This window comes from Kitasatospora sp. NPDC004240, assembly GCF_053603215.1.
Window position 1 is genome coordinate 1 of the sequence record NZ_JBSGFD010000073.1, and the last position, 40,765, is coordinate 40,765.

The following is a 40,765-nucleotide window of genomic DNA, read 5'->3' on the forward strand; positions in this document are numbered from 1 at the left end:
GGCCGCCGCGCCGTTGGGCAGGAACGTGCCCGGCCGGTCGGGGTCGGGCGTCGGTACGGGGGCCTTGACCATGTTGCGGATCTTGAGGTCTTCGTACGCGATGAAGTCATGCTCACGGACCAGTCCGAGCGCGGTCTTGTGGGCGTGGTCGAGGCGCTGGCGGCGGACCTTGCGGTGCAGGTCGCCGACGCGCTGAACGGCGCGTCGGTGGTTGCCGGTGCGCTTGTCCCGCCGCACACGGGGGAACCGGGACAGGGCCTGCTGCGCGACTTCGAGCTTCGCAGCGGCCTTCCGGCCGTGGCGGGGGGTTGGGCACGAACCCGCCGTTGGAGTTGGCGAGGAAGTGGGCTATGCCCATGTCGACACCGACCACGGACCCGGTCGCGGGCAGCGGCTCGGGCTGCGCCTGTTCGGCGGTGAGGATGACGTACCAGCGCTTGCCCTCGCGCTTGACGCTGACGGTCTTGACCTTGCCGACCACCGGGCAGTGCCGGTTGACCTTGACGTGCCCGACACCCTGGAACCGGACGCGGGTCACCGGGTCGTGCGGGGTGGCATCCCAGCGGCAGCCGTCGCCGTCCTTGGGGAAGTCCACCGTGTGGAACCAGTTCACCCCCCGAAACCGGGGGTAGCCGGGCGTCTCACCGGACTTGACCCGGCAAAAGAACGCCGCGAACGCCTTGTCCAGACGGCGAAGCGTCGCCTGCTGCGAGGAGAACGACCAACGGCCCTGACGCTCCGGGTCGAACGCCCGGATCTCCTTCAGCTGAGCGGACTGCGTCCCGTACTTGATGCTCGTCCTCGAGATGTGACGGTAGGCGTCGCGGCGCTCCTGCAATGCGCCGTTGTAGAGCGAGCAGTGGTCCTTGAGCATGTCGGACAACGCCTGCTGCTGGCCCACGGTGGGCCGCATGAGGAACTTGTACGCACGAATCATCCGGCCCACCCCCCCTCGGTCGATATGTTCAAGCTAGTACACGCCACTGCCAATGCAGTGACCTGCGCCGCTTCGCGGCTCCGGGCCAAGGATGCATTCCCTCCCCGGCTAAAGCCGGGGATACCCTGCAAGATCAGGGATGGCCCTCTCGCACGGGCTGACCGAGGCCGGCACGGCGCCGCAGTCGCTGGGGGCGCGGGCCGCGGTGACCTTCGAGCCGGGCACCGGGATCACCGGCATCGCTCTGACCGTGCGCGGTACGGTGCCGGGCCTGTCGGCGGAGGACTTCGCGGCGGCGGCCGAGGAGGCCGGGCGCACCTGCCCCGTCAGCCAGGCCCTCGCCGGCGTCCCGATCACCCTGGCCTCCGCCCGGCTCGACTGACCCTTCGGGCCGCCCCGCACTGCGGCCCGGCGGCGCGCACCGTGCCGATCGCCCGCCCCGCCGGCCCGTCCGGCGGGGCGGGGCCGACCGGGTGTGGGCCGTCCCGCCGACGGTCAGCTCTGGGCCGGGGCGGAGCGGTAGGGGCTGTGCATGGTGAGGTAGTGGATGTCGAGGTCGCTCTCCAGGTACTCCATGCGCCGCTCCCAGAAGGCCCGCATGTGGGGGAGCGCGAGGTGGGCGTCGAGGTCGGCCCGGGTGCGCCAGGCCTCGTAGAAGACGAAGACGCCCGGGGCGTCGCGGTCCTCGTGGAAGTGGTACTCCAGGCAGCCCTCCTCCCGGCGGGTCGGCTCGACGAACGAGAGCAGGAGCCGCTTCAACTCCTCGGCGCGTTCGGGCTTGGGGCGGGCGGTGCCGACGAGGGCGAACGGCTGGGTCATGCGGATTCCTCCCGTGAAGAGGTACGAGATTCCTCATACCTAATGGACGGGTTGGACGTTACCGAACCCATAGGTACGATGCAATCCGTACCTTGGGAGGTGGATGCGGATGCCCGACGCCGAAGGCCACCCGGACGTCCGGGAGATCGAGCTCGGTGCGGTGCTCTCCGCACTGGCGGACCCGCTGCGCCGGCGGGTGGTCCGCGAACTGGCGGCCGGCCCCGAGGGTGATGCGCGCACCTGTAGCTCCTTCGCGCTGCCGGTCTCCAAGGCGACCGTCACGTACCACTTCCGCACCCTGCGCGAGGCCGGGCTGATCCGCCAGGTCGACCGGGGCAACAGCCGGATGGCCGGCCTGCGCCGCGCCGACATCGAGCAGCGGTTCCCCGGCCTGCTGGACATCCTGGCGGCCGAGCCCGAGCCCGAGCCCGAGCCCGAGCCCGAGTCCGAGCGGTAGCGGTCCGCCGCGCCCGGCTCGCGGCGCCGGGTGGTCGGCCGGGCTTGGGTGCGCTCGAAACGGGGTGGACGACCCCATCGCCATGATGTGAACATATTCCCCATGGCGCATGATCATGCATCAATTCAGGACTGCGACCCCCCGGTACGGCCGACGGGTTTCTGCGCCCACACGGGGAACGTGCCACACACATCGCCAGGAACGCCCGCCCTCCCCGCCGCCCTCGTGATCCCCCAGTGGCAGGGCTCGGCCGCACGCGAGCCGCGACGGCTGGCCGAGGGCGCGCACCGACTGGGCGCGCTGCTCCCCGCGGCCCGGCGCACCGTCGTGGAGATCGCCCCCGGCCCCGGACACCACCGGGACGGCGTCCGCCACCTCGACGTGCTGACCCGCTCGCTGGAGGCGACCCGGGCCGCCCTCGCCCGCAGCGGCGATGACCCCCTGCTCGTACTGGGCGGCGACTGCGGCATCGAGCTCGCACCCGTCGCCCGCGCCGCTGCCCGCCACGGCGACGACCTGGCGGTCGTCTGGTTCGACGCCCACGCGGACCTCAACACCCCCGACACCTCACCTTCGGGAGGCTTCCACGGAATGGTGCTGCGCACCCTGCTCGGCCAAGGGCCGCCACCCCTGCTGCCAGGGCCGGACGAGCGCCTCTCCACCCGGCGGCTCGTGCTCGCGGGGGTGCGCGCCCTCGACCCGGCGGAGCTGGACCTCATCGAGTCCGAGGCGATCCGCACTCTCTCCGTCCAGGCCCTGCGGGAACCGGACCGGCTGCTCTCCGCGGTGGCCGCTACGGGGGCCGGCCACGTCTACATCCACCTGGACCTCGACGTGCTGGACCCCGCGCACTTCACCGCCCTGTCCTGCCCGGAACCCGGGGGCCTGCACCCCGACCACCTGCGCACCGCCCTGCACGCGCTGACCGCCCGCTTCCACCTGGCCGGCCTGGGCATCACGGAGCACGCCCCCGCCCCCGACCCGGCCGCCGGCGACCACGTCCTCCGCGGACTCCTCGACGGCCTGACCTTCCGGTAGTGCCGACCCGGCCGAAGTCGCCTGCTCCACAAGAGGGCTGACGGATCCTTCGGAGTGCCCCGTGCCGCGCCGCCCGGGGACGGCCCTACGCCTACCGTTGATCGAAGGACAGCCGACGCCGGAGGCAGCGATGAGGGTCGTGTTCGTGCACGGGGCGTGCGTACGGGACGGATCGTGGTGGTGGCACCGCACCGCCGAACTCCTCCAGGAACGAGGGGTGCCGAGCGTGGCCCCGGCGCTACCGAGCTGCGGCGAGACCGGCCCGCCCGCGGGCACCGACGGCCCGGGACTCCCCGAGGACGTCGCCGCGGTGCGCCGGGCGCTGCTGGACGGCGACGAACCCGCCGTCGTGGTCGCCCACAGCTACGGCGGCATCGTCACCGCGGAGGCCGCCGCGGGCGTCGGATCGGTACGTCACCTGCTCCTGGTCTCCAGTTACCTGCCCGAGGTCGGGCAGAGCCTGTCGGAGTTCGGCCACGCAGGCCCCGCCCCGTTCCTCGACGTCGACCCCGACGCCGGCACCTTCGGGGTCCGCCCCGAACTGCTCGCGGACACCTTCCTCCAGGACTGCGACCCCGAGACCCGGGCGCGGGCGGCGGACCACCTCGCCCGGCAGAGCCTACGGGTGACCGGGCAGCCGGTCGGCGCGGCCGCATGGCAGCAGATCCCCTCGACGTACCTCGTCTGCGCCCGCGACCGCGGCACCCCGCCTCGCCTGCAACGCGAGTTCGCCAGCCGGGCCGGCCACGTCGTCGAACTCGACACCGGCCACCACCCGTTCCTGTCCCGCCCCGCCGAGGTCCGGGACCTCCTGCTGACCCTGTGACGGCAGCGGCAGGACCGCTCCCGCGATCGCGGCCAGAACCGGGGGAACGAACCGATGACGGACCGCATGACGTACGCCGCCGAACCCGCCTCGCCGCGCGAGCCGCGCACCGAGATCACGGCTGTCGAGACGGCCGTCGCGAAGGGAGCCGAGCAGCCGTGGGCCTCGCAGCCCCCGACAGCTCCCACCACCCCGCCGCCCCCGGCAATACCGACGAGGCGGAGGCCCAGGAGCTGACCGACGCCCTCACCGACCTCCTCCTCGCCGAGAGCGGCTTCGACGCCGACCGGCGGAGCACGCCGTTCGGCGACCCGGTGGAGGGCCTCATCGACGCCCTCCACCGCTACGCCCACCCGGACTGAACCCCGCCCGGCGTCGGCCTGGCTTCGTCCGGCGGCCGGCCGCAGGTCCGCCCGCTACTCCAGGACCTGCGGGCCTCGGCGTCAACCCTGACGATCGTCCAGGTCGCACCCTGCCTTTCGGGTCGGGTCCCGGCACACCTCCCGCTCATACCGTCCCGAGCATGACGAGAGCGGGCATGACGAGAGCGGGCAGGACGAGAGGGGTCGGTCACGGCCCGGCGACGGGTGTGCGGGTGGCCTTGGCGGTGGCGCTGCTGGGTGCGGGTGCGGGCGTGGCCGGATGGCTGGCGCCGGCGGGGGAGGGGGCGGACGGGACGGTTCGGGTGGTCACCGGTGCGTCGGCCGCCGGCTACCGGCGGGTGGCCGGTGCCGTCGCGGACGGGCCGCAGGCCCTGGCCGGACTGTCGGGGCCGGCCACCGAGGCCGGGCTGCTGGTGCTGGGCCTGCTGCTGGCGTTCCGCTGGTGGACGGCACGCGGTGGCCGGGCGGCCGCCGCGGTCGCGGGCACCGCGCTCACCGGCCTCGGCACGCTGCTCGCGTACGGGGCGAGCGAGGTGCTGAAGGTGGTGATCGACGAGGAGCGGCCCTGCCGCGCCCTGTCCGGTCTGCCGTCCACCGCCCTCGCCGGCTGCCCGCCGCCCGGTGACTGGTCGTTCCCCAGCAACCACGCGACCCTGGCCGCCGCACTGGCCACCGGCCTGGTGCTGCTGCGTCCGCGGTGGGCGTGGCTGGTCGTCCCGGTCGGGCTGGCGACGGCCGGGCTGCGCGTGGCCGCCGGTGTGCACTACCCGCACGACGTGGCGGCCGGGGCGGTGCTCGGCGGCACGGTCACGGCGGCGGTGGTCGTCGCGCTGCTGCCGTCCGCGACGGTGGCGGTCGGCACGCTGGGCGGCGTCCGGCTGCTCGGCCCGCTGCTGCTGACGCCGGCCCCGGTCGTCGGCCCGGCCCCCGCCGTCGGCCAGGCCCCTGTCCCCGGCTCAGCCGCGGGTGTCGGCGGTCAGTCCGGCTTCGTGGGCGAGTACGGCGGCGGCCGCCCGGTTGGCCACCCCCAGCCGCGCCAGGACGGAGCTGACGTGGGCCTTCACCGTCCCCTCCACCACACCGATCCGGCGGGCGATCTGCCCGTTGGACAGCCCGACCGCGACCAGCGCCAGCACGTCCCGTTCCCGGGCGGTCAGCGTGGCGATCCGTTCCCGGGCGGCGGCACGCCGGTCGGCCGGACCGCTCACCCCGGTGGCGGCGAGGTGGGCCACCACCCGGGCGGCCACCTTGGGTGAGAGGTAGGCGGCGCCGTCCGCCACCGCCCGGACGCCGGCGATCAGTTCCTCCGGTTCGCCGGACTTGATCAGGAACCCGTTGGCACCGCCGCCGAGCGCCCGCAGGATGTAGTCGTCCTCGCCGAAGGTCGTCAGGATGACGATCCCGGTGACGGCCCCGGACGGGGTGGTGGCGGCCGTCCGGCGGATCTCGGCGGCGGCGGTGATGCCGTCCGCGCCGGGCATCCGGATGTCCAGCACGGCGACGTCCGGGCGGTGGCGCCGGACCAGTTCGACCGCCTCATGGCCGTCCCCGGTCTCGGCGACGATCTCGATGCCCGGATCGGTCGCCAGAACGGCCCGCACGCCCGCGCGCACCATCGGCTCGTCGTCCGCGATCACCACCCGGATCGGCGCGCCGTCCCCGGTCCGCCCCACCGGCTCCACCGGCCCCACCGGCTCCACCAGCTGTGCCGACGGCACCGGCTCCACCGGCCGCGTCGGCCCCGCTGCGCCGCTCAACGGGCGCTCACTCGACCAGGGCGTCCAGGGAGATCAGCACGTCCCCCCGGAAGCAGAGCCGGTACGCGTCCCCGGACCGGTCGTCGTTGAACGCCGATGCCGTCATCGCGTAGTACTCGCACGTCACTCCCTCTCCCCGGGGCGGTGGGTCGCCCACGGAGGGATGGTACGGAATCTGACGCTCGGGCAGGACCGCGCGCACCGTCGCCCGGTCCTGCCCGACCCGCAGCGACGCGTAGTCGGCCGGATCGAGCACGGCGCGGCCGGCCGTGTAGACGGTCCACCCGCGCAGCACCGTGACCAGTGCCAGCGCGGTGACCAGCGGCACCAGGACGACCGCCACCACCATCCGGCCCACCCGGCGGCGGGCGTGGCGCAGTTCCCGGTCCGGCGAGACGGCCACCGGCCCGGGCCCGGGGGAGGGGGAACTGGAGGCCGGGGCGGCGGAGCGCGGGAGGCGGGCGGACACCTCGAAGCCCCCGTCCCCGGCACGGGGCCCATGGCCGAAGGTGCCGCCCGCCAGGCGGACCCGCTCGGCCAGACCGATCAGACCGCGGCCGCCGTTGCCCGGCCCAGCCACCCTGGCAGCCCTGGCAGCCCTGGCAGCCCCAGCTGCCCCGGCCGCCACCGGGGCGCCCACCGGGCCGCCCGCCGGCCCACCCGGCGTCGCGTCGTTGGTCACCCGGACGTGGGCACCGTCCGCCGTGTACGTCACCCGAACGGTGACCGGCGCGCCCGGAGCGTGCTTGGCGGCGTTGGTCAGCCCCTCCTGGACCACCCGGTACGCGGCGTGCTCGGCCGGGCGCGGCATACCGTCCGCCTCCCCGGTGAGCGTCAGCCGCACGTCCAGGCCGGCCGCGGCCGCCTCCTGCACCAGCTGCGGGACACCGGCGTCGGCGGGGCCGGGGGCGGTGCGCTCGTCGGTCTCGTCGCGCAGGACGCCGATCACCTCGCCCAGACGCTCGACCGCGGCCGCCGCGCCCGCCCGGATCTCCTGGGCCGCCTCCCGGTGTGCCGGGGCCAGGTCGGGCGCCAGCTTCAGCGCGCCGGCGCGCAGGGCGATCAGGCTCAGGTCGTGGCCGAGGGCGTCGTGCATGTCCTGCGCGATCCGCGCCCGTTCGCGCAGCCGGGCCTGCTCGGCCACCAGCCGCTGTTCGCGCTCGGCCCGTTCCGCCCGCTCCCATCCGGCCCGTACCAACTCCTGCGACTGCCGCCAGAACCGGCCCATCATCCAGGGCCCCATCCCGGCGCAGACCAGCAGGGACACGAACGACGTCCCCCGTACCGTCCACGCCGGTACCGCCACCACCGCCAGGACACCGGCGGCGACCAGCACCCCCAGCGTCATCACCGCCGGCCGGGCCCGCTCCATCCGCACGCCGGCCAGGAACGACGCCGCGATCGCGCCCACCACCCACCAGATCGTCACCGAACCCAGCCCGACCGCCACCGCCGCCGACGCCAGCAGCCCCCGGTCCACCCATCGCTCACTCGCCCTGCTCGTCCACACCCCCCTGACCCTACGGACCACGCGGCGTCCGCGGATCTGCCGAAAGTCATGCCCCGGGCCCCGCCCGTGCTCACCGGGCCCCGGGGCGTAGGCGGGCTCCCATCGGGCCGCCTCCCGCCGGAATACGTGCGCGCGGTGTTCGGTTGAGGCGGATCGTGAACCATGAACCGGAACGGCCCAGCGGCATCCACCCCCTGCTGGCGGGACGGTTCAGCCCCCTGGCGTTCGACCCGTCGGCCGCCGTCGACGACCACACCCTGGGCCTGCTGCTGGAAGCGGCCCGATGGGCGCCCTCCGCCGGCAACTCCCAGCCCTGGGGCTTCTTCACGACCCGGCCCGGTGAACCGGAGCACGAGAGCGTCGTGCCCCACCTCGCCCCCAGCTCGGCCCGCTGGGCGACCGACGCGGGCCTGCTCGTCGTCACGCTGACGCGCCGCCACGTCGACGACACCCTGATGACATACTCGGAGTTCGCCGACTACGACCTGGGCCAGGCCGTCGCCCACCTGACCGTCCAGGCCCAGGCCCTGGGACTCGCCGCCCGCCAGTTCCGGGCCTTCGACCTGGACGGCCTCACCCGGGAACTGCGCCCGGGCCCGGGATGGGCGATCGTCTCCATGATCGCGCTCGGAAGGGCCGCCGCGGAACCGGCCGGCCACCGCACCCGCCGCAGCGTCTCCGACCTGCGCACCGCCCCCTGGTCACCACCGGAGTGACCACCCCTCACAGTGCGATCAACACGCCGGTTGTCCACCGTGCTCGGCCCGATGGCGCTGGAACGAGGCCGGCCTCGCCGGCCGTGAGGTCCGTGGCGAGAAGGACGTGGAGGCCCTGGTCGCAGTACCCGTACGCCGAGAACAGGTGCCCCAGCGGTGTCATGGTGCCGGCGCTCAGCCCGGTCTTCTCGGCGAGTTCACCGCGGGCGAGGGCGAGTGGGTCCGCATCCGGCTTCTCCTCCCAAGAGCCTTGCGGGAACTCCCGGTAGCGACCTTCGACCCGCATACCGGTACTGCTCGACGAGATGGAAACCGCCGTCGGCGTACGGGACGACGAGCGCGAAGTCCGGCTTCTCCACCAAGCCGTAGACGCCCTCGACACCGTCGTGCCGCACGGTCCTGTCCTCGCGCACGGTCAACCAGCGGTTCGTGTGGACGACGGTGCTGCCGGTCGCCACCAGCACGTGTTCGGGCCGTGCCGGGTGGGATGCCTCCAGGCGCATGGTGCCGACGCCAGCCGGTCACCGTGCGGGCCGATCCCGCCGACGGGACCACGCCCGGAATCGCGAGCACCGGGTAGGAGGGAAACGAATTCGCTTCGTACGGGTGTCGTGCCGTAGAGTCGGGTTCACCGACGCGGGGTGGAGCAGCTCGGTAGCTCGCTGGGCTCATAACCCAGAGGTCGCAGGTTCAAATCCTGTCCCCGCTACCAACAGGCCGGGCCCGGTGCGCAGAAGCGCACCGGGCCCGTGCCGTCCCTGCCGCCGTGCTCGTTCGGAGCCCGCATCGCATGCGTCCCGGCGGCGCTGCGCCCGTCCCGTCGGTGGAGCCCGGTTCGGCGCGCGGCCGTTACGTCACGTCGCCCCCGGCCCGGCCGGCGTACTCGGACCACCCGGCGCGCCAGGTGCGCCCGGAGCACCCGGCGCGGCCGGTCCGGTCGGCGCACCGCCGCGGGTGTCCCGGCGCCGGACGAGGAGGGAGACGGCCAGCAGGATCGCGCCGACCACGCCCAGCACGACGGGCAGGATGGTGTCGAGGGCCGAGATCACGTCCCGGCCGTCATCGGCGTCGTCCGCGGCGGCCTTCACCGATTCGGCCGTCTGCCGGTACGACACGTCGGAGACCGGCAGCAGCGGGACGAAGGCGCCGTCGCCCGGGTCGACGACCCCGGCCGTGCGCTGCTGGGCGCGCTGGGTGTCGACCACGATGCCGGTCTCCGGCTCGATCCAGAACGTGTCGGCGCTCTGCAGCGTGTAGGTCAGCGGCACCGGGTCGGGCAGCGTCGGCAGCAGTACGGCCAGCTTCCGCTGCGTCTCCGCCGGGATGGCCCCGGCCCCGGCGACCAGCGCCAGGGTGCTCTTCGGGACGGCCGGTGGGAGTCCGGCGAGCACCTGGGCGTCGGTGATCCGGGTGGGGGGCAGGCTCGCCTCGTACACGTAGGTGCTGACGCCGGACCTGTTCTCGGTGCGCGTGTACGTCAGCGGGGTCGTGGTCCCGGTCTCCGGCCGCCATCCGGTGTACGTCTGCTTCTTCGCGCCGATCGGCCAGCTCACCGTCAGGCCCTGGGCGTCGACGACCGACCAGTCCGACGGGTGGTCGGTGACCGGTTCGAGGGTCTTGCGGTCCACGGCGTACTGCCAGGTGGTCTTCTCCACCGGGCGGCCCGCGGCGTTCGTCGTGCGGCTGTCGCTGACCAGGGCGGCGCCGTCCGAGGTGTCCAGCACCTTGACGGTCCGCTCGACGGTCAGCGGGACGTCCCGCTTGACGGCGGAGAGCAGGTTGCCCTTCGCCACCTCCTCGGCGTCGAGGAGGGTCTTGAAGGTGCCGGTGTAGGAGCGCGTGACGTCGGCGTCGTCGGGCAGCCGGGCCACGTAGGTGGGCGTGATGAAGAACGCGAGCACGAACGCGCAGGCGATCAGGACCAGGCCGACCACCACGCCGACGCCGCGGAGCACCGTGTTCGTCCGCATGATCCGCTCTCCCGTCGAAGTCGATCCGTGCCGCTCCCGTCCGGCCCAGTGTCGGCGCACCCGGCCACCCCCGCCACAGCGGAGGCCGTCCGGGTGATGTGCGGCGGGACGCGTGCCGGAGGGCGGCACACCGTCACCCGCACAGGACGCGGCGGCTCGAAGGAGTGGCGGTACCGGCGGCTCCCGGAGCCGTTCGGACCGGCGTCACCGCGACGACGGCCCGGGCGGATCCACGACAGCACGGCATCCCCGGCCGAACGGCCGGTGACCGGGCACCACGGCCGGAGACGCGGCCGCTCACGGCCGGGACGGCGACACCAGTCCCGTCTCGTAGGCGATGATGACGAGCTGGACCCTGTCGCGCGCCCCGAGCTTGGAGCGCAGGCTGGCGACGTGGGCCTTGGCCGTGCCGGGGGTGATGTGGAGCCGGGCCGCGAGTTCGCCGTTGGACATGCCACGGCCGACGAGGGTGAGGACCTCGCGTTCCCTCGCGGTGATGGCGGCCGGTCCGGCGAGGGGAGGGGCGGGTTCGGGGCGGCCGGCGAACTCCCCGATGAGGCGGCGGGTGACGCTCGGCGTGATGAGGGCGTCGCCGGCGGCGACCACCCGGATGGCCGTGAGGATGTCCTCCAGGGCCATGTCCTTGACGAGGAATCCGCTCGCACCGGCGCGCAGGGCTCCGTAGACGTTGGTGTCGTCGTCGAAGGTGGTGAGGATGACGACACGGGTCGCCGGGAGCTCGGCCGTGATCATCTGGGTGGCCTCGATGCCGTCCATGGCGGGCATGCGGATGTCCATGACGAACACGTCGGGGCGAAGGTCCCTGCCCAGGCGGACCGCTTGGGTCCCGTTCCCGGCCTCCCCGACGACGTCGATGTCCGCGGCGCCGTCGATGACCATGCGCAGCCCGGCGCGGACCAGTGGCTGGTCGTCGGCGAGTACGACGCGGATCGTCATCGCGCGTCGGCCCCTTCGGCGGGCAGGGGCAGGCACGCGATGACGTGGAAGCCGCCTTCCGGTCGCGGCCCGGCGGTGAACCGGCCGTCGAGGAGGGCGACCCGCTCGCGCATGCCCCGGATCCCGTAGCCGGGTCCGTCGGCCGGGGTCGAGGTGGGCCGTCCGTGGTCCAGGACGGTGATGCGCAGTTCCTCGGGCCGGTAGTCGATGGACACGTCGCAGTGATGGGTGCCCGCGTGCCGCACCACGTTGGTCACCGACTCCTGGATGATCCGGAAGGCGGAGCGGTCCACGGCGGCCGGCAGCCCGCGTTGTTTCCCGTAGCGCCGGACCCTCACCTCGACCCCGGCGTGCGCCGTCGTCGCGACCAGCCGGTCGATGTCCGAGAGGCCGACGAACGGCGACGGTGAGGGGCCCTCGTCGTCCGGCCGCTCCGGGTCCGTCCGGCGGAGCAGGTCGAGCATGCCGCGCAGTCCTCTCAGGGTCTCGCGGCTGGTGGTCTCGATGGAGGCCAACGCGGCGCGTGCCTGCTGCGGCTCGTCGTCGATGACGCGGTGGCCCGCGCCGGCCTGGATGGCGATGACGCCGATACCGTGCGCGACCATGTCGTGCAACTCCCTTGCGATGCGCAGCCGTTCGGCCGTGACCGCCTGGACGGCGGCCTGCGCGCGCAGCGCCTTGCCGTACTCGCGGCGCTGGCGGACGGCCGTGCCGGCCAGTGAGGAGGACAGGACGGCCAGTGCGACGAACGCCGTCAGCCCGAGGAAGCCGGGGGCGAGCACGCGGCTCCAGCCGCCGTCCCGGAAGAGGTCCACCTGCAGGACCGTCTCCAGGACGGCGAGGGTGGCGGCCGTCGCGGCGGTGCGGGCCCTTCGCGCGGGCGTGGCCGCGACGAGTCCGGCCAGGAGGGCCGCCGCCAGGAGGAGGGGCCAGGTCTGCGCGATCCGTAGCGCCAGTGCCGCGGCCGCGGCCACCTCGGTCAGGATCGCCGCCAGCACGGGGCCCGGTCGGCGCCGTGCCCACCGCAGGGGTAACGCCATCGCGACCGTCGCGGCCGCCAGGGGTGCGCCTTGCGAGTCGCCGCCACCGACCGCCACCGTGCCGCCTGCCATCGTGTCGCCTGCCACCGTGCCGCCCGCCATCGTGGCGTACAGCAGCAGGGCCGTCGCGGCCACGGCGCACCAGGCGAGCGCGCTCCGTGCGCCCCGCGGAATCCGTTGCACCGGCGGAAGCGGCGGTGGCGGTGGCTGTGGCCGCGACAGCGTCGAGGGGGGCTGGTGGGGCGTGGTCCCGGGCATCCGTCGATCGTAGGCAGCGTTCCGTCCGCCGGCATCAGACTGCGGGTGTATACCCAAAGGACAGTGCCGCACCGCCGATTCATGCCGACGGGCCGATGCCGGGCCGGCCCGGACCGCCGCACTATTGGCCGGGTGATCGAAGTCAACGGATTGACCAAGCGCTACGGCGACGTCCTCGCCGTCAACGACCTCACCTTCACGGTGCGACCCGGACAGGTCACCGGGTTCCTCGGCCCGAACGGCGCCGGCAAGAGCACCACTTTGCGCATGATCCTCGGCCTGAACCGGCCCACCGCCGGGACCGCCACCATCGACGGGCGCCCGTTCACCCGGCACCGCGCCGGACTGCACCACGCCGGCGCACTGCTCGACGCGGGCGACGTTCACCCCGGCCGCAGCGCCGCGGCGCACCTCGCCGCGCTCGCCCGCAGCAACGGGCTGCCGCGCCGACGGGTGCGGGAGGTGCTGGAGGAGGTCGGGCTGGCCGGTGCGGCACGCCGTCGGGCCGGCGGGTTCTCCCTCGGCATGCGGCAGCGGCTCGGTATCGCGACCGCCCTCCTGGGCGATCCGCCGGTGCTGTTGTTCGACGAGCCCGTCAACGGCCTGGACTCGGAGGGCGTCCGGTGGGTGCGCGGCATGTTCCGGAGGCTGGCCGCCGAAGGACGTACGGTCCTCGTCTCCAGCCATCTGATGAGCGAGATGGAGAACACGGCCGACTGCCTCGTCGTCATCGGCCGTGGCGAGCTGATCGCCCAGGAGACCGTCACCGAGTTCGCGATGCGCGGCACCCGTGCCCGCGTCACCGTACGCACCCCCGAACCGGCCCGGCTCACGGCCGCACTGACCGCTGAGGGTGCCGTCGTCCGGTCCGGCGGGCGGGAGTCCCTCACGGTCACCGGGCTGCCCGCCGCCCGCATCGGCGAGCTCGCCCTCCGCCACCGCATCCTGCTGCACGAGCTCGCGCCCGGCTCCGCGTCACTGGAGGACGCCTTCATGGAACTCACCGCCGGCCACGCCGACTACCTGGCGGGTGAGCGCCGATGACCCCGCCGACCGCACCCTCGCCGGCCACACCGCCGACGGGCACACCCTCGCCGGCCACACCGCCGATGGCCGCACCCTCGCCGGCCACACCGCCGATGGCCGCACCCTCGCCGTCGGCCGTGACCGCCGGGGCCGGGGTGGAACCCCGCGCCCGGTTCCGCGACCTCCTCGCCGCCGAGTGGATCAAGTTGTGGTCCCTGCCCTCCACCCGCTGGCTGCTGGGGCTCGGCGTGCTCGTCCTGATCGGGCTCGCCACGCAGAGCAGCCTCGACACCTACCGGAACTGGCCGGAGTTCGGACCGCAGCAGCGGGCGCACTACGACCCGATGAGCGAGGCGCTCAGCGGCGCCGGCGTATCCCTGCTCATGATCGGTGCGGGCAGTGTGGGAGCCCTGGCGATCGTCGGCGAGTACGCCAGCGGCCTGATCCGTACGACCCTGACCGCCGTACCGAGGCGCCACCCCGTGGTGGCCGCCAAGGTGGCCGTTCTCGCGGTGGTGATGCTCGCCGTCGGGACGGTCGTATCGCTCGGAACGTTCGGGGTGAGCCAGGCCGTCCTGTCCGGCCGCGGCATCGGCCTCGCCGTGGACGACCCCGGCGTCGCACGGGTGCTGCTGGCGAACGCACTGCTGGCGCCGGTGTCGGCGCTGGTCGGCCTGGGCATCGGGGCCCTGCTGCGGCACACCGCGGGCGCCGTCGTCACGGCCTGCGCGGTCCTGGTTGTCCTACCGGGCTTCTTCAAACCGAGCGTCCACCAGTGGGCGAACGAGGTGTACAACCTGTTCCCCTTCTACGACTGGCGCAGCTGCCTCTCGATGCTGAGTCCCCGGGAGAACGCGGCCCTGCCGACGGTCGCGGACTCGTGGCTGGCGTTCGCCCTGTGGCCGCTGGTCGCCGTGATCGTCACCGTGGTGGTCGTCCGCCGGCGGGACGTGTGACCGCGGCACCACGGCCGGGTCGACCGGGAGGTTCGTCGAACGAGGGGCGACGGCTGTCGGGGTGAGCCGGCCGATCCCGCCCCGGGGTGCCCCGACCGCCGTCGCGCGGCCGGGGCGGTCACACGGAGGGTGCGGGGCCCGTCGATCCGCGGGTGATCAGCTCGGTGGCGAGTTCGACGTGCAGGGTCTCGACGGCGTGGCCCTCCATCAGGCGCATCAGCAGGCTGACGGCCATGCGGCCGAGCTCCCCGAGGGGCTGGCGGACGGTGGTGAGCATGGGGACGGTGCTGCTGCTGAGGTAGACGTCGTCGAAGCCCGCGATCGACAGGTCCTCGGGCACCCGCAGGCCGCGCTCGTAGGCCGCGCGCAGGGCGCCGACGGCGGTCTTGTCGTTGAAGGCCACCAGCGCGGTGGGTCGTCGGGGCAGGTCGAGGAGTTCGGCCGCGGCGCTGTGGCCCCAGTCGGAGGTCGGTTCGATGCTGCGGTACAGCTCGGGGGAGGGCAGCAGGCCGACCTCGGCGAGGGCGGAGGCGTGCCCGGCGGTGCGGGCCCGGCTGGCGAGCCAGTCCCCGGGGCCGCCGATCATGCCGATGCGCCGGTGCCCCAGGGCGACCAGGTGGGCGGTGACGCTGCGGGCGCCGGAGAAGTGCGCGGCGGAGACGGCGGCGGTGTCGCGCGGCAGGGGGGTGCGGGGGTCGATCACCACGAAGGGGAAGTCCCGGCGGCGCAGGGCCTGGAGCTCGCGGGCCGGCTCGGGCGGGAGGATCAGGATCGCCCCGCCCAGGTGGGCGCGGTCCGGGAGCCCGGCGAGCACCTCCTCCTCGCGTACGGCGTCGCCGGCGTCGAGGATCACCTGCCGGCCGTGCAGCGCCAGGGTCTCGGCGACCGCGGAGACGATGATCCCGAAGTAGTCGGTCAGCAGGTAGGGGCAGCGCACGAGCACATCGCGCCCCGGCCGTCCGGAGCGGGGCCGGGCCCGGGGGGCGCCGAGGCGTGCCATCGCCGACTCGACCGCCTCGCGGGTTTCCGCGGCCACGCTCGCCTGGCCGTTGATCACCCGCGACACGGTCGCGATGGAGACGCCGGCCGCGGTGGCGATGTCCCGCACCGTCGCCTTCGATGACCTCGGCCTACCCATATGTTTCACCCTTTTGTTTCAGGCCCGACTGGCTGCCGTCAGGTCAAAGTCCGCCCAATTATGAAGCTTCAAGACTTGACACTACGTCAACCCGGGCCGTTTCCTATGACCCACCGGGAGAATCAAACCGATTTGTTACATCTTGTTTCACCCGGGCGCCCGTCCCGGCCCCACCGCCCCCACGCGGAGGGACGTGACGCCGCGGCCCGCGGCATCACGCCGGCCGTCCGCCGGACGGTCACCGCCCGGGGCCGGCGCCCCATCCCCCACACCCCGTCAGGAGCCCCACCATGCACGGAGCGCATCGATCCCGCGCCACCCGTACCCCCCGCAGCACCCGTACCCCCCGTGCCGCCCGCAGCACCCGTACCCCCCGCAACCGGCTCGCCGCGGCCGCGGCCGCGCTCGTCCTGGCCGGTACCGGACTGGCCACGGTCGGCACCACCGCACAGGCCGCCGACACCACCGCCCAGGTCTGGATCACCACCGCGGACGGCTCCAGCAGGCTCGCCCGCGTCGGCGACGTCGCGTTCTCCTCCGCCGGTCCGCAGGGCACCGACATCGCGGTCAACGCCGGCGACGTCCAGCAGCCCCTGGTCGGCTTCGGCGCCTCCCTCACCGAATCCGCCGCCCATCTGATCGCCGGCCTGCCCTCGGGCACCCGGACCACCCTGATGAACGAACTCTTCAACCCCGGCAGCGGCATCGGCCTGGACTACCTGCGCCAGCCGCTCGGCGCCTCCGACTTCGTCGCCCAGCAGCCCTTCTATTCGTACGAGGACGTCAAGGGCTCCTTCAGCATCGCCCGCGACCAGCGGGAGATCCTGCCCACGATCAACCAGGCCCGCGCGATCAACCCCGGCATCCGCATCATGGGCACCCCGTGGTCCGCGCCCGCCTGGATGAAGGACGGCAACTCGCTGAGCGGCGGCAGCCTCAAGCCCCAGAACTACGGCGACTACGCCGACTACCTGGTCAGGGCGATCCAGGCCTACGGCAGCGCGGGCGCCCCGATCACCGACCTCACCGTCGCCAACGAGCCGGAATTCCAGACGAGTTACCCGTCGATGGGGATGACCGCCGAGCAGCAGGCCGACTTCATCAGGGTCCTCGACGCCAGGCTCACCGCCGCGGGCCTGCCCACCAACGTCTTCGCCTACGACCACAACTGGGACCACCCGAACTTCCCGCTCACCGTGCTCTCCCGGGCCGGCGACGTCGCCCGCCTCAAGGGCGCGGCCTTCCACTGCTACGGCGGCGCCCCCGAGAACGAGCAGCAGGTCGCGAACACCGGCAAGGCCGTCATGTTCACCGAGTGCTCCGGCACCGACTCGGCGAACAGGGCCAACACCTTCGCCGACACCCTCAAGTGGCAGACCGAGAACCTGGTCATCCGCAACCTGCGCTCCGGAGGGCGCAGCGTCGTCCTGTGGAACATGGCGCTCGACAACAACGGCGGCCCGCAGTACGGCCATTGCGGCACCGCCTGCAACGGTGTCGTCGAGATCGCGAACGGCGGCTACACCAAGAACGCCGAGTACTACGTGCTCGGCCACATCGCCAAGTTCGCCCAGCCGGGCGCGCACCGGATCGGCTCCACCGGCCAGGGCGGCGGCGGGCTGCAGAACGTCGCGTTCCTCAACCCCGACGGCTCGCGCGGCGACGTCGTGCTGAACGCCACCCCCTCCGCCCAGCGCTTCTCCATCAGCGAGAACGGCCGCTCCCTGACCTACGACCTGCCGGCCGGCGCCGTCGCCACCTTCACCTGGCCCGGCACCCCCACCGGCACCCCCAGCCCGACGTCCGGCCCGACCACCGGCGGCCCGGTCGACACCGCCGCCTGGTACACCCTCGCCAACACCAACTCCGGCAAGTGCGTGGACGACGCCGGCACCACCAACGGCAGCGCCGTCCAGCAGTGGAGCTGCGGCACCGGCACCAACCAGCAGTGGCGGTTCACCGCCACCGACAGCGGCTACTACCGCATCCTGAACCGCAGGACGGCCGGCCAGGCCCTCGACGTCACCGACGTGTCCACCGCCAACGGCGCGAAGATCCAGACCTGGCAGTGGAGCGGCGGCACCAACCAGCAGTTCAAGCCCGTCCGGCAGGCCGACGGCACGTACACCCTGGTCAACCGGAACAGCGGCAAGTGCCTGGACGTGACGGACGTGTCCACCGCCGACGGCGCCCGCCTCCAGCAGTGGGACTGCACCGGCGGCCCCGCCCAGACCTTCCGCCTCACCACGATCGGCTGACCACCGGCCGACCGAGGGCCGCGGCGGCCACCGCGCAGGACGGCCGCCGCGGCCCTCGGCCAGCGGTCTGGACCATTTGACTTCGAGTGCACTCCAGCATCCAAGCTACCTCCCGCGGACCGCAGTCGGCGGCCCGCGAGAGGAGATGCGACATGCAGTACCGCACGATCGGCACCGACCCGAAGACCCGCCGCGAGGTCAGCGTCCTCAGCCTCGGCGCCATGCTGATGGGCACCCTGACCGACGAGCCCACCTCGTTCGCCGTCCTGGACCGCTACGTCGAGGCCGGGGGCACCTTCATCGACACCTCCAACAACTACGCCTACTGGATCGACGGCAGCCAGGGCGGCGCCAGCGAGGAACTCCTCGGCCGCTGGCGCCGCAGCCGGGGCATCACCGACGAGGTGGTGATCGCCACCAAGCTCGGCGCCCGCCCGCTCGCCCCCGGCACCGGCTACGTGGACAACCGCGAGGGCCTGTCGGCCAGGACGATCCGCGAGCAGTCCGAACGGAGCCGGCAGCGCCTCGGCGTCGAGAAGCTCGACCTGCTGTACGCGCACGTCGAGGACACCCGGGTACCGCTCGCCGAGACGGTCGAGGCCTTCGGCGCACTGGTGAACGAGGGGACCGTGGGTCTGCTGGGCGTCAGCAACCACTGGACCTGGCGGGTCGAACGGGCCCGCAACCTCGCGGCGGCGGCCGCACTGCCCGGCTACGAGGTGCTCCAGTACAGCCACAGCTACCTCCGCCGCCGGGCCGACCTGCCGGGCGCGCTCACCGTCGACGGCGACCAGGGCGTGGTCACGGGCGAGCTGCTCAGCTACGTCCGTGAGAACCCCTCGCTCGCCCTGGTGGCGTACTCGCCGCTGCTCGGCGGTGGCTACGTCCGGGCGGACAAGCCGCTCGGCGCGGTCTTCGACCACGCGGGCACCCCCGCCCGGCGCGCCGCGCTGACCGAGGTGGCCGCCGAGACCGGGGCCACCGTCAACCAGGTGGTGCTGGCCTGGCTGATCGGCGGGGAGATCCCCGTCATCCCACTGGTCGGCGCCTCCTCGGTGGCCCAGCTGGACGAGAGCCTCGCCGCCGTCGACCTCACCCTGACGGCCGACCAGCGCGCCCGGCTCGACGCCACCCACTGACCGACCGACCTCGTCGGACCGGACACTTCGGCGGGGCCGGACACTTCGGCGGGGGCGTGCGGCACCGCGCCGCTGCCGATCGCGGCCCCGGTACAGGGCGGGGCGTCAGGGACGTCAGAGGAGCCGGAGGGTCTGACCGGGCAGGATGAGGTCGGGGTCGTTGCCGATGGTGTCGTGGTTGTCCCGGTAGAGGGCGGGCCAGCCGCCGGCGACCCGCAGGGTCCGGGCGATGGAGTCGAGGGTGTCGCCGTCCTGGACCACGACGGTGGAACCGTCCGCGGCGCCGTGGTCGGCGGCCGCGTTCGGCTCGGCGACGGCCGGCTCCGCGACGGGCGGCCGCGGGCGGGCGGGACGCGGTGCCGGGGTGGACCGCGGTGCGGGGGTGGAGCGCGGCGCCGGCGCGGTGTGCGGGCCGGTGACGCGGGCGGCGCGTGCCCCGCAGTGGGGCCAGGGGGCGAGACCGCGGCGGGCGGCGAGGTGTTCGGCGACGGCGATCTGCTGGTCGCGGGTGGCGAGGTCGGCGCGGGACGCATAGGCGGTGCCGCCGTTGGCGCGCCAGGTGGCCCGGTCGAACTGCAGGCCGCCGTAGTAGCCGTTGCCGGTGTTGGCGTTCCACCGGCCGCCGCTCTCGCAGGCGGCGATGCGGTCCCAGTCGACACCCCGCCCGCCGGCCTCCAGGACCCCGGTGACGGCATCCGCGGGAGCGAACGCCGCGGCGTCGGGCCTGCCCGGGGCGGCCTGCGCATGGGGCGCCGTGGCGGCCCACAGGCCGGTGCCGCAGGCGAGGGCGAGGAGTAACTGCAGGAGCCGGTGGGAGACGGACATGGCGGAACACACTCCCCGAGGGGTCGGCGACAAGACGGCCGGTACCCCGGGGGCACCGCCCTTCCAGCGTTCGCACACACCGACGCCGCCGCCGCGCCGACACACGCGGAAGGTCACCCGCTCGGCCGTGCGGCATCACCCGCGCGGCGAACCGGCACACCGGACCACGGGGAGGAGCGCGGAGCGCCGCGCACCCCGGCCGGGACGGCACCCTCCGGGCCGGCGACCGACCGGCCCACTCACCCGTGCAGGTGAACCCCGCCCCCGCCGCGCCCAACGGTGTTCGCGATGCCGTACCCGGCCCGGCTCGACCCGCACCTGCCTGCCGCCCGCACCGGCGCTGCGCCGCGAACCGTCGGCGGTGCGGCGGCGCTCGGAGGAACCGCCGCCGCTCGCGGAGGAGCCCGGCGCCGAGGCGTGCGGGAGGCCGGCGGCCTTCACCGCCTCCCACCGCCTCCCAGGAGGACCGGCCGGCGGGCGACCCGCCTGGTCCCGCAGACCGGCCACTACCCGGTGGGCCGCTCCCGACGGGACGGTGCCCTCCCGGCATGCGGTGGCAAGTTCCCGGCGGGGGAGGCCGGTTGGACGGCGGGCGGTGTTACGCTCGGCGCATCTCGATCCGCAGCCTCGGCCGGTGGCCCAGGTGCAAGATCTCCGCCCACCGTGGAAAGGTCTTGCCGTGGACGACTCCGTACACGCACCCTCGACGGCGGCCGCGAGCCGCTACCTGCTGACCGCCGTCGCCCCCTGCAAGCGCGAGGGCAGCAGCCCGACCGCTCTCGTCGGCCGCCGGTTGGCACGCCAACTGCTCGCCCTGGGCCACCGGGTGCGCGTACTCGCCGAACCGGGACAGTGCGAGGGCTGGCCCACCGGCGCCGAGGTGGTCACGGGCTCCGTCACCCGGCCCCGGGAGAACGCCCGCGCCTTCGACGACGTCGACGCCCTCCTGCTCGCCGGCGCGCACCCCGACACCGTCCCGGACGCCCTGGCCCTGGCCCGCGACGCGGGCGTGCGCAAGGTCGTCCTGCTCTCCTCGCACGGATCGGAGTACGAGGCGGCGTACCCGCCGGAGAGCTGGCACTGGCTGGCGATCGAGCGGGCCGTCGAGGCGTCCGGGCTGCTCTGGACGCACCTGCGCCCGTCGGCCGTGATGGGGGCCGCCCTCGAAGGCGGCTACCCGGCCACCGGCTCCGACTGGCCCGCGAGCGTCCGGGCCGAGGGCACGGTCCGCGAGGCGCTCCTCGACCGGGGCCACTACCCCTTCATCCACGAGGAGGACCTCGCGGCCGTGGCGTGCGCCGCGCTGACCCGCGACGACCACACCGGGACGGTCCTGGAGGCGGTCGGCCTGCCGCTCGGCACCCGCTCGCGCATCCGCAGCATCGCCGCCGCCCTCGGCCGCGACCTGACGGCCGTCGAGCTCACCCCGGCCGAGGGCCGCGCCGCCTGGCAGCGCGACGGCTGGCCCGACGGCGCCATCGACGTCACCCTCTACGCCCTGGAGCAGTACGCCGACCACTACGCCGAACTCGTCGACTGGACCCTCGCCCAGCGGCCCTCCGTCCGCTCCCTCATCGGCCGCGCCCCGCTCACCTTCGACGACTGGGCCCACGAACACATCGCCGCCTTCCGCTGACACCCGGGGGCCCGGGCCCCGACCCCCGGGGCCCGGGCGGGGCGGCACCCGGTCGGCCGTGCCCGCGCCACCACGGCGCCCTCGACGCGGCCCCTCTGGTACGGGTGCGGCCTCGGCTGACAGAGTGAGCACCGTGCACGAAACAGACGCCGAGGCCAGCGAACTGACGGTTCCCCAGCTCGTCCGCGACAGGTGGGGGAGCGACCTGCCGGACGAAGGGCTGCTGCAGCGGTTCACCGAACCGGGCTGGGCCTACCAGGAGCAGGTGCCCCGCCCGTGCCCCGACTGCGACGGAGTGCTGCACTCGCTGCGCCGCCCGTACGAGTCCGGCGGCCGCCAGTACCGGTACGTCGCCGTGGTCTGCCCCGCCTGCCCCCGCGCGTACACGCTCGCCGACCTCGGCGCGAAGACCTACGACAAGCTCCTGCGCCCCACCACCTCGGCCACGCCCACCGCCCCCGTGCCCCGGCGCGCGAAGGCCGCCCCCACGCTGACGGTCCGCGCCGCGGCACGCCTGCTGGCCGGCCTCGACACCGGACCCTGCCCGACCGGGCCCGGCGTGACGGTCACCGCGATCCGCCTGCCCCACCCCTCCCGCGAACCCGTACCCGCACCCGCCCCGGCGGCGCCGCAGTGGCCCGAGGACCTGCCCCTGCCCGCGCAGGAGGAGACCCGGGCGCTGTGGTGGGGCAAGATCACCGACCCGGCCCGGACCCCGACCGAGCGGGTGCTGCGCGCGGCCGACGACGTACGGGTCATCGTCCCGGCGGGGGAGCGCTACGACAGCCTGCGCCACACCCTGACCGGCCTCGGCGCCCGGGTGCGCACCGCCGCGCACTGGGTGGAGGACGAGGTCGTGACCACGGTGTCCGACCTCGGCGCGCCCGTCGAGCTCGCCGCCTGGACGGGCGGCGCGGTGACACCGGCCGCCGGCCCCGCCGCGTACGCGGCCCGGGACGCGTTCGCCGCCCAGTGGGACGCCCTGGACGACCTGCCCGCCGGTGACGTCGAGGCGTTCGTGCCCGTCGGGGACCTGGTCCCCGAGGCGTGGCAGGCGCTGCTGCCGCACCCGGCGTTCAACCCGGTCCAGGCCGCCACCGTCCCCGCCGTCATCGACGGCGACGAGCACGTGATGGTCGTCGCCCCGACCGGCGCCGGCAAGACCGCGATCGGCATGGTCGCCGCCCTCACCGCCCACGAGCGGGGCCGCAAGGCCGCCTGGCTCGTCCCCCAGCGCTCCCTGACCGACGAACTCGACCGCGACCTCGCCGCCTGGCGCCGCGCCGGGCTGCGGGTGGTGCGCCTGACCGGCGAGGCCGCGGTCGACACCGACCTCATCCGCGGCGCCGACCTGTGGGTGGCCACCACCGAGAAGTTCGAGGCGATCTGCCGGGCCGGCTCCCTGCGTGCCGCGCTCCTGGAGGTCGGCTGCCTGGTCGTCGACGAGATCCACCTGCTCGGCGACCCGGTCCGCGGCCCGGTCCTGGAGGCACTCCTCGCCCGGGTGCGCGAGGACGCCGCCCGGGTGCGGATCGTGGGCCTGTCCGCGACCGTCGCCAACGCCGACCAGCTCGCCGAATGGCTCGGCGCCCGCCTGATCCGCTCGCCCTGGCGTCCCACCCGGCTGACCTGGCAGCTACCGGCGATGCCGATCGACGCGGACGCGCCGGACTGGGCCACCCGCAACCGGACCCGCACCCGCCACACCGTCGACCTCGCCCGCCACCACACCACCGGCGGCGGCAGCGTCCTGGTGTTCTGCGGCAGCAAACGCTCCGTGCGCACCACCGCCCTCGCCCTGGCCCACGACCGTGGCGTCGACACCACCGGCGCCGACGTGGACGACAGCGACCTGGTGGAGCGGTTGTGCACCAAGGCCGGCGTGCGCCTGCACTACCGCGACTGGCCCCACAAGCGCGAAGCCGAACAGGCCTTCCGCACCCGCGAGGCCGACGTCCTCGTCGCCACCTCCACCGTCGCCGCCGGCGTCAACCTCCCCGCCCGTGCCGTCATCGTCCGCGACACCCAGATCGGCATGAGCCGTATCGACGTGTCCATGGTCCAGCAGATGTTCGGCCGCGCGGGCCGCATCGGCGCGGGCGAGCGCGAAGGCCACGCCTACCTGCTCACCGCCCCCAGCGAGCGCCACCACTGGCAGGCCCGCCTCGCCGCCGGATACACCGTCACCTCCCGCATCCGCGACCGCCTGCCCGACCACCTCCTCGCCGAGGCCGTCCAGAACCGCCTCGCCACCGTCACCCAGGCCGAGAACTGGTGGAAGGGCACCTTCGCCTTCCACCAGGGGCACCACCCCTTCGACCCCCTCCACGACGCCACCGACTTCCTCACCGACACCGGCTACCTCACCCGCACCCCCGACCCCGACGGCGTCGGCGACGACCGCATCGAGGCCACCGAACTCGGCCGCCTCACCAGCCGCTTCATGGTCGACGCCGACCTCGCCTCCACCCTTGCCGACGCCACCGCCCACCTCCCCGTCCCCACCGACCCGGACACCGCGGAGGACACCCTCATCACCACCCTCGCCACCCGCCTGCCCGCCCTCGAACAAGCTCCCTTCACCGACCGCGCCAAGGCCGAGCTCCACAACGTCCTGCGCACCCTCGGCCAACCCGACAGGGCCGGGCCCGACGCGGACCAGGACGAGGAGGAGGACCGTCAGCCGGTCGCGGGCGACCTCGCCCGCGCCGTCCTGCTCCTCGTCGCCCGCGCACCGCGCGCCTTCCGCGGCCGGCCCGCCTATATCCGCGGCATCCCCGCCGACTCCATGGCACCGGTCCTCGACGACGCCCAGCGCTACCTCGCCTGGCTCGGCGCCCAGGGCCCCTTCGCCACCGTCCACCCCTGGACCGCCGTCACCGCCGCCGACCTCGCCCAGCGCATCCGCTGGCGCACCCTCGGCCCCTCGCGCGGCGCCGGCCGGCTGCTGTGGATGTGCGAACAGATGGCCACCCCCGCCCACACCCACGCCCTCGTCCCCACCATGTGGCAGGCCGCCCGCGCCCGCGGCATCGACTCCCCCGACTGGCCCGGCACCACGGCGCCCAGCACCTGCCGCCTCACCCAGGCCGACTACCGCACCCTCCTCTCCTCCCGCACCACCGGCACCGAGATCACCCTCCACCCCGACCGGGCCCGCGTACTGGCCCCCCGCGGAGCGAGCGCCGTCACCTGGAACGGGACCGCCACCGCACGCCACACCTGCACCGGCGAGGCCCTCGACCTCCCCTACCCGCCCCCGCACCCCGACGACCCGTCGGCGGGACGCACCGGCGCCGCCGTCTTCACCCGGGGCGACCGCGCCACCACCGGCTGGGCCCACCCGTACAACACCGCGACCTGAGGCCGCCCGGTGCCGTTCCTCACCCCGAAGCCGCCCGGTGCCCGGCCGGGCGGGGCCGGTCGGGGCGGCGCAAGTCGGGTGCAAGTGCCGTGCAACCGGGCTCCGAAGACTGGGTGTCATGACTTCGAGCAACACCTCCGACCCCACCGTCCACCCCTACACCCGCGAGATGGCGATGATCCACCGGGTGTTCCGCCGCGAGTCGCGCCTGCTGGCCGAACTGGTCCAGGACGCGCGGCCCGGCGACACCGCGCGCTCCCGGGTCCTCGCCGAGCACTGGCGGCTGTACTCCGCAGGCCTGCACACCCACCACACCGGCGAGGACGAGATGCTCTGGCCTGTCCTGCTGCCCCACCTGGACCTCGACGCCGAGCAGGTCCTGGCGATGGAGGCGCAGCACCGCGAGCTCGCCGACGGGATCGCCGAGGTCGGGGGGCTGATGGAACGGTGGGAGGTACTGGCGCTGGTCGAGGACCGCGACGAGCTCGCCGAGGCCCTGCGCAGGCACCACCGGCAGCTGTGCGCCCACCTCGACGAGGAGGAACGGGAGGTCATGCCGCTGGTCGCGCTCCACGTGAACGAGAAGCAGTGGCAGGCGGTGGGGGAGCGGGGCCTCGCAGAGACGCCCCGCGACCGGCTGATGATCGCCCTGGGCGCCATCCTGGAGGACACCTCGCCCGAGGAGCGTCAGGAGTTCCTCGCCCGGCTGCCCGTTCCGGCCCGGGTGCTGTGGTGGCTTCTCGGGCGGCGGCAGTACCGCCGCGAGACCGACCGGATCCGCGGCCGGCGCACGACCGCCTGACGCGACCGCCTGACGCACCGTCACCGTTCGCCGCGCCCCGCCCGCACCCACCACCCACCCGCCCGTACCGATCGAGGAACTCCCGCCGATGCGCATCGGATTCTCCGTCCCCCAGTTCGGCCCGTTCGCCGACCCCGACCGCGGCGCCGCGATGTGCACGGCGCTCGAGGCGTTGGGCTGCCACAGTCTTTGGGTGGCCGACCGGCTCCTGGCCCCGCTCACGCCCCCCGACGGCTACCCCGGCGGGACGCCGATGCCCGCCCGGTACGCCACCCATCTCGACCCGCTGCTCGCCCTGGGCATGGCGGCCTCGGTGACGCGGCGGGTGCGTCTGGGCAGCAGCACGCTCAACGCGCTGTGGCAGCCGCCCCTCGTGCTCGCCCGGGCGCTGACGACCCTCGACCTGATCAGCCGCGGGCGCCTGGACGTGGGCATCGGGCTGGGCTGGATGCGGCAGGAGTACCAGGCCGCCGGGGTGCCCTGGCAGGGCCGTGGCGCGCGGCTGGAGGAGACCCTCGACGTCCTCGACGCCGTGTGGCGCCCCGGTCCGGTCGTCCACAGCGGTCGGCTGTGGACGATCCCCGAGTCGACCGTCCTGCCCAAGCCCCGCCAGGGCCCGAGGCCGCCGATCCTGCTGGGCGGTTTCACCCCGCCCGCCCTGGAGCGGGTCGGCAGGCGCGCGGACGGCTGGCTCGCGGCCTCGATGCCGCTGCCGTACCTCGACGGTCTCTGGGCGGTCGCCGTGGAGGCCGCCGAGCGGGCGGGGCGGGACCCGGCGGGACTGCGCCGGGTGTTCCGCGTGAACCCCGAGGTCACCACGGCCGAGGCGGATCCCTCGCAGACCCACCGGCGCGGGACCGTACGCCAGATCTGCGACCACCTCAGGGCGATGTGCGGGGCGGGGACGGACGAGGTGCTCGTGGACCTCCAGCTGACGACGGATTCGCCCGAGGAGTTCCTCGACCTGGCCGCGGCGTTCATGGCCGAACTGGCCGACCCGTCCCCTCCCCGGCCGCCCCACTGACACCGACCCGTCCCCTCCCCGGCCGCCCCCGTGGTGAGGGTGCCGCTACGCCGGCGCCGGCGGCAGCCCGTCCAGGGCCGTCCGCGCGGCGTCCGCCCAGAGGGGGGAGTCCCACGCGTGCGCCACCCGCGCGGCTTCTAGGTAGTGGCACCGGGCCTGCTCGGGGCGGCCCAGGAACCGGGCGAGGTCGCCCAGGGTCTGCGCGACGGGCCGGAAGACCAGGCTGAGGCTGCTCGCCCCGCCCGCCAGGGCGCGCAGGGGCAGCAGGTCCCGGTACACCTCGTCGGCCGCCGCCCGGTCGCCCAGGGCGACGGCGGCCATGCCGCGCAGCCCGGCCAGGATGGTGTAGACGAAGTCCCGCCGGATCGGCACGCGCCGGGCGAAGACGTCCCGGGCCTGGTCGGGACGGTCCGCGGCCAGCAGGGCGAGAGCGGTGATGGCCTCGTTGAGCGGCTGGTACCGCTCCCACACGGCGAGCAGCATCGGCAGCACCTCGGCCAGCCTGCCCTGCTGCAGCCGGATGCACCCGATCGCCAGAGCGGCCAGCCCGTCGAGGTCGACCGCCCCCCGTGCGCGCAGCTCCGCCACCGCCGACCCCAGGTCCTGCTCCGCCTCCTCGAAACGGCCCCGGGCCATGGCGAGCATGGGACCGCGCAGCCGCGCCACCGCGAACGCGCCCTGGAGCTCGTACGTGCGGGCGATCCCGTCCGCACGCAGGAGGCACCGTTCCATCTCCGCCGGGTCGTTGCGGGCGGCGGCGATCCGGGCGGCGGTGTAGGACGTCATCCAGGAGTACTCGGGGCTGTCCTGGGTGGCGGCCACCTCGGCGAGTTCCCGCTGGAGCTCCAGGTAGACGTCGGGTTCGAGTTCGCCGTCGACCCGGCGCAGCAGCGATGAGAGCGTCAGTCCGAGGAGCCGGGGCTCGCCCACCGTCCGGGCGAGTTCCACGGCCTGGCGCGCCGCGGCCACGGCCCGGGGGTCGATGTCGTCGAGCGCGTCGGCCAGCTGGTCCAGGAGCAGGCACCGCTGCCGGCCGGCCACACCCGGGCCCTCCAACAATGTCCCGAGTTCCTCGACGGCCTCGGGATCGAACTCCGCGTACGCGCGCACGCGCCAGGGCGTCGGCTCGGTCCACGCCGTCCAGGCGGCGGCCAGCAGGTCGGTCCGGCCCTCCGAGCGGGCCACCCGTACGGCCTGCTGCTGTGCCTCGCGGGCGGGGACCACGGCGCCCATCCGGATCCGGCAGTCCACCAGCCCGCCCAGCAGCGTCACCCGCAGCAGGGCGGCGTCCTGGTCGGCGAAGGCACCCGGATGGTCGTCGAGGAGGCCGAGAGCCGCGCTCAGCAGGGCCTCGGCGTTGCGGGGGGCGTAGCGGCGCACCGCCTGTTCGCCCGCCAGCCGGGCGTGGTGGACCGCGGGCGCGGCGTCGGCGGTCACGACCGCGGCGGCCCGCAGCAGGTGGTGGGCGGTGGCGGCGACGTCGTCCGAGCCGAGGGCGATCAGGGACCGGCCCAGGCGGGAGTGCATCCGGGCCAGCCGCAGGCGCGTGAGGTCGCCCTCCAGGGCGTCCCGCACGAGGGCGTGGGTGAAGCGGACCGTGCCCGGCCGCGGCTCGGTGAGCAGCCCGGCGGTGACACCCGCGTCCAGGGCGTCGAGGAGCTGCTCGCCGTCGCAGTCCGCCGCGTGGACGAGCAGGGCCACCGGAGCCTCGCGTCCGGCGACGGCCGCCAGACGCAGCCCGGCCGTGACGGTCGGCGCGAGCAGGGCGAGTCGTCGCCGCAGCACGTCCCGGACCCCCTGCGGGACGCGGGCCAGCGCCTGCTGCTCGCCCTCGTCGGCCATCAGGAGCGAACTCTCGCGCAGGTGGAAGGGGTTTCCCCCGGCCCGTTCGGCCAGGGCGGCCGCGGCGTGATCGCTCATGCCGGCCGCGCCGCGCCGCAGCAGCTCCTTCGCCTGGGCGTCCGACAGCCCGCCGAGTGCCAGCCGCACGGGCGAGCAGGCGGCCAGGCGTGCCAGGGCCCCGGTCAGATCGCCCTCGCCGGTGCGGTACGAGCCCACCAGGAGCAGCGGTACGTCGCGCAGCCGCTCGGCGCAGAGCAGGAACAGCTCGACGCTCTCCCCGTCACCCCGGTGCAGGTCGTCCAGCACGATCGCCAGCGGCCGCCGCAGGGCCGTCCCTCGGAGCCAGCCGAGCAGCGCCCGGTGCAGCCGGAAGCGCCGGGCCGGACTGCCGTCCGGCTGGCCGGTGTCGTCTGCGGTGCCCGGAGCCAGCAGCGGGGCGAGCTCACCGGCGTACGGGCCCGGCGGCGCGGCCTGCGCCAGGCCCGGCAGCATGTCGAACCAGGCCCGGCCGGGCGGGGCGCCGTCGGTCTCCGGGCAGTTCCCGGAACCGACCAGCCAGCCCTGCTCCGGCAGTTGACGGACGGCGGTCTCCAGGACGCTCGACTTGCCGATGCCGGCCTCACCGGAGACCAGGACCACCTGCGCCCGGCCGCCCCGTGCCCGGTCCGCCGCGGCGGCGAGTGCGGCCAGATCCTCGTCCCGGCCCAGGAGCCGGTCGGCCGTCAGCACCGTCGGCGGCCGACCCCCGGCGGCCACGACCGGACCTCGCGTCGCCGTCACGGGGACGGCCGACCCGGCAGGCGTGGCAGACGCGGTGGCCGCGGCGGGCGTCCCGGTCGCCCGCTGGAGCACGTCCAGGCGCTGGTGCAGCAGGGCCTGCTCCAGCTCCAGCAGCGCGGGCCCGGGCCCGACGCCGAGTTCCTCGCCGAGGACGCGGCGGGCCCGGCGCAGCGCGGCCAGGGCCTCCCCCTGGCGGTCCCGCGCCCACAGCGCCAGGGCCAGCAGCCGCCAGCCCTCCTCGTGCAACGGCTGCTCCCGGGTCAGCGTGCCCGCGTCGTCGAGGGCCCGCGCGGCCTGCCCGCAGCCCAGCCGCGCCGCGGCGAGCCGCTCGCGGGCGGTGCGGTGCACCTCTTCCAGACGGGCGCGTTCCCCGGCGGTCCACGGCTCGTCCGAGAACTCCGCGTACGGCTGCCCGCCCCACGAGGCGAGCGCCTCGGCCAGGCCGTCGGCGGCGGCACGGGCAGACAATCCCGCCGCCGAACAGTCCGCCACCCGGCCTTCGAACACCCAGGCGTCCACCGCGTCCCGCTCGACCGCGAGGGCGTAGCCGTAGGGCGCGCTGACCAGCAGCCGCGCGGGCGTGCGCGGCGCCCGCTCCGGTTCGAGGACGCGCCGCAGACGCGCGACGTAGGCGTGGAGCGATCCCTGCGCGCTCGACGGGACACCCGCCGGCCACAACCGCTCGATGATCCGCTCCGTGGGCACGACCGCCCCACGGGCGAGCAGCAGTTGGACCAGCACCATGCGGGGGAGCCGGCCACCCGCGTCGACCGCGCGGCCGTCGACCTCGACCCGGAACGGGCCGAGCACCTTCAATTCGATCATGACAGGGACATCATAGGAGGACGGGACCACCGGCTCTCGGCGGCCGGACGTGCCCAGGCCGGCCCGGTGCCGCGGGGCTGGCGTGCCTCTGGAGGCCCGGGGCGGGGGCAGATGGAGGGGGAGCCGCTGGTGTGGACAACGATGCGGGCCCCATTCGCAGGGCGCGAGCCGAATGACTGCGCCCGTGCGCCCTTGACGGCATGTCAGCAGAACGGAACGGTGGCGCAAGGACTCGCAACCAATTTGGCTGGAGGAGCGGTCATGGCACTACGGTTCAGGGGCATCGACCCCGACACGCCCAACGGCGGGTCTCCGACGGTGTGGTTGGAGGACGAGAAGGCGGAGAACGTCATCCAGGGCTGGCTGCCCGACATGGAAATGTACCGCGTGATCAGCGAGACCGAGTGGGTGGAGGGCCACGCCACCGGCGTCCCGGACCACGAGGGTGTCGTCCGGATTCCGGTCCGGATGATCCCGTTCTTGAGGAAGGCGTGTGATGAAGCCGAGCGTGCCGGACTTTGGCGCCCTACTGGGGAGTGCTGAGCGCTCCGCGTGCCACCTGGAGATGCGCGACTCTTACATGGAGGATCCGGTGTTCGCCGACTGGCGTGCCGGTCTGCCGGTCGAGCGGCCCGAGGCGTACGACCTGCCCGAGGAGTACACCGCATGGGCCGGCCTCGTGCGGGAGACCATCGCGCGCGGGGTGGTGATGCGCCGGGCGAGGATCGTCTCCGAGCCGGTCACCGCCTACATCCGGTGGGAGCACGCGATCACCGAGCGGCACAACGTCGCACTCGGCGAGCAGGTCCGCTGGCTGCCCAGGTCGAAGGCCTCCGACCTCGCACTGCCAGGCAATGACCTGTGGCTGGTCGACGACCGCCTGGTCCTGTTCCACTGGTTCACCGGTGACGGACAGTGGGCCGGCCACGAGACCACCGAGGATCCCGCCACCGTGAAGATGGTGACCACGGCCTTCGAGGCCGTCTGGGACCGGGCGGTCCCGCACGCGCAGTACACCCTCTGACCAGCCCACTCCGACCACTCGCCGGGCAGCCAGCACCATGTCGTCGTCCCCGTCGTCCAGCGTCATCGAGGCTCGCAAGGCGCTCGCCGGCCGCCTGGTCGGCCTGCGCAAGGACGCCGGCCTGACCGGCGACGAGCTGTCCGCCCGCTGCGGGTGGCACCCGGCGAAGACCTCCCGGATCCAGAGCGGCAAGTCCGCCCCCTCCGAGGACGACCTGCGCGCCTGGGGCGCGGCCTGCGGCGCCGACGACCAGGTCCCTGATCTCATCGCCGCCGCCCGCACGGTCGACTCCATGTACACCGAGTGGCGCCGTATGGAGCGCACCGGGCTGCGCGCCGCTCAGGAGTCCGTCGCCGCCCTGTACCGCCGCACCCACCACTTCCGCGTCTACGCCAGCCGCGTCATGCCCGGCATGGTCCAGACACCCGAGTACACCACCGCCGTGCTGCGCTCGATCCAGCGTGCCCGCGTCGAGGTCGACGACGTCGACGACGCCGTGGAGGCACGCCTGGAACGCCAGCGGATGCTGTTCTCCGGCCGACACCGCTTCGGCCTGCTCATCGAGGAGTGGGTGCTGCGTGCCGCGGTGTGCGACGCGGAGACGATGGCGGCCCGGCTCGGCCACCTGCTCGCGATCGCGGCCAGCCCGTTCGTCAGCGTCGGTGTCATTCCCACCGGACCCGGTCGGCCGCACCTGCCGGTCGAGGACTTCTACCTGTTCGACGAGGCAGAGGTGGCCGTCGAACTGACCTCCGGCTACCTGCGGATCACGCAGCCGCAGGAGATCGCGGACTACCTGCGCACCTTCACCCGACTGGCGTCCATGGCTGTCCACGGAGCTCAGGCTCGTCAGCTGATCACGGCCGCCATCGCCACTCTCGGGTGAATGCGCGCAAGACGGCGCAACCTCATTGAATGCCCAGGAGCCAGTTCCCTACCGTCGACCCGTCGCCCGCAGTAATGGACCGGACACCCGGGCCCGTCGGGCGAATTGGGGCCGCTGCGCGGGCCCGCCCCCGTCGGGACCGCGCAGCCGCCACCGCCGACGAGAGAGCGGAGTACCGCCGTGGCCGCGCACCCCGTGACCCGTCCTGCCGCAAGGGGTATGGCCGCACCCCTTGCGGCAGGACGAACCCCGGTGGCCGTGGGGCCGACGCGGCCACCGGTCGCCGACTCCGTGAGGGAACTGCTGCCCTACGAGCCGCGGTCCGCCGCCGCGGCCCGGCGCCTGGTGCGCACCGCCCTGTGTGCCTGGGAGCTGGACGACCTGGTCGAGGCCGGCGAACTCGTCGTCAGCGAGCTTGCCGGGAACGCCGCGAAGACCGGCTGCCGGCGCCGGATGACGGTCACCGTCGAGCGCCTCACCGACCGGTGCGTGCGGATCAGCGTCCGCGACGGCTCCCGCGTCCTGCCCTGCCTGATCGACGCGGGCCCGGCCGCCGAGTCCGGCCGCGGCCTGGCCCTGGTCCACCACCTCACCGGCGGCCACTGGGGCGCCACCCCCGAGCCGTACGCAAGACCGTCCACGCCGACCTGCGCACCGGCTCTCCCGGCCGGGCGTAGCGGCGCGGCCCTCCACTTCTCCCGGGCCCCGGGAGAGCACCAGCACAGCGACGACAAGGAACTCGATATGGACATCGATACAGGCCACGGCGTCGGCGGCGAGGGGGACGGGCACCCGGGCACCCCGTGGACGCCGCCCTCCGAACCGCCGTCCCCCGACGGCACGACTCCGCCCGGGGACGGGGGACACCGCAAGTGACGCTCGCACCCGAGCGGGAGGGCCGCCCCATGCCGGGGCGGTCGTTCCCCGTCACCGACGCCTGGGCGCCGGCCTTCGACGCCGTCCCGCGCTCGCTGTTCCTGCCGGACCTGGTCTGGGCGCACGACATGGCCACCGGCACCAGCCGCCCCGTCGACCGGACCGTCGACGAGCAGGTCTGGCTGGCGGCCGCGGCCACGGACATCCCGATCGTCACCCAGTGGGACGACGGCGAACACCAGGGCGCAGAGCCCGGCACGGTGCCCACCAGCTCGGCCTCGATGCCGTCGCTGGTCGCCTCCATGCTGGACGACCTCCGGGTCGAACCGGGGATGCGGGTGCTGGAGCAGGGCACCGGCACCGGCTGGAACGCCGCCCTGCTCGCCCACCGGCTCGGCGACGCCAACGTGACCACGGTCGAGGTCGACGCCGCCGTGTCCGCCCGGGCCCGCGCCGCGCTCGAACGGGCCGGCTACCACCCGCACGTCGTGTGCGGGGACGGCGCGCTCGGCCACCCGCCCGGCGCCCCGTACGACCGGATCACCGCCACCTACGGACTGCGGGAGATCCCGCGGGCGTGGATCGGGCAGACCCGCCCCGGCGGCCTGATCCTCGCGCCGTTCGGCACCCACTACTCCAACGCCGACGCGCTGGTCCGCCTCACCGTCCACCGCGACGGCACCGCATCAGGCCCGTTCCTCCAGCCGGTCGAGTTCATGAAGATGCGCTCCCAACGCCTGCGCTGGCCGCGGAACCCGCCCAGCGGCGGCACCGTCACCGAGCACACCACCACCGCGACGCTGCCCGCGCACGGTAGGTTCGACGCGTTCCCGCTCGCCGCCGGGCTGCGCCTGCGCGACGTCGTCCACGCGATCCAGCCGCACGACGACGGCGCCCGCACCCTGTGGCTCTACTCCCTGACCACCCCGGCCTGGGCCCCCGCGACCTTCCGCGACGGCGACGGCGCGCACCCGGTCCGCCAGTACGGCGGCCGCCGCCTGTGGGACGACTTCGAGCAGGCCCTCACCTGGTGGCACCGGGCGGGCGAGCCCGGCGCCGAACGGCTCGGACTCACCGTCACCCCGTACGGCCGGCAGGCCTGGCTGGACGACCCCACCCGGCCACTCTGACCGGCCCGCCCCCGGCGCCACGGGTCCGCCGATGCCGCACCTGAGCGGTCCGGGCACTGCGGGGGATCCCGGGGGAACGCGAGTTCACCCGAACAACATACGCGTCCCCCGGTGGAAATCGGCGCGGGCGGATTAGAACCGTCTTGGCGCTCAGCTTCTCCCGGCCGCGTTGTCGGCCGGTCCCCGAACGGCTGGGGCACCCAACCCGAAAGGACACCCATCAATGGGATACGGGCACTCACTTCCCAAGACCGGCTTCAGCGGCCTCGCCTACGTCGGTGTGGCACTCGTTCTCGGTGCGTCGGGCTTCGTCATGAAATTCGTCAGCCGGCGGTCGGTGAGCCGCTGACCGGTCAGGCACACACCGGGTGCCCGTGCAGGCTCCTCCCGGGAGCGCTGCCGGGCACCCCGGCCGGTTCCCCACGACGCCGAGGCCGGCTCCGGTGCATCCGGAGCCGGCCTCGGCGTGACCTGGTGTTCCGAGGCTCAGGGCGAGGCCGACGTGGCGACGCTCCCGGACTCGTGCTCGGCCCGTACAGGAGGGGCGGGGATCGTGCCGGGCGTGTCGGCCCGGCCCTTCTCGTAGTGGTGGACGCCCTTGGAGAGCCGCAGCGGCACCAGGATCAGCTCGACGACCAGCGCCTTCCACTGGTAGCAGAAATCGACCAGCTTGGTGAGGAAGACGTACGGCAGGTTACGCAGGACGCGGCGGAGCGGGATCCTGCGTTTCCTGGCCGCGTAGACCAGCGGCAGGCCGATCATCAGGGTGCTGGTCGACAGCCACCACAGGAACCACCAGAGGAAGGCGTCCCCGACCGAGAACCCGACGTCCGGCAGGACCAACGGGAGCAACAGCCACAGCGGGACGGCGATGGTCTCCCACAGCTTGAGGGCGACCCAGAACGCGAGCATCGGCTTCTTGAAGACCATCCGCGGCAGATGGATGCGGACGTTCTGGAAGTAGCCGGCCGCCCACCGCCAGGCCTGCTTACGCAGGTAGGTGAGGTCCTCCGGGTCGGCCGCCCACGCGACCGCGGAGCTGACGTAGAGCGCCTTCTTCCCGGACATCTGGACGGACCAGGTGTAGTCCATGTCCTCCACGATGGTCCGCTCCGGGAACCCGCCGAAGTCCACCAGCGGCCGGAGCCGGAACACCGAACAGCAGCCCGAGCAGACGACCGGGGAGTTGGCCAGGTTCTCGATCGGCCGGTTCCAGTGGAAGCCGTACAGGTACTCCACGGAGCGGCCGCGCTCGGCCCAGGTGCGTTCGTACCGGCTCTGCACGCAGCCTGAGGCGATCAGCACCTCCTCGTCGTCGAAGGCCGGCTTGATGTTCTCGATGTAGTCGTCCGCCAGGACGGTGTCCGCGTCGACGGCGAGCACCAGGTCGGTCCGGCAGAACGGCAGCGCGTAGTTCTGTGCCTTGGCCTTGCTGCCGAGGTTCCGGGGTGGTCGCAGCACCGTGACGCCGAACCCGGTGGCGACCTCGTTGGTACGGTCCGTCGACCCGTCGTCGATCACGATGATCTCCTCGGCCGGGACGGTCTGGCGCAGCAACGCCTCCAGCGTCGCCGGGAGGCCTTCCTCCTCGTTGTGGGCGGGAACGATGACTGTCAGGGTCAACGGCCGGGTGGCGGTACTCATGCAGAAGGCCTCGCGGGGACCGGGGATTCGGGACACGGCCTCGCAGGCCGTACGACATCAGAGTTGTAGTCGCCGCGGACGCGGTGCCCGGCGGAAGGCGCGCATGCCGTTCGGGTGAAGAGCCCTCCCGGCGGGCCCGGACAGGGGGTGCGGGGCGCGACGCCACCTGAATGCCGTACACCGCCTCCGTGTGTTCGCGCCGGGCCCTTGGCACCGTGGGGGAAGCAGGCGAAAGGGTTTCGTCCGCCGTCCGCCTGACGGGCAGTCGTCCGGTCGGCGGTACCCACCGGTGGAGGAGGAGCCGATGGACGAGACCTCGGCGGGGAACTCGGCCCGGCAGGACACGCGGGCCCGGAAACGGGTACGCCGCAGGTGGGCGGACACCGTCGCCAGCGCGATGCTGGCCGCCGCCCTCGTGTCCGCCCTGGTCGCGGGGTACCTGCTCTGGGGGACGGACGTCCGCGCCGACCGGGAGGCCGACCGGGCCGCCGACCGGCTGCGGCAGACCTGGGCGCTGCCGGGTTCCGACAGCTCCCGGCAACCGGCCGGCGACGACGGGGAGCCCGGCTCCCGGCAACCGACCGGCGACAGCGGGGAGCTCGGCTTCCTGCACGTCCCGGCGATGGGCCGGGAACCGGTGGTGATCAAGGTAGGCACCACCCCCGAGGTCCTGGACCAGGGGGTGGCCGGCGTCTACCAGGAGCCGCGTGCGGCCATGCCCTGGGACCCGGCCGGGAACTTCGCGCTCGCCGCGCACCGCGACGGGCACGGCGCGAAGTTCCACGACCTCGACGCGGTCGGCGTCGGAGCCCCGATCGTGGTCGAGACCCGCGGCCACTGGTACGTCTACCGGGTGGACGGTATTCTGCCGCAGACCTCGGCGGACAACGTCGGGATCGTCGCACCGGTGCCCGCCGGCTCCCCGTACCGCGGACCCGGGCGCTACATCACCCTGACCACCTGCACCCCCGTCTACACCTCCCTCTACCGCATGGCGGTCTGGGGCAGCCTGGTCCGCGTCGACGCGGTGGACGCCGCTCGCACCCCGCCCACCGAAATCGGCTGAACCCCGCCTGAATCCGCTCCTGTCCGCGCTGCGGGACGAAGGGCCCCGGTGGAGCCGTCGGCCCGGGAGCGATCGGTTTCGCGGCTTCGCCGGGCCCGGACGCGGTTCACGCTTGTGCCGGGTTGTCGGCGGGGCCCGGTCCGAGCGGCCGACCCCGCCCGGGGTGGACCGGGCCTCCGGAGCGGGCCGGTGCACCGCCCGTGCCCCGGGCGTTCACCAGGGCACGACCTGCCCCAGGTGGTCGACGAAGTGGAGGCCGGGCCTGCCCTCGTGCCGCTCGATCGTCTCCGCCACGCCGGGGACGCTCTCCTCCACGCTCAGCTCGGCCTCGGGGCCGCCGAGTTCGGTGCGCACCCAGCCCGGGTCCATCAGCAGCAGGGTCCGGGTGCCCGCGGTGTGGCGGGCGGCGTAGCAGCGCATCAGCTGGTTGAGCGCGGACTTGCTGGCCCGGTACAGGTCCTGCCCGCCGTCGGTGTTCAGGGTGATGCTGCCCTGGTCGGAGGACATGACGCCGATGGTCCCGGCCGGGGCGACCAGCGGCCCGAGGACCTCCACGACGCGCATCGGGCCGAGCGCGTTGGTCACCATGACCTCGGTGAACATGTCGGTCGGGACCTCGCCGATCGGCAGGTCCCCGCGGGTGATGGCGGCGTTGACGAAGAGCAGGTCGAGGGAACGATGGGCCAGCCGCCCGCGCAGCGCCGCGATCTGATCCGGGTCGGTCATCTCCAGCGACTCGACGGTCAGCCGCCCTCCCCGGGCGTCGGCCAGGTCGTGGAGGCCGGTGCGCCGGTCGCCGCGGACGGTGCCGATGACGTCCCAGCCCCGGCGCAGGAGCTCGGCGGCGAGCCCGAGGCCCAGGGTCCGGGAGGCGCCGATGACGAGGGCGGTCCTGCGGATGTCGGTCATGATCCGAGTCTGCGGACCGCCCGAACGGGCGTCCAATACCCTTCCGACCGCATTGATACCGTGAGGGCATGGATCTGGACCTGCGCAAGCTCCGCTACTTCACCGCGGTGGCCGAGCACCGGCAATTCGGCAGGGCGGCACAGGAGTTGTTCATCACGCAGCCCGTCCTCAGCCGCCAGATCCGCGCGTTCGAGCAGGAGTTGGGCTGCGCACTGTTCACCCGCACCACCCGCAGCGTCGAACTCACCCCGGCCGGACAGCAGTTGTACGAGGAGGCACGGCGCATCACCACGGTCGTGGACACGGCGCTGCGCCGGGTCCGGGAGACCGCGCGAGGTGAACGGAGGCTGGTCGTCGCCTTCTCGACCGGCCTGCACGTGGCGGAGGCGATCCGGGCGTTCACGGCGCTCCACCCGGACGTCGTGGTCGACGTCCTCCCGCTGCGCTGGTGGGAACGGGACGCGCCGCTGCGTGACGGCCGCGCCCAAGTCGCCTACCTGCGACGCCCCTTCGACGACACCGGCCTGCGTATCCTCCCCATCGGCCGGGAGGCCAAGCTCGCCTGCCTGCCCGTGGCACATCCGCTGGCCGGCCGCCGAAGCCTCACCACGGCCGACCTCGACGGCGAGACGATCCTCGACGGTGTGAAGCGGCGGATCTCCTCACTGGACGAGAAGTTCGAACTCATCGCCTCCGGGCAGGGGGTCGCCATGGTCCCGCTGAGCATCGCCGGTTCCTACCGCCACCCCGGCGTGCTCTACCTGCCCGTCACCGACCACCCGCCCGTCGAGACCTGCCTGGCGGTGCCGGAGAGCGGCGGCGCGGACCCCGTACCGCAGTTCCTGGCCGCCGCCACCGCCACCCTGCGCGCCGGTGCCGCGCCGACCTCGGACGTCTGACCCACCGGGCCGCCGCTGACCGCCGATCGCTGACCGCCTCGCGGCGGTCGCCGCGCCGTCGACGGGGTCAGCCTGATCGGCCGGGGGTGGGCTCGTCGAACATCAGGCAGCGGGCCCGGTCGTTGAGGTTCAGCTCCTTGGCGTAGGTGAGCTGCCGGCCGGTCGCGGGGTCCCTGGCATCGGCGTCGTGGCGCAAGCCCTTCCGGCCGTTCAGGTCGGGGTGGCGGTCCCTGCGCTCGGGGCCCGGGGCGCCGGGGTAGAAGGACAGCTCCTCCCAGTCGTAGCGCAGGTCGTGGGCCCGGTGGCAGCCGTCGGGGGACAGGGAGACGGTGCCGAAGGTCCGGTCGTTGGCGATCGCGGACCTCCCGAAGTCCTGGGCGTTCTTCATCGCGAGGTTGACGCGGCCGGTGAAGAGGGCGCCCTTCCTGTGCTGGAACACCCAGATGTCGCCGTCGGTGCCGCCGTTGTAGTCGGTCCGCTCGTACAGGCAGAACGCGTCGGAGGGACAGGGGGCCGGGCCGTGACCGCGGGTCCGGTGGATCCTCTCCACGGACGCGGCGTCGGCGCTCCCCGTCGCGGAAGCGGCCAGCAGCAGTGCGGCCGCCAGGCCGGTCGTGATCTTCTTCATGCCCCGCCCAACGACCACCGGCCCGCCCGGACACGCCCGTACGGCCCCGGTGCCCGTGTGCGCCCTTCCCGGGGCAGGTGCAGGTGCCGGTGGTCGGGGACGCCGGCGAGGGTGCTAGAAATCCCTGGTGAACGTCGCCCCCGAGCCCTCGACCCTGCGCGTCTTCGTGGCGCTGGCCCCGCCCGACGACGCCAAGGGCGAGCTGGCCCGGGCCCTGCGGCCCGCCTACGCCGAGTACCCGCGGCTGCGGTGGAACCGGATCGAGGACTGGCACATCACCCTGGCCTTCCTCGGCGAACTCCCCTCCACCGCGGTGCCGTTGCTGCGGTCGGTGCTGGCCGGCCGGGCCGCGTCGCACCCCACCCTGCGGCTGGCCCTGCGCGGCGGCGGCCACTTCGACGAGCGACTGCTGTGGAGCGGGATCGACGGGGACCTGGACGGCCTGCACCGGCTCGCCACCGACGTCCGGGAGCTGGTCAGGTCCTGCGGGATCGAGTTCAGGGAACGCCCGCTGCACCCCCATCTGACCCTGGCACGGGCCCGCCGCGACGACCCCACCAGCGTGCCGCGGGCCGCGGCCGGGCTCACCGGGTTCGCGGGCCGGCCGTGGCAGGCCGAACGTCTCCACCTGGTCGGCAGCAACATCGGCCGCGGCCCCGGGCCGATCCACTACCGCGACATCGAGTCATGGCGATTCGGCACCGCGACCCCGGCCGGGGGCGACGGCACCCCCGCCGGGCCGTAGCCGACGGACGGACGGGAGTCCTGTGCCCGCCGGACGGACGCCCATCGGCCGCCCGGCGGACGGCGTGTCACGCACCAGCCGTCCTGCGGGGAAGGGGCCGTGTGGGCGCCCGCCCGAGTGGTGCGTCGCCTTGACGACCGATCCGCAGGCGGAGCCCGCGCGTAGCCTTCATCGCCAATCCATTGCAATGATCGACCGTCGGCGTTGCGTTGAATTCTGCCTCACTGCAACGATTTCACGGCGCTGGCCTGCGGTGATGATGCTTTTTCGCAACGATGCGGTTGTCGAATGTTGGAAAGCAACGTAGCTTTTCCGTTGTCAGAAACACCGGAGCGCAAGCGTAGGAGAAGTAACGATGCCGAAGTTCGCCACCCCCGCCGCCATCACCGCCGTCCTCGACGTCCCGGCCGGTCTGATCCGGCTGATCGCCGCGGACCGCAGGGACACCGTGGTCGAGGTCCGTCCGCAGGACGCCTCGAAGAGCCGGGATGTGAAGGCCGCCGAGCAGACCCGGGTCACCTACGCCGACGGTGTGCTGCGGATCGAGGCCGCGCCGGCGAAGAACCGGATCCTGGGCAACTCCGGGCAGGTCGAGGTGACCGTCCAGCTGCCGGCCGGCTCCCACCTCGACGCCAAGGCGGCGCTGGCCGAGCTGCGCGGCGTCGGCCGCCTCGG

Annotated in this window: 35 protein-coding genes, 1 tRNA gene and 3 pseudogenes; 24 read left to right on the forward strand and 15 right to left on the reverse strand. The window is 74.1% G+C overall.

The genetic code is table 11. The features are described 5' to 3' along the window. A pseudogene (locus ACWEQL_RS20880) lies at window positions 1-937 on the reverse strand (RNA-guided endonuclease InsQ/TnpB family protein); the annotation flags it as partial. A 139-nt stretch (window positions 938-1,076) separates the two neighbouring features. Between ACWEQL_RS20880 and ACWEQL_RS20885 the strand changes: the two are divergent. Continuing rightward, window positions 1,077-1,319, forward strand: a pseudogene (locus ACWEQL_RS20885) (OsmC family protein); the annotation flags it as partial. 113 nt (window positions 1,320-1,432) lie between these two features. Here the strand turns inward: ACWEQL_RS20885 and ACWEQL_RS20890 are convergent. After that, window positions 1,433-1,756 (reverse strand): putative quinol monooxygenase, encoded by a 324-nt coding sequence (locus ACWEQL_RS20890; RefSeq protein WP_452151768.1) that lies wholly within the window; start codon window positions 1,754-1,756, stop codon window positions 1,433-1,435. Window positions 1,757-1,865: 109 nt separating this feature from the next. On the opposite strand from ACWEQL_RS20890, the gene ACWEQL_RS20895 reads away from it, so the two are divergent. From ACWEQL_RS20895 to ACWEQL_RS20910, 4 genes are all read left to right on the forward strand, one after another. Next, window positions 1,866-2,213 carry an ArsR/SmtB family transcription factor gene (locus ACWEQL_RS20895; protein WP_452151769.1) on the forward strand — a complete coding sequence of 116 codons (348 nt, stop codon included), beginning with the start codon at window positions 1,866-1,868 and terminating at the stop codon, window positions 2,211-2,213. Window positions 2,214-2,393: 180 nt separating this feature from the next. Next, window positions 2,394-3,251 (forward strand): arginase family protein, encoded by an 858-nt coding sequence (locus ACWEQL_RS20900; RefSeq protein ID WP_452151770.1) that lies wholly within the window; start codon window positions 2,394-2,396, stop codon window positions 3,249-3,251. Between the two features lie 130 nt (window positions 3,252-3,381). Then, on the forward strand, window positions 3,382-4,077 hold the full coding sequence (locus tag ACWEQL_RS20905; protein WP_452151771.1) for an alpha/beta fold hydrolase: 696 nt from the start codon (window positions 3,382-3,384) through the stop codon (window positions 4,075-4,077). 158 nt (window positions 4,078-4,235) lie between these two features. Continuing rightward, window positions 4,236-4,439 (forward strand): hypothetical protein, encoded by a 204-nt coding sequence (locus ACWEQL_RS20910; protein WP_452151772.1) that lies wholly within the window; start codon window positions 4,236-4,238, stop codon window positions 4,437-4,439. Window positions 4,440-4,788: 349 nt separating this feature from the next. Here the strand turns inward: ACWEQL_RS20910 and ACWEQL_RS20915 are convergent, their stop codons facing one another. From ACWEQL_RS20915 to ACWEQL_RS20925, 3 genes are all read right to left on the reverse strand, one after another. Beyond that, window positions 4,789-5,103 (reverse strand): hypothetical protein, encoded by a 315-nt coding sequence (locus ACWEQL_RS20915; RefSeq protein ID WP_452151773.1) that lies wholly within the window; start codon window positions 5,101-5,103, stop codon window positions 4,789-4,791. A gap of 313 nt (window positions 5,104-5,416) precedes the next feature. Then, entirely contained in the window at window positions 5,417-6,076 is a 660-nt protein-coding gene (locus tag ACWEQL_RS20920) for a response regulator (protein WP_452151802.1), read from the reverse strand. A 148-nt stretch (window positions 6,077-6,224) separates the two neighbouring features. Then, window positions 6,225-7,727, reverse strand: a complete 1,503-nt coding sequence (locus ACWEQL_RS20925; RefSeq protein ID WP_452151774.1) for a sensor histidine kinase — start codon at window positions 7,725-7,727, stop codon at window positions 6,225-6,227. 155 nt (window positions 7,728-7,882) lie between these two features. Here ACWEQL_RS20925 and ACWEQL_RS20930 point away from each other — a divergent pair, with 155 nt between their 5' ends. Continuing rightward, window positions 7,883-8,443 (forward strand): nitroreductase family protein, encoded by a 561-nt coding sequence (locus tag ACWEQL_RS20930; RefSeq protein WP_452151775.1) that lies wholly within the window; start codon window positions 7,883-7,885, stop codon window positions 8,441-8,443. Between the two features lie 7 nt (window positions 8,444-8,450). On the opposite strand, the gene ACWEQL_RS20935 is transcribed toward ACWEQL_RS20930, so the two are convergent. Further along, complete coding sequence (locus ACWEQL_RS20935; RefSeq protein ID WP_452151776.1) at window positions 8,451-8,729, reverse strand: hypothetical protein; 279 nt, start codon at window positions 8,727-8,729, stop codon at window positions 8,451-8,453. A gap of 349 nt (window positions 8,730-9,078) precedes the next feature. Between ACWEQL_RS20935 and ACWEQL_RS20940 the strand changes: the two genes are divergently transcribed. After that, window positions 9,079-9,155: transfer RNA gene (locus ACWEQL_RS20940), tRNA-Met, on the forward strand. 142 nt (window positions 9,156-9,297) lie between these two features. Here ACWEQL_RS20940 and ACWEQL_RS20945 read toward each other — a convergent pair. The 3 genes from ACWEQL_RS20945 to ACWEQL_RS20955 all read right to left on the reverse strand — a co-directional run bounded on the left by ACWEQL_RS20945 (window position 9,298) and on the right by ACWEQL_RS20955 (window position 12,545). After that, a complete protein-coding gene (locus ACWEQL_RS20945) occupies window positions 9,298-10,413 on the reverse strand; it encodes a porin PorA family protein (protein ID WP_452151777.1) in 1,116 nt (371 codons plus the stop codon). Window positions 10,414-10,710: 297 nt separating this feature from the next. Then, window positions 10,711-11,370: a response regulator gene (locus tag ACWEQL_RS20950; RefSeq protein ID WP_452151778.1), complete on the reverse strand. Its 660-nt coding sequence runs from the start codon at window positions 11,368-11,370 to the stop codon at window positions 10,711-10,713. Then, window positions 11,367-12,545 (reverse strand): sensor histidine kinase, encoded by a 1,179-nt coding sequence (locus ACWEQL_RS20955; protein WP_452151779.1) that lies wholly within the window; start codon window positions 12,543-12,545, stop codon window positions 11,367-11,369. The genes ACWEQL_RS20950 and ACWEQL_RS20955 overlap by 4 nt, the downstream gene beginning before the upstream one ends. A 255-nt stretch (window positions 12,546-12,800) precedes the next feature. Here ACWEQL_RS20955 and ACWEQL_RS20960 point away from each other — a divergent pair, with 255 nt between their 5' ends. Continuing rightward, window positions 12,801-13,712, forward strand: coding sequence for an ABC transporter ATP-binding protein (locus ACWEQL_RS20960; protein ID WP_452151780.1), 912 nt, complete (start codon window positions 12,801-12,803; stop codon window positions 13,710-13,712). 65 nt (window positions 13,713-13,777) lie between these two features. Further along, on the forward strand, window positions 13,778-14,650 hold the full coding sequence (locus tag ACWEQL_RS20965) for an ABC transporter permease subunit (protein WP_452151781.1): 873 nt from the start codon (window positions 13,778-13,780) through the stop codon (window positions 14,648-14,650). Window positions 14,651-14,768: 118 nt separating this feature from the next. Here ACWEQL_RS20965 and ACWEQL_RS20970 read toward each other — a convergent pair whose 3' ends face one another. Continuing rightward, the gene (locus ACWEQL_RS20970; RefSeq protein WP_452151782.1) at window positions 14,769-15,788 is read right to left on the reverse strand and encodes a LacI family DNA-binding transcriptional regulator; all 1,020 of its coding nucleotides are present in this window, start codon (window positions 15,786-15,788) and stop codon (window positions 14,769-14,771) included. 290 nt (window positions 15,789-16,078) lie between these two features. Here ACWEQL_RS20970 and ACWEQL_RS20975 point away from each other — a divergent pair, with 290 nt between their 5' ends. Together ACWEQL_RS20975 and ACWEQL_RS20980 are read left to right on the forward strand one after the other, a co-directional pair. After that, a complete protein-coding gene (locus ACWEQL_RS20975) occupies window positions 16,079-18,046 on the forward strand; it encodes an RICIN domain-containing protein (RefSeq protein WP_452151783.1) in 1,968 nt (655 codons plus the stop codon). Window positions 18,047-18,198: 152 nt separating this feature from the next. After that, complete coding sequence (locus ACWEQL_RS20980; RefSeq protein WP_452151784.1) at window positions 18,199-19,185, forward strand: aldo/keto reductase; 987 nt, start codon at window positions 18,199-18,201, stop codon at window positions 19,183-19,185. A gap of 114 nt (window positions 19,186-19,299) precedes the next feature. On the opposite strand, the gene ACWEQL_RS20985 is transcribed toward ACWEQL_RS20980, so the two are convergent. Continuing rightward, entirely contained in the window at window positions 19,300-20,010 is a 711-nt protein-coding gene (locus ACWEQL_RS20985; RefSeq protein WP_452151785.1) for a transglycosylase family protein, read from the reverse strand. Between the two features lie 679 nt (window positions 20,011-20,689). On the opposite strand from ACWEQL_RS20985, the gene ACWEQL_RS20990 reads away from it, so the two are divergent. From ACWEQL_RS20990 to ACWEQL_RS21005, 4 genes are all read left to right on the forward strand, one after another. Beyond that, the gene (locus ACWEQL_RS20990) at window positions 20,690-21,646 is read left to right on the forward strand and encodes an NAD(P)H-binding protein (RefSeq protein WP_452151786.1); all 957 of its coding nucleotides are present in this window, start codon (window positions 20,690-20,692) and stop codon (window positions 21,644-21,646) included. Between the two features lie 133 nt (window positions 21,647-21,779). Further along, window positions 21,780-25,010, forward strand: a complete 3,231-nt coding sequence (locus tag ACWEQL_RS20995; protein WP_452151787.1) for a DEAD/DEAH box helicase — start codon at window positions 21,780-21,782, stop codon at window positions 25,008-25,010. Window positions 25,011-25,128: 118 nt separating this feature from the next. Next, window positions 25,129-25,812 (forward strand): hemerythrin domain-containing protein, encoded by a 684-nt coding sequence (locus tag ACWEQL_RS21000; protein WP_452151788.1) that lies wholly within the window; start codon window positions 25,129-25,131, stop codon window positions 25,810-25,812. 88 nt (window positions 25,813-25,900) lie between these two features. After that, window positions 25,901-26,836, forward strand: coding sequence for a TIGR03619 family F420-dependent LLM class oxidoreductase (locus tag ACWEQL_RS21005; RefSeq protein WP_452151789.1), 936 nt, complete (start codon window positions 25,901-25,903; stop codon window positions 26,834-26,836). A gap of 45 nt (window positions 26,837-26,881) precedes the next feature. Here ACWEQL_RS21005 and ACWEQL_RS21010 read toward each other — a convergent pair whose 3' ends face one another. Further along, a complete protein-coding gene (locus ACWEQL_RS21010; RefSeq protein ID WP_452151790.1) occupies window positions 26,882-30,283 on the reverse strand; it encodes a BTAD domain-containing putative transcriptional regulator in 3,402 nt (1,133 codons plus the stop codon). Window positions 30,284-30,544: 261 nt separating this feature from the next. Here ACWEQL_RS21010 and ACWEQL_RS21015 point away from each other — a divergent pair, with 261 nt between their 5' ends. The 5 genes from ACWEQL_RS21015 to ACWEQL_RS21035 all read left to right on the forward strand — a co-directional run bounded on the left by ACWEQL_RS21015 (window position 30,545) and on the right by ACWEQL_RS21035 (window position 34,199). Continuing rightward, window positions 30,545-30,826 carry a hypothetical protein gene (locus tag ACWEQL_RS21015; RefSeq protein WP_452151791.1) on the forward strand — a complete coding sequence of 94 codons (282 nt, stop codon included), beginning with the start codon at window positions 30,545-30,547 and terminating at the stop codon, window positions 30,824-30,826. Continuing rightward, window positions 30,780-31,307, forward strand: a complete 528-nt coding sequence (locus tag ACWEQL_RS21020) for a DUF6879 family protein (protein WP_452151792.1) — start codon at window positions 30,780-30,782, stop codon at window positions 31,305-31,307. The genes ACWEQL_RS21015 and ACWEQL_RS21020 overlap by 47 nt, the downstream gene beginning before the upstream one ends. A gap of 37 nt (window positions 31,308-31,344) precedes the next feature. After that, complete coding sequence (locus tag ACWEQL_RS21025) at window positions 31,345-32,193, forward strand: helix-turn-helix domain-containing protein (RefSeq protein ID WP_452151793.1); 849 nt, start codon at window positions 31,345-31,347, stop codon at window positions 32,191-32,193. Window positions 32,194-32,484: 291 nt separating this feature from the next. Then, on the forward strand, window positions 32,485-33,069 hold the full coding sequence (locus tag ACWEQL_RS21030) for an ATP-binding protein (protein WP_452151794.1): 585 nt from the start codon (window positions 32,485-32,487) through the stop codon (window positions 33,067-33,069). After that, window positions 33,066-34,199: a methyltransferase domain-containing protein gene (locus ACWEQL_RS21035; protein WP_452151795.1), complete on the forward strand. Its 1,134-nt coding sequence runs from the start codon at window positions 33,066-33,068 to the stop codon at window positions 34,197-34,199. Before ACWEQL_RS21030 ends, ACWEQL_RS21035 begins: the two co-directional genes overlap by 4 nt. A gap of 486 nt (window positions 34,200-34,685) precedes the next feature. On the opposite strand, the gene ACWEQL_RS21040 is transcribed toward ACWEQL_RS21035, so the two are convergent. Then, the gene (locus ACWEQL_RS21040; protein ID WP_452151796.1) at window positions 34,686-35,843 is read right to left on the reverse strand and encodes a glycosyltransferase family 2 protein; all 1,158 of its coding nucleotides are present in this window, start codon (window positions 35,841-35,843) and stop codon (window positions 34,686-34,688) included. Between the two features lie 304 nt (window positions 35,844-36,147). On the opposite strand from ACWEQL_RS21040, the gene ACWEQL_RS21045 reads away from it, so the two are divergent. Next, on the forward strand, window positions 36,148-36,909 hold the full coding sequence (locus tag ACWEQL_RS21045; RefSeq protein WP_452151797.1) for a class E sortase: 762 nt from the start codon (window positions 36,148-36,150) through the stop codon (window positions 36,907-36,909). Between the two features lie 213 nt (window positions 36,910-37,122). Here the strand turns inward: ACWEQL_RS21045 and ACWEQL_RS21050 are convergent, their stop codons facing one another. Continuing rightward, window positions 37,123-37,818 (reverse strand): SDR family NAD(P)-dependent oxidoreductase, encoded by a 696-nt coding sequence (locus ACWEQL_RS21050; protein WP_452151798.1) that lies wholly within the window; start codon window positions 37,816-37,818, stop codon window positions 37,123-37,125. Between the two features lie 68 nt (window positions 37,819-37,886). Here ACWEQL_RS21050 and ACWEQL_RS21055 point away from each other — a divergent pair, with 68 nt between their 5' ends. Further along, window positions 37,887-38,717 carry a LysR family transcriptional regulator gene (locus tag ACWEQL_RS21055; protein WP_452151799.1) on the forward strand — a complete coding sequence of 277 codons (831 nt, stop codon included), beginning with the start codon at window positions 37,887-37,889 and terminating at the stop codon, window positions 38,715-38,717. Window positions 38,718-38,784: 67 nt separating this feature from the next. On the opposite strand, the gene ACWEQL_RS21060 is transcribed toward ACWEQL_RS21055, so the two are convergent. Next, complete coding sequence (locus tag ACWEQL_RS21060) at window positions 38,785-39,345, reverse strand: hypothetical protein (protein WP_452151800.1); 561 nt, start codon at window positions 39,343-39,345, stop codon at window positions 38,785-38,787. Between the two features lie 127 nt (window positions 39,346-39,472). Between ACWEQL_RS21060 and thpR the strand changes: the two genes are divergently transcribed. Further along, window positions 39,473-40,090 (forward strand): RNA 2',3'-cyclic phosphodiesterase, encoded by a 618-nt coding sequence (gene thpR / locus ACWEQL_RS21065; RefSeq protein ID WP_452151801.1) that lies wholly within the window; start codon window positions 39,473-39,475, stop codon window positions 40,088-40,090. Between the two features lie 355 nt (window positions 40,091-40,445). Then, window positions 40,446-40,765: pseudogene (locus tag ACWEQL_RS21070) on the forward strand (hypothetical protein); the annotation flags it as partial.

Coding starts and splice junctions, on each gene's coding strand:
- ACWEQL_RS20935 (WP_452151776.1), bottom strand. CDS start 8,729: ATGCGGGTCGAAGGTCGCTACCGGGAGTTCCCGCAAGGCTCTTGGGAG.
- ACWEQL_RS20975 (WP_452151783.1), top strand. CDS start 16,079: ATGCACGGAGCGCATCGATCCCGCGCCACCCGTACCCCCCGCAGCACC.
- ACWEQL_RS21020 (WP_452151792.1), top strand. CDS start 30,780: ATGAAGCCGAGCGTGCCGGACTTTGGCGCCCTACTGGGGAGTGCTGAG.
- ACWEQL_RS20890 (WP_452151768.1), bottom strand. CDS start 1,756: ATGACCCAGCCGTTCGCCCTCGTCGGCACCGCCCGCCCCAAGCCCGAA.
- ACWEQL_RS21050 (WP_452151798.1), bottom strand. CDS start 37,818: ATGACCGACATCCGCAGGACCGCCCTCGTCATCGGCGCCTCCCGGACC.
- ACWEQL_RS20965 (WP_452151781.1), top strand. CDS start 13,778: ATGGCCGCACCCTCGCCGGCCACACCGCCGATGGCCGCACCCTCGCCG.
- ACWEQL_RS21000 (WP_452151788.1), top strand. CDS start 25,129: ATGACTTCGAGCAACACCTCCGACCCCACCGTCCACCCCTACACCCGC.
- ACWEQL_RS20950 (WP_452151778.1), bottom strand. CDS start 11,370: ATGACGATCCGCGTCGTACTCGCCGACGACCAGCCACTGGTCCGCGCC.
- ACWEQL_RS21060 (WP_452151800.1), bottom strand. CDS start 39,345: ATGAAGAAGATCACGACCGGCCTGGCGGCCGCACTGCTGCTGGCCGCT.
- ACWEQL_RS21055 (WP_452151799.1), top strand. CDS start 37,887: ATGGATCTGGACCTGCGCAAGCTCCGCTACTTCACCGCGGTGGCCGAG.
- ACWEQL_RS21010 (WP_452151790.1), bottom strand. CDS start 30,283: ATGATCGAATTGAAGGTGCTCGGCCCGTTCCGGGTCGAGGTCGACGGC.
- ACWEQL_RS20945 (WP_452151777.1), bottom strand. CDS start 10,413: ATGCGGACGAACACGGTGCTCCGCGGCGTCGGCGTGGTGGTCGGCCTG.
- ACWEQL_RS20980 (WP_452151784.1), top strand. CDS start 18,199: ATGCAGTACCGCACGATCGGCACCGACCCGAAGACCCGCCGCGAGGTC.
- ACWEQL_RS21045 (WP_452151797.1), top strand. CDS start 36,148: ATGGACGAGACCTCGGCGGGGAACTCGGCCCGGCAGGACACGCGGGCC.
- ACWEQL_RS21015 (WP_452151791.1), top strand. CDS start 30,545: ATGGCACTACGGTTCAGGGGCATCGACCCCGACACGCCCAACGGCGGG.
- ACWEQL_RS20905 (WP_452151771.1), top strand. CDS start 3,382: ATGAGGGTCGTGTTCGTGCACGGGGCGTGCGTACGGGACGGATCGTGG.
- ACWEQL_RS21005 (WP_452151789.1), top strand. CDS start 25,901: ATGCGCATCGGATTCTCCGTCCCCCAGTTCGGCCCGTTCGCCGACCCC.
- ACWEQL_RS20985 (WP_452151785.1), bottom strand. CDS start 20,010: ATGTCCGTCTCCCACCGGCTCCTGCAGTTACTCCTCGCCCTCGCCTGC.
- ACWEQL_RS20895 (WP_452151769.1), top strand. CDS start 1,866: ATGCCCGACGCCGAAGGCCACCCGGACGTCCGGGAGATCGAGCTCGGT.
- ACWEQL_RS20920 (WP_452151802.1), bottom strand. CDS start 6,076: ATGGTGCGCGCGGGCGTGCGGGCCGTTCTGGCGACCGATCCGGGCATC.
- ACWEQL_RS21025 (WP_452151793.1), top strand. CDS start 31,345: ATGTCGTCGTCCCCGTCGTCCAGCGTCATCGAGGCTCGCAAGGCGCTC.
- ACWEQL_RS20970 (WP_452151782.1), bottom strand. CDS start 15,788: ATGGGTAGGCCGAGGTCATCGAAGGCGACGGTGCGGGACATCGCCACC.
- ACWEQL_RS21040 (WP_452151796.1), bottom strand. CDS start 35,843: ATGAGTACCGCCACCCGGCCGTTGACCCTGACAGTCATCGTTCCCGCC.